Source organism: Streptomyces sp. NPDC047453, from assembly GCF_040643155.1.
GTDB lineage: Bacteria > Actinomycetota > Actinomycetes > Streptomycetales > Streptomycetaceae > Streptomyces.
This window is the reverse complement of the sequence record NZ_JBEYTS010000026.1, coordinates 56,516-109,807: the sequence shown is the minus strand read 5'-3', so window position 1 is coordinate 109,807 and position 53,292 is coordinate 56,516. Positions and strand designations below refer to the sequence as shown.

General features: G+C 71.6%; 46 protein-coding genes (1 of these 46 running past the window's edge). 24 read left to right on the top strand and 22 right to left on the bottom strand.

Annotated elements, in window-relative coordinates:
• The 3 genes from ABZ818_RS22955 to glgB form a co-directional block, all read left to right on the top strand.
• Window positions 1-296, top strand: a 296-nt coding sequence (locus tag ABZ818_RS22955) for an alpha-glucosidase C-terminal domain-containing protein (RefSeq protein WP_361417531.1), incomplete at its 5' end; no start/stop codon positions are given.
• Between the two features lie 105 nt (window positions 297-401).
• Window positions 402-1,796, top strand: a complete 1,395-nt coding sequence (locus tag ABZ818_RS22950; protein ID WP_361417528.1) for a maltokinase — start codon at window positions 402-404, stop codon at window positions 1,794-1,796.
• A gap of 66 nt (window positions 1,797-1,862) precedes the next feature.
• A complete protein-coding gene (gene glgB / locus ABZ818_RS22945; protein WP_361417525.1) occupies window positions 1,863-4,418 on the top strand; it encodes a 1,4-alpha-glucan branching enzyme in 2,556 nt (851 codons plus the stop codon).
• A gap of 91 nt (window positions 4,419-4,509) precedes the next feature.
• Here glgB and ABZ818_RS22940 read toward each other — a convergent pair whose 3' ends face one another.
• The 5 genes from ABZ818_RS22940 to ABZ818_RS22920 all read right to left on the bottom strand — a co-directional run bounded on the left by ABZ818_RS22940 (window position 4,510) and on the right by ABZ818_RS22920 (window position 10,302).
• Window positions 4,510-6,744, bottom strand: coding sequence for an ATP-dependent DNA helicase (locus ABZ818_RS22940; protein WP_361417544.1), 2,235 nt, complete (start codon window positions 6,742-6,744; stop codon window positions 4,510-4,512).
• Between the two features lie 188 nt (window positions 6,745-6,932).
• Window positions 6,933-7,265, bottom strand: a complete 333-nt coding sequence (gene trxA, locus ABZ818_RS22935; RefSeq protein ID WP_361417522.1) for a thioredoxin — start codon at window positions 7,263-7,265, stop codon at window positions 6,933-6,935.
• Window positions 7,262-7,690 (bottom strand): MerR family transcriptional regulator, encoded by a 429-nt coding sequence (locus ABZ818_RS22930; protein WP_361417519.1) that lies wholly within the window; start codon window positions 7,688-7,690, stop codon window positions 7,262-7,264. Before ABZ818_RS22930 ends, trxA begins: the two co-directional genes overlap by 4 nt.
• Before the next feature lie 29 nt (window positions 7,691-7,719).
• Window positions 7,720-8,517 carry a DUF2127 domain-containing protein gene (locus ABZ818_RS22925; protein ID WP_361417516.1) on the bottom strand — a complete coding sequence of 266 codons (798 nt, stop codon included), beginning with the start codon at window positions 8,515-8,517 and terminating at the stop codon, window positions 7,720-7,722.
• A gap of 111 nt (window positions 8,518-8,628) precedes the next feature.
• A complete protein-coding gene (locus tag ABZ818_RS22920) occupies window positions 8,629-10,302 on the bottom strand; it encodes an MFS transporter (protein ID WP_361417513.1) in 1,674 nt (557 codons plus the stop codon).
• 107 nt (window positions 10,303-10,409) lie between these two features.
• Here ABZ818_RS22920 and ABZ818_RS22915 point away from each other — a divergent pair, with 107 nt between their 5' ends.
• Window positions 10,410-11,027, top strand: a complete 618-nt coding sequence (locus ABZ818_RS22915) for a TetR/AcrR family transcriptional regulator (RefSeq protein ID WP_361417510.1) — start codon at window positions 10,410-10,412, stop codon at window positions 11,025-11,027.
• A 68-nt stretch (window positions 11,028-11,095) separates the two neighbouring features.
• On the opposite strand, the gene ABZ818_RS22910 is transcribed toward ABZ818_RS22915, so the two are convergent.
• A complete protein-coding gene (locus ABZ818_RS22910) occupies window positions 11,096-12,493 on the bottom strand; it encodes a cation:dicarboxylase symporter family transporter (RefSeq protein ID WP_361417507.1) in 1,398 nt (465 codons plus the stop codon).
• Between the two features lie 140 nt (window positions 12,494-12,633).
• On the opposite strand from ABZ818_RS22910, the gene ABZ818_RS22905 reads away from it, so the two are divergent.
• Window positions 12,634-14,304 (top strand): sensor histidine kinase, encoded by a 1,671-nt coding sequence (locus tag ABZ818_RS22905; RefSeq protein WP_361417504.1) that lies wholly within the window; start codon window positions 12,634-12,636, stop codon window positions 14,302-14,304.
• Window positions 14,301-15,032, top strand: a complete 732-nt coding sequence (locus ABZ818_RS22900) for a response regulator (protein ID WP_361417501.1) — start codon at window positions 14,301-14,303, stop codon at window positions 15,030-15,032. The genes ABZ818_RS22905 and ABZ818_RS22900 overlap by 4 nt, the downstream gene beginning before the upstream one ends.
• 122 nt (window positions 15,033-15,154) lie before the next feature.
• Here the strand turns inward: ABZ818_RS22900 and ABZ818_RS22895 are convergent, their stop codons facing one another.
• The gene (locus ABZ818_RS22895) at window positions 15,155-16,180 is read right to left on the bottom strand and encodes an ATP-dependent 6-phosphofructokinase (protein ID WP_361417498.1); all 1,026 of its coding nucleotides are present in this window, start codon (window positions 16,178-16,180) and stop codon (window positions 15,155-15,157) included.
• Between the two features lie 199 nt (window positions 16,181-16,379).
• Between ABZ818_RS22895 and pta the strand changes: the two genes are divergently transcribed.
• The 3 genes from pta to pyk all read left to right on the top strand — a co-directional run bounded on the left by pta (window position 16,380) and on the right by pyk (window position 21,293).
• Window positions 16,380-18,455, top strand: coding sequence for a phosphate acetyltransferase (gene pta / locus ABZ818_RS22890; RefSeq protein WP_361417495.1), 2,076 nt, complete (start codon window positions 16,380-16,382; stop codon window positions 18,453-18,455).
• 90 nt (window positions 18,456-18,545) lie between these two features.
• A complete protein-coding gene (locus ABZ818_RS22885; protein WP_361417492.1) occupies window positions 18,546-19,754 on the top strand; it encodes an acetate kinase in 1,209 nt (402 codons plus the stop codon).
• A 108-nt stretch (window positions 19,755-19,862) separates the two neighbouring features.
• Window positions 19,863-21,293, top strand: a complete 1,431-nt coding sequence (gene pyk, locus ABZ818_RS22880) for a pyruvate kinase (RefSeq protein ID WP_361417489.1) — start codon at window positions 19,863-19,865, stop codon at window positions 21,291-21,293.
• Between the two features lie 103 nt (window positions 21,294-21,396).
• Here the strand turns inward: pyk and ABZ818_RS22875 are convergent, their stop codons facing one another.
• From ABZ818_RS22875 to ABZ818_RS22860, 4 genes are all read right to left on the bottom strand, one after another.
• Window positions 21,397-22,803 (bottom strand): hypothetical protein, encoded by a 1,407-nt coding sequence (locus tag ABZ818_RS22875; protein ID WP_361417486.1) that lies wholly within the window; start codon window positions 22,801-22,803, stop codon window positions 21,397-21,399.
• Window positions 22,793-23,404 (bottom strand): DUF6114 domain-containing protein, encoded by a 612-nt coding sequence (locus ABZ818_RS22870; RefSeq protein ID WP_361417484.1) that lies wholly within the window; start codon window positions 23,402-23,404, stop codon window positions 22,793-22,795. Before ABZ818_RS22870 ends, ABZ818_RS22875 begins: the two co-directional genes overlap by 11 nt.
• A 131-nt stretch (window positions 23,405-23,535) precedes the next feature.
• Complete coding sequence (locus ABZ818_RS22865; RefSeq protein ID WP_361417481.1) at window positions 23,536-24,180, bottom strand: DUF6230 family protein; 645 nt, start codon at window positions 24,178-24,180, stop codon at window positions 23,536-23,538.
• 645 nt (window positions 24,181-24,825) lie between these two features.
• A complete protein-coding gene (locus ABZ818_RS22860) occupies window positions 24,826-25,797 on the bottom strand; it encodes a tetratricopeptide repeat protein (RefSeq protein ID WP_361417478.1) in 972 nt (323 codons plus the stop codon).
• Between the two features lie 238 nt (window positions 25,798-26,035).
• Here ABZ818_RS22860 and ABZ818_RS22855 point away from each other — a divergent pair, with 238 nt between their 5' ends.
• On the top strand, window positions 26,036-26,653 hold the full coding sequence (locus ABZ818_RS22855; RefSeq protein WP_361417475.1) for a TetR/AcrR family transcriptional regulator: 618 nt from the start codon (window positions 26,036-26,038) through the stop codon (window positions 26,651-26,653).
• 41 nt (window positions 26,654-26,694) lie between these two features.
• Here the strand turns inward: ABZ818_RS22855 and ABZ818_RS22850 are convergent, their stop codons facing one another.
• From ABZ818_RS22850 to ABZ818_RS22835, 4 genes are all read right to left on the bottom strand, one after another.
• On the bottom strand, window positions 26,695-28,395 hold the full coding sequence (locus ABZ818_RS22850) for a methylmalonyl-CoA mutase family protein (protein ID WP_361417472.1): 1,701 nt from the start codon (window positions 28,393-28,395) through the stop codon (window positions 26,695-26,697).
• A gap of 79 nt (window positions 28,396-28,474) precedes the next feature.
• Window positions 28,475-28,816 (bottom strand): DUF3817 domain-containing protein, encoded by a 342-nt coding sequence (locus ABZ818_RS22845; RefSeq protein ID WP_361417469.1) that lies wholly within the window; start codon window positions 28,814-28,816, stop codon window positions 28,475-28,477.
• A gap of 109 nt (window positions 28,817-28,925) precedes the next feature.
• Window positions 28,926-29,435 (bottom strand): MarR family transcriptional regulator, encoded by a 510-nt coding sequence (locus ABZ818_RS22840; protein WP_141358265.1) that lies wholly within the window; start codon window positions 29,433-29,435, stop codon window positions 28,926-28,928.
• Between the two features lie 44 nt (window positions 29,436-29,479).
• Window positions 29,480-30,748, bottom strand: a complete 1,269-nt coding sequence (locus tag ABZ818_RS22835; RefSeq protein ID WP_361417465.1) for an MFS transporter — start codon at window positions 30,746-30,748, stop codon at window positions 29,480-29,482.
• 124 nt (window positions 30,749-30,872) lie between these two features.
• Between ABZ818_RS22835 and ABZ818_RS22830 the strand changes: the two genes are divergently transcribed.
• On the top strand, window positions 30,873-31,853 hold the full coding sequence (locus ABZ818_RS22830; protein WP_361417462.1) for a DUF5937 family protein: 981 nt from the start codon (window positions 30,873-30,875) through the stop codon (window positions 31,851-31,853).
• Window positions 31,854-31,900: 47 nt separating this feature from the next.
• Here the strand turns inward: ABZ818_RS22830 and ABZ818_RS22825 are convergent, their stop codons facing one another.
• Together ABZ818_RS22825 and ABZ818_RS22820 are read right to left on the bottom strand one after the other, a co-directional pair.
• Window positions 31,901-32,212: an MTH1187 family thiamine-binding protein gene (locus ABZ818_RS22825; protein WP_361417459.1), complete on the bottom strand. Its 312-nt coding sequence runs from the start codon at window positions 32,210-32,212 to the stop codon at window positions 31,901-31,903.
• Window positions 32,209-32,553, bottom strand: a complete 345-nt coding sequence (locus ABZ818_RS22820) for a DUF3817 domain-containing protein (RefSeq protein WP_225075616.1) — start codon at window positions 32,551-32,553, stop codon at window positions 32,209-32,211. The genes ABZ818_RS22825 and ABZ818_RS22820 overlap by 4 nt, the downstream gene beginning before the upstream one ends.
• A gap of 217 nt (window positions 32,554-32,770) precedes the next feature.
• Between ABZ818_RS22820 and ABZ818_RS22815 the strand changes: the two genes are divergently transcribed.
• The 4 genes from ABZ818_RS22815 to ABZ818_RS22800 all read left to right on the top strand — a co-directional run bounded on the left by ABZ818_RS22815 (window position 32,771) and on the right by ABZ818_RS22800 (window position 35,424).
• Window positions 32,771-33,403: an AIM24 family protein gene (locus tag ABZ818_RS22815; RefSeq protein ID WP_361417456.1), complete on the top strand. Its 633-nt coding sequence runs from the start codon at window positions 32,771-32,773 to the stop codon at window positions 33,401-33,403.
• A 1-nt stretch (window position 33,404) separates the two neighbouring features.
• Complete coding sequence (locus ABZ818_RS22810) at window positions 33,405-34,055, top strand: AIM24 family protein (protein ID WP_361417453.1); 651 nt, start codon at window positions 33,405-33,407, stop codon at window positions 34,053-34,055.
• Window positions 34,052-34,855, top strand: a complete 804-nt coding sequence (locus ABZ818_RS22805) for an AIM24 family protein (RefSeq protein WP_361417450.1) — start codon at window positions 34,052-34,054, stop codon at window positions 34,853-34,855. Before ABZ818_RS22810 ends, ABZ818_RS22805 begins: the two co-directional genes overlap by 4 nt.
• A 92-nt stretch (window positions 34,856-34,947) precedes the next feature.
• Window positions 34,948-35,424 (top strand): MarR family transcriptional regulator, encoded by a 477-nt coding sequence (locus ABZ818_RS22800; protein WP_361417447.1) that lies wholly within the window; start codon window positions 34,948-34,950, stop codon window positions 35,422-35,424.
• Window positions 35,425-35,523: 99 nt separating this feature from the next.
• Here the strand turns inward: ABZ818_RS22800 and meaB are convergent, their stop codons facing one another.
• Together meaB and ABZ818_RS22790 are read right to left on the bottom strand one after the other, a co-directional pair.
• Window positions 35,524-36,480, bottom strand: coding sequence for a methylmalonyl Co-A mutase-associated GTPase MeaB (gene meaB / locus ABZ818_RS22795; protein ID WP_361417441.1), 957 nt, complete (start codon window positions 36,478-36,480; stop codon window positions 35,524-35,526).
• A gap of 81 nt (window positions 36,481-36,561) precedes the next feature.
• Complete coding sequence (locus ABZ818_RS22790; protein WP_361417438.1) at window positions 36,562-37,770, bottom strand: acetyl-CoA C-acetyltransferase; 1,209 nt, start codon at window positions 37,768-37,770, stop codon at window positions 36,562-36,564.
• Window positions 37,771-37,919: 149 nt separating this feature from the next.
• Here ABZ818_RS22790 and mce point away from each other — a divergent pair, with 149 nt between their 5' ends.
• The 7 genes from mce (at window position 37,920) to ABZ818_RS22755 (ending at window position 47,722) form a co-directional block, all read left to right on the top strand.
• On the top strand, window positions 37,920-38,360 hold the full coding sequence (gene mce / locus ABZ818_RS22785) for a methylmalonyl-CoA epimerase (protein WP_361417435.1): 441 nt from the start codon (window positions 37,920-37,922) through the stop codon (window positions 38,358-38,360).
• A 233-nt stretch (window positions 38,361-38,593) separates the two neighbouring features.
• On the top strand, window positions 38,594-42,439 hold the full coding sequence (scy, locus tag ABZ818_RS22780) for a polarized growth protein Scy (protein WP_361417432.1): 3,846 nt from the start codon (window positions 38,594-38,596) through the stop codon (window positions 42,437-42,439).
• Between the two features lie 181 nt (window positions 42,440-42,620).
• On the top strand, window positions 42,621-43,556 hold the full coding sequence (locus ABZ818_RS22775; protein WP_361417430.1) for a cellulose-binding protein: 936 nt from the start codon (window positions 42,621-42,623) through the stop codon (window positions 43,554-43,556).
• A gap of 103 nt (window positions 43,557-43,659) precedes the next feature.
• Entirely contained in the window at window positions 43,660-44,628 is a 969-nt protein-coding gene (locus ABZ818_RS22770; protein ID WP_361417427.1) for an ATP-binding cassette domain-containing protein, read from the top strand.
• A 3-nt stretch (window positions 44,629-44,631) separates the two neighbouring features.
• Window positions 44,632-45,399, top strand: a complete 768-nt coding sequence (locus ABZ818_RS22765; protein ID WP_361417424.1) for an ABC transporter permease — start codon at window positions 44,632-44,634, stop codon at window positions 45,397-45,399.
• 113 nt (window positions 45,400-45,512) lie between these two features.
• The gene (locus tag ABZ818_RS22760; RefSeq protein WP_361417421.1) at window positions 45,513-46,850 is read left to right on the top strand and encodes an ATP-binding cassette domain-containing protein; all 1,338 of its coding nucleotides are present in this window, start codon (window positions 45,513-45,515) and stop codon (window positions 46,848-46,850) included.
• Window positions 46,847-47,722, top strand: a complete 876-nt coding sequence (locus ABZ818_RS22755) for an ABC transporter permease subunit (RefSeq protein WP_361417418.1) — start codon at window positions 46,847-46,849, stop codon at window positions 47,720-47,722. The genes ABZ818_RS22760 and ABZ818_RS22755 overlap by 4 nt, the downstream gene beginning before the upstream one ends.
• Window positions 47,723-47,738: 16 nt before the next feature.
• Here ABZ818_RS22755 and ABZ818_RS22750 read toward each other — a convergent pair whose 3' ends face one another.
• Complete coding sequence (locus ABZ818_RS22750; protein WP_361417415.1) at window positions 47,739-48,080, bottom strand: ATP/GTP-binding protein; 342 nt, start codon at window positions 48,078-48,080, stop codon at window positions 47,739-47,741.
• A gap of 223 nt (window positions 48,081-48,303) precedes the next feature.
• Here ABZ818_RS22750 and ABZ818_RS22745 point away from each other — a divergent pair, with 223 nt between their 5' ends.
• Window positions 48,304-49,332 (top strand): LLM class flavin-dependent oxidoreductase, encoded by a 1,029-nt coding sequence (locus tag ABZ818_RS22745; RefSeq protein ID WP_361417411.1) that lies wholly within the window; start codon window positions 48,304-48,306, stop codon window positions 49,330-49,332.
• Between the two features lie 84 nt (window positions 49,333-49,416).
• On the opposite strand, the gene ABZ818_RS22740 is transcribed toward ABZ818_RS22745, so the two are convergent.
• Window positions 49,417-49,809 carry an SCO5389 family protein gene (locus tag ABZ818_RS22740; protein WP_225075600.1) on the bottom strand — a complete coding sequence of 131 codons (393 nt, stop codon included), beginning with the start codon at window positions 49,807-49,809 and terminating at the stop codon, window positions 49,417-49,419.
• Between the two features lie 300 nt (window positions 49,810-50,109).
• Here ABZ818_RS22740 and nucS point away from each other — a divergent pair, with 300 nt between their 5' ends.
• On the top strand, window positions 50,110-50,781 hold the full coding sequence (gene nucS, locus ABZ818_RS22735) for an endonuclease NucS (protein WP_225075599.1): 672 nt from the start codon (window positions 50,110-50,112) through the stop codon (window positions 50,779-50,781).
• A gap of 159 nt (window positions 50,782-50,940) precedes the next feature.
• Here nucS and ABZ818_RS22730 read toward each other — a convergent pair whose 3' ends face one another.
• Window positions 50,941-53,292: the 3' portion of an ATP-binding protein gene (locus ABZ818_RS22730; protein ID WP_361417406.1), read on the bottom strand. Its footprint extends 351 nt past the window's final position; the window shows 2,352 of its 2,703 coding nt (coding positions 352-2,703); its start codon lies off the right edge, out of view; its stop codon occupies window positions 50,941-50,943.

The window sequence follows — 53,292 nt, the reverse complement described above, 5'->3', positions numbered from 1 at the left end:
TCGAGATCCGCAAGCAGAACCCCGCCTTCGGGCTGGGGTCCTTCACCGAACTCCAGTCCTCCAACCCCGCGGTCATCGCCTTCCTGCGCGAGTACGAGGACGACCTGGTCCTGTGCGTCCACAACTTCTCCCGCTTCGCCCAGCCCACGGAGCTGGACCTGAGCGCGTTCCACGGACGGCATCCGGTGGAGCTGTTCGGCGGGGTGCGCTTCCCGGCCATCGGGGAGCTGCCGTACCTGCTGACCCTGGCGGGTCACGGCTTCTACTGGTTCCGGCTGCGCCGGGACGCCGCCTAGGTCTCACGGTGCCCACGGGTGGGGCGGGCGTTTCCTCCACCCCGCCCGTGGGCACGCGTCAGTCACACCCGACCAGCGATTGGACGCGACGCCATGTCGGAAGCCATGTCGCAAGCCGTCACACGCTCTGTCACCGCCGGGAGCCCCGGTCTCCTCGCGTCACTGGACCCACTGCTGCGGGAGTGGCTGCCGCGGCAGCGCTGGTTCGCGGGCAAGGGCCGTCCGGTGACGGGCTTCTCGCTGGTCGCCGCCACCGAGCTGCTGCCGGGCGACCGGAAGCTGGGCCTGTACCACCTGCTCGTCCGCGCCCACCAGCCGCTTGCGCCCGTGCACGGCGCGGTCCCGCACCCCGGTGACTGCTACCAGCTGCTCATAGGCGTGCGCGAGGCGCTGCCCCCGCGGCTGGCGCCCGCGCTGATCGGCCATGTGCACGAGGGCCCGCTCGCCGGACGCACGGTGTACGACGCCCTGTACGACCCCCGGCCCGCCGAGGTGATCCTGGAGGCTCTGCGCACCCGGGCCCGCATCGGCGGGCTGCGTTTCGAACGGCGGGACGAGATACGCCCCGACCTGGTCCCCCGCGTGGTCACCGCCGAGCAGTCCAACTCGTCGGTGGTCTACGGCGATACGTTCATCCTGAAACTGCTGCGCCGGGTGGTGCCCGGTGTCAACCCCGACCTGGAGCTGCCGCTGGCGCTGGCCGAGGAGGGCTGCTCGCGGGTGCCGCCGCCGACGGCGTGGATGACGGCGGAGCTGGACGGCGAGTCGTACGTGCTCGGAGTGCTCCAGCCCTTCGTGCAGGGCGCCTCCGACGGCTGGGAGCTGGCACTGCGCGAGCTGGCCAAGGGCGAGGACTTCAGCGCCGAGGCGCGGGCGCTGGGCCGCGCCACCGCCGAGGTGCACACCGCGCTGGCCCGCGCTCTGCCCACGGTCACGCTCGGTCACATGCAGCTCGAAATCCTGATGAACGGCATGACCGAGCGCCTGGAGTCGGCCGCGCAGGCGGTGCCCGCGCTCGGGCCGTACGTCTCCGGTCTGCGCTCCGCGTTCGAGGCGCTGGCCGATCTGGCGGCCGAGGGCCACACCTGGACCGCCCAGCGCATCCACGGCGACCTCCACCTCGGGCAGTGCCTGCGCTCCCCCTCCGGACAGTGGTGGCTGATCGACTTCGAGGGCGAGCCGGCGAAGCCGCTGGCCGAGCGGCGGATGGCCCAGCCCGTGGTGCGGGACGTGGCCGGGATGCTGCGTTCCTTCGACTACGCGGCGCACTCGTCCGGCGGCCCGCCGGCACCGGAGTGGGCCGAAGCCTGCCGCGCCGCGTACTGCACCGGATACGCCGAGGTCAGCGGCAGCGACCCGCGCACCGACCCCGTCCTGCTGCGCGCCTACGAGACGGACAAGGCCATCTACGAGGTGCTCTACGAGGCCCGGCACCGCCCCGACTGGCTCCCGGTACCGATGTCCGCGGTACACCGGCTGGCCGCTCCGGACACGACCTGACCGCCCTCCCCTGTCCCCCGTCTCCCCCATCCACCGCACCCGACCTGCGCCGAGGAGGCACCACCCGTGACCCCCCGCACCCCGTCCAGCGGTTCTGATCCGAAGAACACGGCCGAGGCCGCGGGCCACGACCGGCCGGCACCGGCGAAGAAGGCAGCCGCGAAGAAGGCAGCCGCGAAGAAGGCAGCCGCGAAGAAGGCCACGGCCAAGAAGGCGGTGGCGAAGAAGACGACAGCCAAGAAGGCAGTGGCGAAGAAGACCGCCGCGAAGGCGACCGCCGCGAAGGCCGCGACCACCGGGGCCGCCGCCAGGAAGACCGCCAAGAAGGCGGCAACGGCGGCGAAAAAGGCACCGGCCACGAAGGCAGCCCCCCGACCCGCGACGCCGGAGCCCATGACACCGGCACCCGCGGCCGCCTGGCGCCCGGAGGACCCCGCTCTGGTCGCCGTCGGGGCCGGCGACCGGGAGCGGTTGCTCGCGGGGACGCATCACGATCCGCATTCCGTGCTCGGTGCGCACCCGGTACCCGGTGGCGTCGCCTTCCGGGTGTTCCGGCCGTACGCGCTGGGCGTGACCGTGGTCGCCGGGGAGCAGCGGGCCGGGCTGCGCGACGACGGGGAGGGGTTCTTCTCGGGGCTGCTGCCGCTGCCGGAGGTGCCCGCGTACCGGCTGGAGGTGGAGTACGCGGGGACGGTGCAGCACACCGAGGACGCCTACGGCTTCCTGCCCACGCTGGGCGAGTTCGATCTGCACCTGATCGGCGAGGGCCGGCACGAGCAGCTGTGGCAGGCGCTCGGGGCGCATCCGATGACCCACGAGGGCGTGACCGGTACCCGGTTCGCGGTGTGGGCGCCCAATGCCCGAGGAGTGCGCGTCGCCGGTGGCTTCAACTTCTGGGACGGCACCGGTTATCCGATGCGCTCGCTCGGCGCCACGGGCGTGTGGGAGCTGTTCGTGCCCGGGATCGGCGAGGGCGAGCTGTACAAGTTCGAGATCACCCGGCCTGACGGCTCCAGGACACTGCGCGCCGACCCGCTGGCCCGCCGTACCGAGGTGCCGCCGGCCACGTCGTCCATCATCCACGTCTCGCACCACGAGTGGGGCGACGCGGAGTGGATGGCGCACCGCGCGGACACCCCGGCGCACGAGGCCCCGTTCTCGGCGTACGAGCTCCACCTGCCGTCCTGGCGACCAGGGCTGACCTATCGTCAGCTGGCCGAGCAGCTCCCGGCGTACGTCAAGGAACTCGGCTTCACCCACGTGGAGCTGATGCCGGTCGCCGAGCATCCCTTCGGCGGCTCCTGGGGCTACCAGGTCACCGGCTTCTACGCGCCCACCGCGCGCCTGGGCACCCCGGACGACTTCAAGTTCCTGGTCGACGCCCTGCACCAGGCGGGCATCGGCGTCCTGATGGACTGGGTGCCGGCGCACTTCCCGCGCGACGAGTGGGCCCTGGCCGAGTTCGACGGCCGGCCCCTGTACGAGCACGCGGACCCGCTGCGAGCCGCGCATCCGGACTGGGGCACCCTGGAGTTCGACTTCGGCCGCCGCGAGGTGCGCAACTTCCTCGTCGCCAACGCCCTTTACTGGTGCGAGGAGTTCCACATCGACGGCCTGCGCGTGGACGCGGTCGCCTCCATGCTGTACCTCGACTACTCGCGCGAGCCGGGCCAGTGGACGCCGAACGAGCACGGCGGCCGGGAGAACCTGGACGCCGTGGCGTTCCTCCAGGAGATGAACGCGACCGTGTACCGCAGGGTGCCGGGCGTGGTCACCGTCGCCGAGGAGTCCACGGCCTGGGACGGCGTGACCCGCGCGACCCACCACCGGGGCCCGAGCGGCTTCGGCGGCCTCGGTTTCGGGCTGAAGTGGAACATGGGCTGGATGCACGACTCGCTCCAGTACATGAGCCACGACCCCGTCCACCGCAGGTTCCACCACGGCGAGATGACGTTCTCGATGGTGTACGCCTACAGCGAGAACTACGTGCTGCCGATCTCGCACGACGAGGTGGTGCACGGCAAGCGTTCGCTGGTGTCGAAGATGCCCGGCGACTGGTGGCAGCAGCGGGCGGACCTGCGCGCCTACCTGGGCTTCATGTGGTCCCACCCGGGCAAGCAACTCCTGTTCATGGGCCAGGAGTTCGCGCAGGGCGCCGAGTGGTCGGAGACCCGCGGCCCGGACTGGTGGCTGCTCGACCCGAACTACGGTGCCGCGGCCGACCACCGGGGGGTGCTGGACCTGGTCCGCGACCTCAACACCGTCTACCGGGCCACGCCCGCCCTGTGGGCGCGCGACGTCCACCCCGACGGCTTCCAGTGGATCACCGGGGACGCCGCGGACGACAACGTCTTCGCCTTCCTGCGCTACGACACCGACGGCACCCCGCTGCTCGCGGTGTCCCACTTCGCCCCGGTCGTCCGCCCCGACTACCGCCTCGGCGTCCCCGACGACGTGCCCGCCTGGCTGGAGGTCCTCAACACCGACGCGGCCCGCTACGGCGGCAGCGGCGTCGTCCACCCGCACCCGGTCAAGCCGGAGCCGCAGGGGCGGCACGGCCGCCCGGCGAGCATCCGCCTGACCCTGCCGCCCCTGGCGACGGTGTGGCTGCGCCCGGCGTGAGGATTTCCTGCCGGCCCGTCCGGCGCTCGAGGACGAGGCCGTTCAGGCCGCAGCGGGGGCCTGGGGGTGGCAGCCCCCGGACCGGCCACCGCTACTCCGTGAACGCCTCCACCAGAGCCGGAGGCAACACCTCCGTGTACAGCACGCCCAGCCGCTGTGTGGCGCGGGTCAGCGCCACGTACAGGTCACTCGTGCCATAGCGGGCGGGTTCGACCACCAGGACGGAGTCGAACTCCAGGCCCTTGGCCTGGCGCGGGTCCAGAAGGACGACCGTCCGGGTCAGGTCGGGCTCGGCACCGGCCTCGACCCCCTCGAGGCGGGCGGCCAGCCGCCGGTGCAGGTCGCGCGGGGCGATCACGGCGAGCCGGCCCTCCTCCGGGGTGAGTTCCGCGACGGCCTTCTCCACCGCGCCGGGCAGGTCGTCGGTGGCGCGGGCCCAGGGCCGTACGCCCGTGGAGCGGACCGAGCTCGGAGGCTCGAAGCCGGGGTGCTCGGCGCGGACCACGGCCGCCGCCACGTCCATGATCTCGGCCGGGGTGCGGTAGTTGACGCCGAGGCGGGTGTGCTCCCAGCGGTCCTCGACGTACGGCCGGAGGATGTCCGCCCAGGAGCCGACGCCGGCCGCCTCCGCCGTCTGCGCGGGGTCGCCGACCAGGGTCATGGAGCGGGTCGGGCTGCGCCGCATCAGCAGCCGCCACGCCATCGGCGACAGCTCCTGCGCCTCGTCGACGATGATGTGCCCGAACGCCCAGGTGCGGTCCGCAGCCGCACGCTCGGCGGCGCTGCGGTGGTCCTCCTCCTCCTGGCGTTCGGCGAACCGCTCGGCGTCGATGATGTCGTGCGCGGACAGCACCTCCGAAGCGTCCGGGTCACCGTCCTCCTTGTCCTCGAACTCGTACGTCCGGGACGCGTACGACACGTCCAGCACGCCCTGGGCATACGCGATCTGGGTCTCGCGCTCGTGCTCGGCCAGGGCGCGGGCCAGACGGTCGTCCTCGCCGAGCAGTTCGGCGGCCTCGTCGAGAAGGGGAACGTCCGCGACGGTCCACGCCCCGGTCACCGGGCGGCGGATCGCGGCCGCGTCCTCGTCGCCGACGTACCCCTCCGGGTCCGCCAGGAAGTCCGCCACCAGCCGCTGCGGGGTGAGCCGCGGCCACAGCTGCTCGATGGCCGACCAGACCTCGGGGTTCTCGGCGAGTTCGTCGCGGATCTGGCTGATGTCGCTGGGGTCGAGGAGGTTGGAGCCGTCGTAGGGGTCGGTGCCGATGCGCTCGGCGACCAGGTCGGTGAGCGTGTTGAGGATGTGGCCCTCGAAGTGCTCGCGGGCCGCGTTGTGCGGCAGCTTCGCGGCGCGGGTGCGCTCACGGGCGACGCCCACCAGGCCGTCGTCGAGCATCAGGATCTCGCGGTCGTGCTCGATGGCGATCACTGGATCAGGCAGCGCCTGACGGTCCCGTACGACGGCGGCGAGCACGTCGGCCATGCCGGCGCGGCCCTTCACCGAGGCGGCCTCGGGAGTGTCCGCCGCGGTGGCCTTCACTCCGGGGAACAGCTCGCCGACGGTCGCCAGGAGCACCCCGGTCTCGCCGAGCGAGGGCAGCACCTCGCCGATGTAGCCGAGGAACGCGGGGTTCGGGCCGACGATCAGCACAGCCCGCCGGGCGAGCAGTTCCCGGTGCTCGTACAGCAGGTAGGCGGCCCGGTGCAGGGCGACGGCGGTCTTGCCGGTGCCCGGGCCGCCCTCGACCACGAGCACTCCGCGGTGCGGGGCGCGGATGATGCGGTCCTGGTCGGCCTGGATGGTCCGCACGATGTCGCCCATCCGGCCGGTGCGCGCGGAGTCGAGCGCCGCGAGCAGCACCGCGTCGCCGGTCGGGTCCTCGTGGCCGGTCCGGGTGGTGTCGCCGAGGTCGAGGATCTCGTCGTGCAGCGCGGAGACCCGGCGGCCCTCGGTGGAGATGTGCCGGCGGCGGCGCAGGCCCATCGGGGTGTGGCCGGTGGCCAGGTAGAAGGGGCGGGCGACGTCGGCCCGCCAGTCGATCAGGATCGGCGTGCGCTCGGTGTCGTCGGCGCGCAGGCCGATGCGGCCGATGTGGTGGCTGTCTCCGTCGGTGAGGTCGATCCGGCCGAAGCAGAGCGAGCCGTCCACGGCGTTCAGCGCGGCCAGCAGCCCGGACCGCTCGGCGACGAGGATGTCCCGCTCCAGCCGGGCCTGCATGGGCGTGTCGCCCTGCGCGAGCGCGTCCGCGACGGAGGTCTCGGTGTCACCGCGCAGCGCGTCCACGCGCACGTACAGTCCGTCGATGAATTCCTGCTCCTGCCGCAATTCACCGTCTGGAAATTCGGTGTTTGACAATTCGGCTCCCGCCCGGATATACTGTGCCAGTGAACTTCTTCGTGACCTGACGAATACCAAGTCACGAATCACCGAATATACGCAAAGAAATCCCCCGGGCGCAATTACCCCGGGGGATTTCTCATTCTCCGGCTCGCGTCACAGCAGGTCCGGGCAGGTCACAGGACGTCCGACAGCTCCTCAAGCAGCCGCCGCTTGGGCCGTGCGCCCACCATGGACTTCACGGGCTCACCAGCGCGGAAGACCATGAAGGTCGGCATCGACAGCACCTTGTACGCGTTCGTGGTGTCCGGGTTGGTGTCCACGTCGAGCTGCACCACCTTCAGCCGCTCGCCCTGCTCGGCCGCCAGTGCGCTGAGCACGGGCCCCATCTGCCGGCACGGCGGACACCAGTCGGCGGTGAACTCCACCAGCACCGGCCGGTCCGCGCCGAGCACCTCCGCCGCGAAGTCCGCGTCCGTCACCTCCGCCACTCCCGCTGCCCTGATCACCGCTGCTGCCCTCCCAGTTCGCACCTGGGCTCCGGACCGCCCGGAACCCCTGCGTCGGCGGCCAGCGCCTCCCGCGCCTGCTCGGCCCTCACGAGCTGGGCGCCGACCTGCTCCCGCACGGCCCGCAACTCGCCGATCAGCGCGTCGAGCTGGTCCAGCTTGCGCCGGTAGACCGCGAGGGACGCCGGGCACGAGTCGCCCTCCGGGTGCCCCGCCCGCAGACACTCGACGAAAGGCCGGGTCTCCTCCAGCTCGAACCCGAAGTCCCGCAGCGTCCTGATCTGCCGGAGCAGCCGCAGGTCGCGCTCGTCGTAGGAGCGGTGACCCTGCGCGTCCCGCCGCGCGGGCAGCAGCCCCCGCGACTCGTAGTACCGCAGCGCCCGCGTCGTGGTCCCGGCCCGCTCGGCCAGCTCGCCGATTCGCATGCGTACGAACGTAAGCCCTGACGCCGACGTCAAGGCAACGCCGGCGGAGTGCGGGCCGCCGCTGGGGCCATCACGCCGGCCGACTCCTCCACCTCCAGCAGGGAGGCGCTGCGGCGCTCCTCGTCGAAGGCCCTGCGCCCGCCGCGCAGGCCGAACAGGCGCTTGGCGAGGGCGATGTAGAGGACGGCGACGATGTTGAGGACCAGCGTGGTGATCTTGACCGCGCTGACGTGCTCGGTGAGCTCGTAGATCTCCAGCGGCAGGAAGGCGGCGGTGGCGACCACCGTCAGGTACTCCGCCCACCGCTTGGCGTACCACAGGCCGACGGCCTCGATCAGTTCCACCAGCGCGTAGGCCACCAGCACGGAGGCCACGACGAGCAGTGTGGAGTGCCGGTAGCCGAAGGTCCTCTGGATGGTGCCGATCACGGGCGAGTGGTCGAGGTCGTAGTGGAAGTGCCGGAAGACGGGGCGGAAGACGTCCAGGTACTCGTTGAACAGGCGGCGCACCGCGTCCTGGCTGTTGCTGAACTTCCACACCGCCACCGCGACCAGCACGATGAACACCCCGCGCAGTGCCCGTTCGAAGGCGAGGAACCGCAGGATGAACAGGTCCCGCAGCACCTTGCCGCGCGGCACCAGCGGGGCGTCGCCGGCCGGTCCCGAGCCGTGCGGCTCGCCGAGCGCGAAGTCGCCGCAGCGCAGGCAGCGCCACACGTCGCCCAGCGCGGTCCGCGCGTGCAGCCGGATCCGCAGCCTCGGGTCGTCCGGTGCGTAGGTCACATGCCCCTTGCGCGCGCACGTGCGCCGGTCCCAGTCGATCGCCATCCCGTGGTTGCCTCCATGCCTGCCGATGTGCCTGCGGCCGTGCCGTGCCGGTCGGTCCGGCACGGCACGGCACGGTAGTACATCGCAGTAGGAGACGACCGCCGGGAGCTTTCAGCTCACACCGCTGCCCACCAGCTCCCTCGCCTCCTCGGCCGGCTGCTCGTCACGGGCGGTGCCGCGCGGCAGCAGCAGGGCGACGGCGAGGGTGCCCGCGCCCAGGATCACCGCGCCGACCAGGCTGGTGTGGGCCACCGCGTCGGAGAAGGACGAGCCGACCGCGTCCTTCATCCGCTGGGCGCCCTGGGCGAGTTGGCCGGCCTGCGCCTTGAGCTGCGCGGCCTGCTGCGGGTCGGTCGCGTGGGCGGCCTGCGCCGCGAGCTGCCGGGCCTTCTCCCCGATGCCCTGGGCGACCGCGTATCCGGCGCCGACCGAGTCCTGGGCGGTGGACAGGGCGCCGGCCGGGAGCCCGCCGCCGGCGGTGGCGTCGGAGAGGTGCCGGGCGTACGAGGTGGACAGCAGGGAGCCGAGGATCGCGATGCCGAGCGAGCCGCCCAGCTCCAGGGAGGTGTCGTTCACGGCACCGCCGACACCCAGCTCGGACTCCGGGAAGGCGCCCATGATGGCGTCGGTGCAGGGTGACAGGGCGAGTCCGATCGCCAGCCCCAGGATCACCAGGGGTGCCACGAAGTCGCCGTAGCCGGACGAGCCGTCCACCCGGGTCAGCAGCGCCAGGGCCGCGGTGCCGCCGACCATGCCCGCGGTCACCGTCCACTTCATGCCGACCCGCGGGGTGAGGTAGCCGGTCAGCGCCGAGCCGGCGAAGACGGCGCCGGCCAGCGGCAGCATGCGCAGGCCGGTGGCCAGGGCGTCGTAGCCGAGGACGAACTGGAGATGCTGGGTGAGGTAGTAGAAGGCGCCGAAGACGGCCAGGAAGAACAGGGCGACGGCCAGGTTGGAACCGGCGAAGCGGCGCCGCCCGAAGCGCCGCACGTCGAGGACCGGACGCGGGTGGCGCAGCTCCCACAGGACGAAGGCCACCAGGCCCACACCCGCGACGGCGGCCGCGGTGACCGCCTTGGCGTCCCAGCCGAAGTGCGGACCTTCGATGATCATGTAGACCAGCGAGCCGATCCACACCACCGACAGCAGTCCGCCGACGTAGTCGATCCGGCCGTGGTGCGCCGCCCTGGAGGGCGGTACGAGGACGAAGGCGCCGACCAGGGCGACGGCGGCGACCGGCACGTTGATCAGGAAGGTCGAGGACCAGCCGTGGTCCTGGAGCAGCGCGCCGGCGACGAGGGGACCGGCGGCGATGGCGAGGCCGGCGGTGGCGGTCCACAGGGTGATCGCCTTGGCGCGCTCGGCGCGCGGGAACGTCGCGGCCAGCAGGGAGAGGGTGGCCGGCATGATCAGCGCGGCGCCCACACCCATCACGGCGCGCGCCGCGATGACGGTGGCCGCGCTGTCGGCGAGGTAGCCGAAGACGGCCCCGCCGCCGAACACGACGAGCCCGAGGACGAGCGCGCCGCGCCGGCTGTACTTGTCGCCGATCGCGCCGAGCAGCAGCATCAGCGCCGCGTACGGGACGGTGTAGCCGTCGATGACCCACTGGAGGTCGGCGCTGGACAGGCCGAGGACCTGGGTCATGTCGGGCGCGGCGACCGTGAGCGCGGTGTTCGCCATCACGATGATCAGCAGGCTCAGGCAGAGCACGAGGAGCGCCCACCAGCGCCGGGCGTAGGGCCGATCCATCCTTTCGGCCGGTTCGTTCATGACGAGTCGCATGGGCAGGGGGGCCTTCCTCGGTCTACTTGCACAGCGGAGTGCAATTGCACAACGATGTGCAATGTACGACCATTGCACAGCACTGTGCAAGTCGAGGAGAGGGCAGAATGTCAGCCATGACCACGGGTAGCACCAGTCGCGCCGACGTGAACCGGCGCCGGATCCTCGACGTCGCCCTCGCGGAGCTGCTGCGCGACCCCGACGCGTCCATGGACCAGATCGCGCGCGCGGCCGGTGTCGTACGGCGCACGGTGTACGGCCACTTCCCCAGCCGGGAGGCGCTGATCAGTACGCTCGTCGACGAGGCGGTGCTCGCGCTCGCCACCGCGCACGCGACGGGCCGGGAGGGCGTCGAGGACCCGGCGGAGGCGGTGGCGCGGTCGGTGCTGGCGGTCTGGGAGATCGCCGACCGCTACCGGCTGCTGGTCGCGCTCGCCCAGCGCACGGTGACCACGGAGGGCATCCGCGGCCGCCTCGCCCCCGTCCGGGAGAGCGCCGCGGGACTCCTCCAGCGCGGCCTGGACGAGGGCGTCTTCGTCTCTCCCCTGCCCGCGCCGGCCCTGGCGTACGTGAAGGAGCAGATCCTGTTCGCCGTGATGGAGGCGGTGAACGACGGACTGCTGGACCCCCGGGAGGCGGGCCGCACGGCCGCGGTGACGGTTCTGACCGCGGCCGGGGTACCCGCCTCCCTCGCCGCCGCCCTGGTGGCCAGGCTCAGCGGCTGACCGTCCCGGAACGCGAAGAGACCCCGCGCCCCTTGAAGGGGCGCGGGGTCTCGGTGTCCCGTGGAGCGCTACGCCTTGGCCAGCTCGCGCTGCTCGGGGACCCCGGCGGAATCGTCGGCGTCGTCCAGCAGCGTCTTCTCGTCGAAGGGCAGCTCGCCGGCGAGGACGCGCCGGACGCGGTCCTTGTCGACCTCGCCGGTCCAGGTGCCGATCAGCAGGGTGGCGACCGCGTTGCCCGCGAAGTTGGTCAGGGCGCGGGCCTCGCTCATGAAGCGGTCGATGCCGACGATCAGGCCGACGCCGTCGACCAGGGCGGGCTTGTGGGACTGAAGGGCACCGGCGAGGGTGGCCAGTCCGGCGCCGGTGACACCGGCGGCGCCCTTGGAGGCGATCATCATGAACAGCAGCAGCGTGATCTGCTGGCCGATGGACAGCGGCTGGTCCATCGCGTCGGCGATGAACAGCGAGGCCATGGTCAGGTAGATCATCGTGCCGTCGAGGTTGAAGGAGTAGCCGGTCGGCACGGTGATGCCGACGACCGGACGGCTCACGCCCAGGTGCTCCATCTTGGCGATGAGCCGGGGCAGCGCGGACTCCGACGACGACGTCGACAGGATCAGCAGGAACTCACGGCCCAGGTACTTCAGCAGCTGGAAGATGTTGACGCCGGCCACCAGCCGGGTCAGCGCGCCCAGCACCACGAGCACGAACAGCAGACAGGTGACGTAGAAGCCGAGCATGATCGCGGCGAGTGCCTTCAGGGCGTCGATGCCCGTCTCGCCGACGACGGCGGCCATGGCGCCGAAGGCACCGATCGGGGCGGCCCACATGATCATGGCGAGCACGCGGAAGACCAGCCGCTGGATGTGCTCCACCCCGCGCAGGACCGGCTCCCCCTTGCGGCCCATGGCCTGGAGCGCGAACCCGACGAGCAGGGCGACCAGCAGGGTCTGCAGCACCTGGCCCTCGGTGAACGCCGACACGAGCGTGGTCGGGATGATGCCGAGCACGAAGTCGACCGGGCCCTCGCTCGCGGCCTGCGCCTGCGCCTGGCCGGCGCCCTTCACGGCTTCCGTCAGGTGCATCCCGCTGCCGGGGTGGACGATGTTGCCGATCACGAGTCCGATGCCCAGGGCGACGAACGACATGGCGAGGAAGTAGCCGAGCGCGAGCCCGCCGACCTTGCCGACCTTCGCGGCCTTGCGCACCGAACCGACGCCGAGCACGATCGTGCAGAAGATGATCGGCGAGATCATCATCTTGATCAGGCTCACGAAGCCGGTGCCGAGCGGCTTGAGCTCCTTGGCGAAGTCGGGCGCGGCGAACCCGACGGCGACGCCGAGGACCACCGCGGCGATCACCGCTATGTACAGATAGTGGGTACGGTCCCGCTTGGCTGCGGGTGCGGGTGCGGCAGGTGCCGTATCGGCTGCGCTGCTCAAGGCGGCCCTCCTTGACGACGTCATCGGCATCACCGGCGTGCGGCTCACGTCCGGGTGTGGGGGAATGCCGCGACTATCTCCCGTCCTGTGAGGGGGGTCACGCTTCCGTTCATTAAGTTCACGCCACATAGTTCACGCCAGAACGAAAGAGGCAGACTGGCGGCATGCGCATACCCGTCCTCCCCAGACCCCGCAGCCTGGCGGGCCAGCTGTTCGCCATGCAGGCCGTGCTGCTGGCGCTCGTCGTGGCCGGGTACGCGCTCTTCAGCTACGTCAGGGACCAGGGCCAGGCCGAGGAGGCCGCCCGCCGCCAGACCACGGCGGTGGCCCGCTCCATCGCCGACGCACCCTCGGTCCTCACGGCCATCCACACCTCCGACCCTTCGGCGGAGCTCCAGCCGTACGCGCTGAGGGTCCAGCAGGACACCGGCGTCGACTTCGTCACGATCATGACTCCGGGCGGCATCCGCTGGACGCACCCGGATCCGGACCAGATCGGGCGGTCCTTCCTCGGCAACATCTCCCGCGCCCAGCGCGGCGAGTCCTTCACCGAGACCTACACCGGCACCCTCGGCCCGTCCGTCCGCGCGGTGACGCCCGTCGAGGAGCACGGCCGCGTGGTCGGCCTCGTCAGCGCCGGCATCAAGGTGGAGGCGATCAGCGAGCGGGTCCGGGAACAGGTCATCGCCCTGTTCTCGGTCGCGGCCGGGATCCTCGCGCTCGGCGCGATCGCCACGTACGTCATCAACGCGCGTCTGCGCCGCCACACCCACGGCATGAACGCGGCCGAGCTCAGCCGTATGCACGACTACCACCAGGCCGCCCTGCACGCGGTGCGCGAGGGTCTGCTGATGCTGGACGCGCAGCACCGGGTGGCGCTCATCAACGACGGCGGGCGGGAACTGCTGGGCGTGGGACGCCAGGAGGACGTGATGGGCCGGTCGGTGGCGGACCTCGGCCTGCCGGCCCCGCTGACGGGCGCGCTGCTGGCGTCCGAACCGCGGGTGGACGAGGTGCACCTGACCGAATCGCGCGTGCTGGTGGTCAACACCTCACCGGTGTCGGGCGGGCAGCGCCGGGGCACGGTGGTGACCCTGCGGGACGTCACCGAACTCCAGTCGCTGATGGGGGAACTGGACTCGGAGCGCGGCTTCAGCCAGGCTCTGCGCTCCCAGGCGCACGAGGCGGCCAACCGGCTGCACACCGTGGTGTCGCTGATCGAACTGGGGCGGGCGGAGGAGGCCGTGGAGTTCGCGACGGCGGAGCTGGAGCTGGCCCAGGCGCTGACCGACCAGGTGGTCAGCGCGGTGAGCGAGCCGGTGCTGGCCGCGCTGCTGCTCGGCAAGGCGGCCCAGGCCAACGAGCGCGGCGTGGAGCTGGTGGTGTCCTCGGACAGCGGCCTGGACGACGGTCTGCTGCCGCGGAGCCTGCCGCCCCGGGACCTGGTGACAATCCTCGGGAACCTCGTCGACAACGCGGTGGACGCGGCGCGCGGCGGCATGCCGGCGCGGGTGACGGTCATGGCGTGCGCGGAGGACGGCGAGCTGGTGCTGCGGGTCGCGGACACCGGGCCGGGCGTGCACCCGGCGCACGCGGACCGGGTGTTCCAGCACGGCTTCTCCACCAAGCCGACGGGTCCCGGCGGACGGGGACTGGGTCTGGCGCTGGTACGGCAGGCGGTACGGCGGCACGAGGGGACGCTGACGGTGGCGGACGCCGAAGGGGGCGGTGCGGTGTTCGAGGCGCGGCTGCCCTTGACGCACGGGACGGAGAACCACATGACCCGCAAGGCCGTGTCCGGGGCCGAGAGCGGCCTGCCCGGAGGCGTGGCATGACGGACGGCGGGAGCGGGGCGCAGCCCATCCGGGTCCTGGTGGTGGAGGACGACCCGGTCGCGGCGGACGCGCACGTGATGTACGTGGGCCGGGTGCCGGGATTCGTCGCGGTCGGCAAGGCGCACACCGGCGCCGAGGCCCGGCGGGCACTGGAGCGCACCCCGGTGGACCTGCTTCTGCTGGATCTCCACCTGCCGGACGTGCACGGACTGAAGCTGGCCCGGTCCCTGCGGGCGGGCGGCCATCACGCGGACGTGATCGCGGTGACCTCGGCACGGGACCTGGCGGTGGTGCGCGAAGGGGTCTCGCTGGGGGTGGTCCAGTACGTCCTGAAACCGTTCACCTTCGCCACGCTCCGGGACCGGCTCGTGCGGTACGCCGAGTTCCGCGCGGCGGTCGGGGAGGTGGGCGGCCAGGACGAGGTGGACCGGGCGATAGCGACCCTGCGCGCCCCGAGCCCGGCCGCCCTCCCCAAGGGCCTGAGCGCGCCGACGCTCCAGCGGGTGACGGACGCGCTGCGCGAGTCGGAGGAAGGACTCACGGCGGCGGGGGTCGCCGGGGCGGTCGGCATCTCCCGGATCACCGCCCGGCGCTACCTGGAGCACCTGGTGGACGCGGGCCGGGCCGTACGCAGCCCGCTGTACGGGCAGGTGGGCCGGCCGGAACTGGTGTACCGGTGGGTGCGGGAGAGCGGCGGGGACCGGTGGGGGGTGACCGCACCCCCGTAGAGAGGTTCTGCAGCCCCCGTAGAGGCGTTCTGTGGAGAGCTTCGCGTCCGCGCGGGCCCCTTCGGGAGACCGGCCCCGCGCGGGCCTCTTCAGAGAACTGCGCCGCCCGGACCACCGGCTCCTTAGAACACCGACTCCGTCTCGTCCATGCGGTCCTTGGGGACGGTCTTCAGCTCGGTCACCGCCTGGGCCAGCGGGACCATCACGACGTCGGTGCCGCGCAGCGCGGTCATGTGGCCGAACTCCCCGCGGTGGGCGGCCTCCACCGCGTGCCAGCCGAAGCGGGTGGCGAGGACGCGGTCGTACGCGGTCGGGACGCCGCCGCGCTGGACGTGGCCGAGGATGACCGGCTTGGCCTCCTTGCCGAGCCGGCTCTCCAGCTCGTACGCCAGGGCCGTGCCGATGCCCTGGAAGCGCTCGTGGCCGAACTTGTCGATCTCGCCCTTGCCGTAGTCCATGCTGCCCTCGGCCGGGTGGGCACCCTCGGCGACGCAGATCACCGCGAACTTCTTGCCGCGGGCGAAACGCTCCTCGACCATCTTCACCAGGTCGGCCGGATCGAAGGGGCGCTCGGGCAGGCAGATGCCGTGGGCGCCGGCCGCCATCCCGGACTCCAGCGCGATCCAGCCCGCGTGCCGGCCCATGACCTCGACGACCATCACGCGCTGGTGCGACTCGGCCGTGGTCTTCAGCCGGTCCATGGCCTCGGTGGCCACGCCGACGGCCGTGTCGAAGCCGAAGGTGCGGTCGGTGGAGGAGATGTCGTTGTCGATCGTCTTCGGCACGCCCACCACCGGCAGCCCGGCGTCCGACAGCATGCGCGCCGCGGTCAGCGTGCCCTCGCCGCCGATCGGGATCAGCGCGTCGATGCCGAACCGGTGGATCATGTCCGAGGCGTTCTCACAGGCCTCGCGGAGCCGGTCGCGCTCCAGTCGGGAGGAGCCGAGGATCGTGCCGCCGAGGGCGAGGATGCCGCCCACCGCGTTGAGGTCCAGAGCGCGGTAACGACCGTCGAGCAGGCCCGCGTAGCCGTCCTCGAAGCCGATGACCTCGTCGCCGTACGTGGTGACCGCCCGGTGTACGACCGACCGGATCACCGCGTTCAGTCCCGGGCAGTCGCCGCCCGCCGTGAGAACTCCGATACGCATCCTGCTGTGTCTCCTGCTCGCTGTTGACACCGGTGATCCCATCCGATTGTTTCATGTCCGGGAGGCGTCCACGGCCTGACGGGCGCCATATCTACCGGCGGGGGTATTGTCAAGAGGATTCCGCTCACCCCGGTGGGCGTTTTTTGCAGGACGCCATCCCCGGCCGACGAGTGATCCCCCGAGGAAACGGAGAGCCCGCGTGACCCGCAGCGTGTACGTGACCGGCATCGACCGCGGTGACGGCCGACAGGTCGTCGAGCTGGGAGTCATGGAACTGCTGACCCGGCAGGTGGACCGGGTGGGCGTCTTCCGCCCCCTCGTCCACGACGGCCCCGACCGCCTCTTCGAGCTGCTGCGCGCCCGCTACCGGCTCTCTCAGGACCCGGCGACCGTCTACGGCATGGACTACCACGAGGCGTCCGCCCTCCAGGCCGAGCAGGGCACGGACGAACTGGTGTCGGCCCTCGTCGACCGCTTCCACCTGGTCACCCGCGACTACGACGTGGTCCTCGTCCTCGGCACCGACTACGCCGACACCCAGCTCCCGGACGAGCTGTCCCTCAACGCCCGGCTCGCCAACGAGTTCGGGGCCTCCGTCCTGCCGGTCGTGGGCGGCCGCAGGCAGAGCGCCGAGTCGGTGCTCGCCGAGACCCGCAACGCCTACCGCGCCTACGACGGCCTGGGCTGCGACGTGCTGGCCATGGTCACCAACCGGGTGGCCCGCGAGGACCGCGACGAGATCGCCGAGCGACTGGCCGGCCGGCTGCCGGTGCCCTGCTGGGTGGTGCCCGACGAACCGGCCCTGTCCGCGCCGACGGTCGCGCAGATCACCCAGGCCCTGGACGGCCGGGTCCTGCTCGGCGACGACTCCGGCCTGGCCCGCGACGCCCTCGACTTCGTGTTCGGCGGCGCCATGCTGCCCAACCTCCTCAAGGCGCTGACCCCCGGCTGCCTGGTGGTCACCCCCGGCGACCGCGCCGACCTGGTCATCGGCTCGCTCGCCGCGCACAGCGCCGGCACCCCGCCGATAGCCGGCGTGCTGCTCACCCTGAACGAGGCGCCGCGGCAGGAGATCCTCACCCTGGCCGGCCGGCTCGCCCCGGGCACCCCGGTCGTCTCGGTGTCCGGCAACAGCTTCCCCACCGCCGAGCGGCTGTTCTCCCTGGAGGGCAAGCTGAACGCGGCCACCCCGCGCAAGGCGGAGACCGCGCTCGGCCTGTTCGAGCGGTACGTCGACACCGCCGACCTCAGCAAGCGCGTCTCCGCGCCCAGCAGCGACCGGGTCACCCCGATGATGTTCGAGCACCAGCTGCTCGAACAGGCCCGCAGCGACAGGCGCCGGGTCGTGCTGCCGGAGGGCACCGAGGAGCGCGTGCTGCACGCGGCGGAGGTGCTGCTGCGCCGGGGCGTGTGCGACCTGACGCTGCTCGGCCCGGTGGAGGGGATCCGCAAGAAGGCCGCCGACCTCGGCATCGACCTCGGGGACGCGCAGCTGATCGACCCGGCCACCTCCGAACTGCGGGACGCCTTCGCCGAGCAGTACGCGCTGCTGCGCGCCCACAAGGGCGTCACCGTCGAGCTGGCGTACGACGTCGTCTCGGACGTGAACTACTTCGGCACGCTCATGGTGCAGGAGGGTCTGGCCGACGGCATGGTGTCGGGCTCGGTGCACTCCACGGCCGCGACCATCCGGCCCGCGTTCGAGATCATCAAGACCCGCCGGGACGCCTCGATCGTCTCGTCGGTGTTCTTCATGTGCCTGGCCGACAAGGTCCTCGTCTACGGCGACTGCGCGGTCAACCCCGTCCCGGACGCCGAGCAACTCGCCGACATCGCCATCCAGTCGGCGGCCACCGCCGCCCGGTTCGGCGTGGAGCCGCGGATCGCCATGCTGTCGTACTCCACCGGCGACTCCGGCTCGGGCGCCGACGTGGACAAGGTGCGCGAGGCGACCGAGCTGGTGCGGCTGCGCCGCCCGGACCTGATGATCGAGGGACCGATCCAGTACGACGCGGCCGTGGAACCGTCGGTGGCCGCCACCAAGCTGCCCGGTTCGGAGGTGGCGGGGCAGGCCACCGTGCTGATCTTCCCGGACCTGAACACGGGCAACAACACGTACAAGGCCGTGCAGCGTTCGGCCGGCGCGATCGCGGTCGGACCGGTCCTCCAGGGCCTGCGCAAGCCGATCAACGACCTGTCCCGCGGCGCCCTGGTGCAGGACATCGTCACCACCGTGGCGATCACGGCGATCCAGGCCCGGTCGTCCGGCAACTGACCTCCCGTCGGCCGTGTGCGCCGGGGCCGCCGCCCCCGGCGCACACGGCCGCAGACCTCCACAGCTCCCGACCAGAAAGCGCCAGCGCTCGTGACCGCGACCCGCGTCCTAGTCCTCAACTCCGGCTCCTCGTCGGTGAAGTACCAGCTGCTCGACATGCGCGACGCGACCCGGCTCGCCGTCGGCCTGGTGGAGCGCATCGGCGAGCAGACCTCCCGGCTCAAGCACACCTGCCTGACCACGGGGGCCACCCGCGAGGAGAACGGCCCGATCGCCGACCACGACGCCGCGCTGAAGTCGGTCGCGGAGGAACTGGCCCGGGACGGGCTCGGCCTGGACTCCCCCGAACTGGCCGCGATCGGGCACCGGGTGGTGCACGGCGGCATGTTCTTCACCGAGCCCACCGTCATCGACGACGCCGTGCTCACCGAGATCGAGCGGCTGATCCCGGTGGCACCGCTGCACAACCCGGCCAACCTCACCGGCATCCGCACGGCCATGGCGCTGCGTCCCGACCTGCCGCAGGTCGCCGTCTTCGACACCGCGTTCCACACGACCATGCCGGAGTGCGCGGCGCGCTACGCGATCGACACGAAGATCGCCGACCGGTACCGGGTGCGGCGCTACGGCTTCCACGGCACCTCGCACGCCTACGTCTCCCGGGCGACGGCGGAGCTGCTGGGCAAGGCGCCCGAGGACGTCAACGTCATCGTGCTGCACCTGGGCAACGGCGCGTCGGCCTCGGCGGTCCGGGGCGGCCGGTGCGTGGACACCTCCATGGGGCTCACACCGCTGGAGGGACTGGTGATGGGAACGCGTTCCGGTGACCTCGACCCGGCCGTCATCTTCCATTTGCAGCGTGTCGGCGGAATGTCCATGGACGAGGTCGACACTCTCCTCAACAAGAGGAGCGGTTTGTTCGGCCTGTGCGGCGACAACGACATGCGGGAGATTCGGCGCCGGATGGAGGAGGGCGACGATGAGGCACGGCTCGCGTTCGAGATCTACACCCATCGGCTGAAGAAGTACGTGGGTGCCTATTACGCGGTACTCGGCACGGTGGACGCGGTCACCTTCACGGCCGGGGTCGGCGAAAACGCGGCCTTTGTCCGCGAGGCCGCCCTCGACGGCCTGGAGGGGCTGGGCCTGGCGGTGGACCGGGGGCGGAACGCCGTACGCGGCGACGCTGCGCGGCTGATCTCGCCCGAGGGCGCGCGGACCGCCGTGGCCGTGGTTCCCACGGACGAGGAAATGGAGATCGCCACCCAGACTTACGCACTGGTCGGAAAGGACGGCTGAGCACGTCCACGGAATTCCGGCCGGCACTCGACTGAGCGCGAAGGCGCCCATTTGCTGCTTCCACCAGACGGAATATTCCGGAGCGAAACAAACCGATAGGATCGCCCCATGCGCCGTTCGAAAATCGTCTGTACTCTCGGCCCAGCGGTCGACTCCCACGAGATGCTCGTCGCCATGATCGAGGCGGGCATGAATGTGGCCCGTTTCAACTTCAGCCACGGAACGCACGCCGAGCACCAGGCACGGTACGACCGTGTCCGCGCCGCGGCCAAGGAGACCGGCCGGGCCATCGCCGTCCTTGCCGACCTCCAGGGCCCGAAGATCCGGCTGGAGACCTTCGCCGAGGGGCCGGTGGAGCTCGAGCGGGGTGACGAGTTCACCATCACCACCGAGGACGTCCCGGGCGACAAGCACATCTGCGGTACGACGTACAAGGGGCTGCCGGCCGACGTTTCGCGCGGCGACCAGGTCCTCATCAACGACGGCAACGTCGAGCTGAAGGTCCTGGACGTCGAAGGCCCGCGGGTGAAGACGATCGTCATCGAGGGCGGCGTCATCTCCGACCACAAGGGCATCAACCTGCCCGGCGCCGCGGTGAACGTGCCCGCGCTGTCCGAGAAGGACGTGGAGGACCTGCGGTTCGCGCTGCGCATGGGCTGCGACATGGTCGCCCTGTCCTTCGTCCGCGACGCCAAGGACATCTCCGACGTCCACCGGGTCATGGACGAGGAGGGCCGCCGCGTCCCCGTCATCGCCAAGGTGGAGAAGCCGCAGGCGGTGGAGAACATGCAGGACGTCGTGATGGCGTTCGACGGCGTGATGGTGGCCCGCGGCGACCTGGCCGTCGAGTACCCGCTCGAGAAGGTCCCCATGGTGCAGAAGCGCCTGATCGAGCTGTGCCGGCGCAACGCCAAGCCGGTGATCGTGGCGACCCAGATGATGGAGTCGATGATCACCAACTCCCGTCCGACCCGCGCCGAGGCCTCCGACGTGGCCAACGCGATCCTGGACGGGGCCGACGCGGTCATGCTGTCGGCCGAGTCGAGTGTGGGCGCCTACCCGGTCGAGACCGTCAAGACGATGTCGAAGATCGTCAAGGCGGCGGAGGAGGAGCTGCTCGCGAAGGGCCTGCAGCCGCTGGTGCCGGGCAAGAAGCCGCGCACACAGGGCGGTTCGGTGGCCCGCGCCGCCTGCGAGATCGCCGACTTCCTGGGCGCCAAGGGCCTGGTGGGCTTCACCCAGTCCGGCGACACCGCGCGCCGGCTGTCCCGCTACCGCGCCTGCCAGCCGATCCTGGCGTTCACCACCGACGAGTCCACCCGCAACCAGCTGGCGCTCAGCTGGGGAGTGGAGCCGCACGTCGTGCCGTTCGTCAACAGCACCGACGAGATGGTCGACCTGGTCGACCAGGAGCTGGTCAAGCTCAACCGCTTCGCCCCCGGCGACACGGTCATCATCACCGCCGGCTCGCCCCCCGGCGTCCCCGGCACCACCAACATGGTCCGCGTCCACCACCTGGGCGGCGGCTCGCGCGACTGAGACTGACCAACCGCACGGTCGATCGGCACACCACTGAGGGCGCCTCCTGCGAACAGGGGGCGCCCTCAGTGGTGTCGCGGCTCCCGGACGGGTCTTTGGCCGGTCAGTCGGTGTTGTACACGTGCATTCCGGGGATGTGCAGGTTGCCACCGAACTGGGCCGCCTGGACCACTTTGACCTTGGTGAAGTAGATCAGCGGGAGGTTCAGCGGCGGAGGGCTGTCCGGGCTGAAGGTGACGGGGATCAGACCGAGCAGGTTGCCGGAGATGCTCTCGGTGTACATCACCGTGTCGCCGCCGCGGATCGTGGACGTCGAACCCTTGGCGGCCTGCACGTGGTACGTCTTGCCGGCCTGCTTGTCCTTCACCGTCTGGTGCAGGTCGCCGATGTCGGTGCCATCCGAAATGACGTACTTCAGCACCTTCTTGACTTTTCCGCCGGCCGTGCGCACCTCCACGATGCCCTGGTAGTCGGCACCCTTCAGCAGCAGCGAACTCGCGTCCAGGTACCAGGGATCGTCGGCCAGGAGCACCTTGTTGTCCACGCCGCCCACGGCGTCGGTGGCGGCCGGGCAGTGCTCCGGGTCCGTCGTGGAACTCGCCGACGGGCTCGGCGAGGCCGTCGCCGCGTCGGCCGCCCCACCGGCCGCCTTGCCGGCCGTGTCCTTGACGCCCTCGACGGCCTTCCCGGCCCCCTCGACCGTCTTGGACACCGTGCCGGTCGCGTCCTTCACGGTGCCCTCGACCGTGTCGGTGACCTTCTCGGCGGTGTCCTTGACCGTGCCGGCAGCGTCGTCGCCGGCGTCCCCGGCCCCGCCCGCCGAAGGCGTGGCGGAGGCGGACGGCGCGGCCGCGGAGTCGGCGGAGGCCCCGGACCCGGTGCTCTGCTTGCCGCCGGCGAGGACGCCGCCGAGCGCGTCGCCGATGGTCCCCAGCAGACCGCCGCCGCCCGCGGGCGCCGACGGGTCCGCCGTGGCGGCGCCTCCCGTGCCCGAACCGCCGGGCTTGCTCTGCGATGCGGTGGCGTCGGGCTTGGGCGCGGCCTTGTCACCGGAAGCCGGATCAGGCGAGGGGGACGTGTGCGAGGAGCCCTCGTCTCCCTTGCCGTCCTGGTCCGCGGGGCCCGTGGAGGACGTGGCCGAGGGGTCCGGCTGCGCGGTGGCGTCCTCGCCGTCCTCGGCGGGGTCTTCGGCGCCCGCGGAGGCGGACGGCGCCGGCGAGGCCGGGGCCTTGTCCTGGGAGCCGTCCAGCGCCTCGACACAGTCCTTGTACTCGTCGGCCGTCAGGCTCTTGGCGGACGGCGTCGTCGCGTTGTTGTCGGCGACGGCGTGGGTCGATGTGAAGCCCATCCCCATGAGGACCGCCGTCGGCATCGCCGCCATGGCTATCGCCTTGCCGGCCGGCATGTGGAACCTGGTGAACAGCGGCTTCTTGGGTGCCGCGTGACGCGGCCCGGTTCTCACGCGGGACACCTCCACTCCCGTCCCGTGAGTCACCTCGTCAGCCGGCACTTTGCCTCCCGTTCGCCCCGTTGGCCGGGCTCGTTCCTGACAGGTCGTTCTCCCCCAGTGCCTTGAAAGCCTGGGAGGGGCCCTCATCGCTCATCGGGTCCACCGCAGGGCCGGACGGCACCGGGCCGTCCACCACCGGGCCTGGCGCGGCCTCCGGGGCACCGCCCCGCACCGGGCCGGCCCGCTCGGCGTCCTCCCGCGTGGGCGGTGCGCCCTCCGCCCACGCCACGGCCATCGCGCCGCCGATGAGCGAGAGCAGGAAGCCCATGATGAAGCCGCCGAAGTTGGACACAGGGATGGACACCAGCGCCAGCAGGATCGCCGCGACACCCGCGAACACCCGGATGTGCTTCTGGAACCAGAGGCTGATGCCGAGGACGACGAGCAGCACGCCGATGATCAGGGACCCGGCTCCCGCGGTCGTCGCCATCGCCAGCGTCAGATGACCGAGCTGGAGGTGGGCGTACGGGAAGTACATGATCGGAAAGCCGCCGAGCAGGACGAACAGCCCGGCCCAGAACGGACGTGTGCCCCGCCAGGCGCGGAACTGCAGCCTCCGGCGGGTGAACTGGCCGGCTTCGGCAGGAGTCTCGGCGCTCATGGAAAACAGCTCCCTGGTGCGGCGTTGCTGTGATGAGGGTGGTGCTTGGTCGGTGTGGGGGGTGTGTGAAGAGCGGGTGGAAGGTGGAACGGGCGGGGGCGCCGTCGGCTCCCCCGCCCGTCACCGAGCGCCTAGTAGCACTCCTGCTTACCCGTCACCAGCGACATCTTCAGACCGCTGAGCCTGAAGGTTCCGGCAGTGGTCGCCCACGCCGTCTGCTTCACGTCGGTCAGGATGGCCGTGTCGGCCTGCTGGGCGAACCCGAAGGGGCTGGCCTGCTCCTTGCCGCCCTTCATGCCCGGACCCTTGCCGTTGCCCGGGCCTGTGTCCTTCGCCGCAACACCGATGTCGATGTTGTTGAATGTGGCGTTGGCCTGCAGGTCGGCGACGTCGATGTAGAGGTTGTCAGCCGTGACCGGCGTCTTCCCACCGCCCGCCTTCAGGACCAGGCTCACGTTGCCGAAGGGCGTAGGGGTGACAACCGACTGGCACATGTTGTTGATCGTGGCCGTCTTGAACGCCGAGACCGCGACCGGGTGGTGCTCGTCCTTGCTGCCGTCGAGGCTCTTCCCCGAGTCGATCGCGCCGTACTGCGCGAACCCCTCGCCTTCCAGCCGGTCGGCCGTCACCTTGAACGACTGACCCGACACACTGAACGACGCGGCGAGGGCACCCTGAGCCAGGGCCACGCCTATCGCCGCCGTCGCGGCAACGCTGGGCACCATGACCACAGCGAACCGCTTCCATCTAGTCCCGCCACGCACTTGGGACTCCATATTTCCTCCTTCTCGGACGTACATCTCCTGGCCCGGCTCACCACCGGCCGGCGGTTCGGCCGGGCAGGGATGGGAGAAGTGCTACGTCCTCGGGAAGGAGAGCGCCCGCGCTCGGTGGCGCCAACCGCGCCCGAATCACCGGCGATCACCCCCGAGCGACAACCACTGGTCGCGCCTGACACGCATCACGCACAACCTTGCTGGACAGGCTTCGCCAGCCGGCGAAGACCCCCCTGCCCCAAGGGACGGCGCCACTGCCGCCGACCCTGCTCGGTGGGGACCCAGACACCCCATGACCCGACCGGCTGCCGGGGTACGGGGATGGACCGAGCGTCGCCGATCGTGGTGCATTCTCGCCGCCCGCACAAGGGGGTTCGTTACTCGCTAGTAACGGCTGGATAACCGGGACACGACTCACCGGTTCCGAACGGCGACACTCGGTGGTAACAAAGGGCAGAACAAAACGGTTCACCCCCGGACGTAACCGGGCGGAACCACACCCTCGATTTACTGCCAGTAACAGCGGCCGCGATTACCAAGTTTTGGTAAAGCGCGGCCGCCCTGACGGCTCCCCGCCAATCTTTCACTCGGGCATCACATGCCGTGGTGTTTAACGACTGGTCAGAACAAGAGGGTTGGCCCGGATCAGAACAGCGCCCGCGCCAACGCCCGGCGCGCCCCCGCCACTCGCGGGTCCTCGGCGCCGACGACCTCGAAGAGCTCCAGCAGCCTCAGGCGCACCGCGTCCCGGTCCTCGCCCGCGGTGCGCCGCACGGTGTCGATGAGCCGGCTGAACGCGTCCTCCACGTGACCGCCCACCAGATCCAGGTCGGCGGCGGCGATCTGCGCCTGTACGTCGGCAGGCTTCCCGGCCGCCTCCTCGCGCACCCGCTGCGGGTCGAGGTCCTGCACCCGCTGGAGCAACTCGGCCTGCGCCAGGCCGAGTTTGGCCTCCGGGTTGCCCGGGTCGTCGGCCAGCACGTTCTTGTACGCCTGGACCGCGCCGCCCAGGTCGCCGGCGTCCAGGGCCTGCGAGGCCGCGTTCAGCAGCGCTTCGTACGGGCCGACCGGGGCCTGCTGAACCGTCTGTGCGCCCGCCTCGGCGTCCGGGTCGACGGTCAGGCCGGTCAGTCCGAACCGCTGCTCGGCGACCTGCACCAACTGGTCCAGCGTCTCCCGGATCTGCGCCTCGCCCGCCGCCCCCTGGAACAGGGGCAGGGCCTGGCCCGCGACCACCGCGAAGACCGCGGGGATCCCCTGGACGCCGAACTGCTGCATCAGCAACTGGTTGGCGTCGACGTCGATCTTGGCGAGGAGGAAGCGACCGTTGTACTCGACGGCCAGTCGCTCCAGGACCGGGCTCAGCTGCTTGCAGGGCTGACACCACTCGGCCCAGAAGTCGATGACGACGGGCACCTCGGCCGACCGTTGGAGGACATCGCGCTCGAAAGTGGCCTCGTCGACGTCGATGACGAGATCGGCCGGGGAGACCGCCCCCGCGCCGCCCTCCCTGGCCGCTTGGGCGCGCGCCTGCTCCGCCTTCGCCTTGGCCTCCTGGGCCGCCTTCACCGCGGCGAGGTCGACGACTCCGCTCATGGACATGTTCCGTGGCTGCATGCGTCTATCCTCCCCCGTTCTGCCCGCCTGAGTGAAAACCGCCGGGAAAGCCGTACTGCGCCGGGCGCCCGGTCCCCACCTGGCACCCTGTGGTCATCGCTCGGACACCGGCTCGCACCCGTGTTTCGCTACGACCCGTAGCGTAATGGCAGCGGATGCCCGCGCGGAAGCACACCGTGGTGATCTCTCTCACGACCGGACAGGAACCACTCGTTTTCGGTCCGGTTATGGTCAGGGGATGCAGAGCCGCACCCCCGCCGCCCGTGCCGGCCGGCCGCGCAGCGCCGCCGCGGACGCGGCGATCCTCGCCGCCACCCGGGCGGCGCTGGTGGACCTGGGCTGGTCCAGGCTCACCCTGGGGGACGTGGCCACCCGGGCCGGGGTCGCGAAGACGACCCTGTACCGCCGCTGGGCGGGCAAGAACGAACTCGTCGTCGACGCCGTCGCCGAACTCTTCGACGAACTCCGTCTCCCCGACCGCGGCAGCCTCGCCGCCGACATCGAGGGCGTGGTCCTCCAGTTCGCGGCGATCCTGGCCCGGCCCGAGGCCAAGAGCGGCCTGATGGCCGTGGTCGCCGAGTCGACGCGCGACGAGGCCCTGCGCGAACGCATCCGCACCTCGATCGTGGACCGCCAGAAGCGTCTGGTCCTGGAGGGCCGCGCCCGCGCCCAGACCCGGGGCGAACTCCCCCCGGAACCGGACCCGGAGGAAGCGGCCCGCACGGTCGGCCTGATCTTCGACATCGTCGCCGGCGCGGTGGTGCACCGCACCCTGGTCAGCGCCGAACCGGCGGACGAGGAATGGGTGCGCGGCTTCACCCGGGTCCTTCTGACCGGGCTCGCGGCGGACGGCTGACAGGGGCGCCGGGGCGGACGGGCCCGCCCGGCGCCGGTCCCTCAGAACCCCGCGGGCTCCGTGTACACCCCCCACTCGTCCCGCAGGACCCCGCAGATCTCACCCAGCGTCGCCTCGGCGCGCACGGCGTCGAGCATCGGCTCGATCATGTTGGCGCCGGACCGCGCGGCCGCCAGCATCGCGTCCAGCGCGGAGCGCACGGCACTCTTGTCCCGCCCGGTCTTCCGCTCCCCGAGCACCCGCACCTGCTCCCGTTCCACCTCGTGGCTGACCCGCAGGATCTCCAGGTCGCCGGTGACCGAGCCGGTGTGGACGTTGACGCCGACGACCCTCTTGTCGCCCTTCTCCAGCGCCCGCTGGTACCGGAAGGCCGACTCCGCGATCTCGCCGGTGAACCACCCGTCCTCGATACCCCGCAGGATCCCGGACGTGATCGGCCCGATCGGGTGCTGCCCGTCGGGGTGCGCCCGCAGCCCCCGCTCCTTGATCTGCTCGAAGATCTTCTCGGCGTCCGCCTCGATCCGGTCCGTCAGCTGCTCGATGTACCACGAACCGCCCAGCGGATCGGCCACGTTGGCGACGCCGGTCTCCTCCATGAGCACCTGCTGCGTGCGCAGCGCGATCTCCGCGGCCTGCTCGCTCGGCAGCGCCAGCGTCTCGTCGAGCGCGTTGGTGTGCAGCGAGTTGGTGCCGCCGAGCACCGCCGCGAGCGCCTCCACGGCCGTGCGCACGACGTTGTTGTACGGCTGCTGGGCGGTCAGCGAGACCCCGGCGGTCTGCGTGTGGAAGCGCAGCCACTGCGCCTTGTCGGTCTTCGCGCCGTAGACGTCCCGCATCCACCGGGCCCAGATGCGGCGCGCCGCGCGGAACTTGGCGATCTCCTCGAAGAAGTCGACATGCGCGTCGAAGAAGAAGGACAGGCCTGGCGCGAAGACGTCGACGTCGAGACCGCGGCTGAGCCCGAGTTCGACGTACCCGAAGCCGTCCGCCAGCGTGTACGCCAGTTCCTGCGCGGCCGTCGCCCCCGCCTCGCGGATGTGGTAGCCGGAGACGGACAGCGGCTTGTACGCGGGGATCTTGGTGGCGCAGTGCTCCATCAGGTCGCCGATGAGGCGCAGATGGGGCTCGGGCTGGAAGAGCCACTCCTTCTGGGCGATGTACTCCTTGAAGATGTCGGTCTGGAGCGTGCCGTTGAGGACGGAGGCGTCCACGCCCTGCCGCTCCGCGGCGACCAGGTACATGCAGAAGACAGGGACGGCCGGCCCGCTGATCGTCATCGACGTGGTGACGTCACCGAGCGGGATGTCCTTGAACAGCACCTCCATGTCGGCCGCCGAGTCGATGGCCACGCCGCAGTGGCCGACCTCGCCCAGCGAACGCGGGTCGTCGGAGTCGCGGCCCATGAGCGTCGGCATGTCGAAGGCGACCGAGAGCCCGCCTCCGCCGTTGCCGAGGATCATCTTGTAGCGCTCGTTGGTCTGCTCGGCGTTGCCGAACCCGGCGAACTGCCGGATCGTCCACGTACGCCCCCGGTAGCCGGTCGGATACAGGCCTCGGGTGAAGGGGTACTCCCCCGGCCAGCCGATCCGCTCGAATCCCTCGTACGTGTCTCCCGGCCGGGGACCGTACACCGGCTCCACGGGGTCGCCGGAGAGCGTGGTGAAGTCCGCCTCGCGCTTGCGTGCGGTGTCGTACCGGGCCTGCCAGCGGCGGCGGCCCTCCTCGATGGCGTCAGCGTCCATACCCTCGAATTTACTAGGACGTCCAAGTAAATGTCGACGGCTGACCGCCGTACGGGTTCCGTACGGCGGTGACGCGTGCTTACGCCTCGGCGACCGCAGGGGCCTCGTCTTGCGCGAGCTTGGACTCCAGCTCCTGGCTGACCTTGCGCTCCACGAAGAACGCGGCGGTCGGGATGGTCCCCGCGAGGAGCACCCACAGCTGCTTGGCGACCGGCCACTTGGCCTTGGAGCCCAGGTCGAAGGCGAACACCAGGTACACGACGTACAGCCAGCCGTGCGCGATGCCGACGACGCTCGTGAAGCCCGCCGCGCCGTTCATGTCGAGCAGGTGCTTGGCGATCACGCCGAGAGTCAGCAGGACCAGCAGCACACCGGTGACGTAGGCCATGACGCGGTAGCGGGTCAGCACGCTTCGTTTCATGAGGACGAGCGTAACCACCCGTTCCGGGAGATCTTGCCCCGGGTGGCCCCTGCCGCGGCGGGCCGTGCCCCGGCCCCTCGGCCCTCGGCCCTCGGGGAACCCGTGCGCGTCAGTCCTCGTGGAAGTCGTGCGCGGCGATCCGCAGCGGCCGCAGCATCGCGAAGATCTCGCCGCACTCCTCGGCGTCGTAGGCCCCGAGGCCGAACTCCATCGCCATCAGGTCGCGGGTGGCGGCGTCGACCGCCTCGCGGCCCTTGTCGGTGATGACCGCGAGCGTGCCGCGCCCGTCGTTGGGGTTGGGGCGCCTGGCGACGAGGCCGGATCTGACCAGCCGGTCCACGGTGTTCGTCACGGACGTGGGGTGCACCATCAGACGCTCGCCGATCTTGGACATCGGCAGTTCGCCGGCCTTCGAGAAGGTGAGCAGCACCAGGGCCTCGTAGCGCGCGAAGGTCAGCCCGTACGGCTTGACCACCGCGTCGACCTCGGCCAGCAGGATCTGGTGGGCGCGCATGATCGAGGTGATCGCGGCCATGGACGGCACGCTTCCCCAGCGCTGCTTCCAGAGCTCGTCGGCACGGGCGATGGGGTCGAAAGGGAGACTGAGGGGCTTCGGCACGTCACCAGACCCTACCGGTCGGTCATATCCGGCTCAGCCCCGTCTCAGCTTTCGGTCCGGCGGGCGGCCACCGCCAGCCCCACGCAGCACACCGTCCCCAGCACTCCGGCCCCCGCGACCGTCGCCGCCACCCCGGCGAACTCCGCCGCGACGCCGGCCAGCGCCATGCCCAGGCCCTGGATCGTCATGAGTCCGGCGGTCATCAGGGTCATCGCCCGGCCGCGCAGTTCCTCGGGCACCGCCCGCACGAACCACTGATCCAGGCCCAGCGTGTACGCCGCCCCGGCGCCCGAGAGCACGAGCAGGAGAAGGGAGACGGCGAGACCGGGGTGCAGGGCGTAGCCGACGTAGGGCAGCAGGGTCAGGCAGACCAGTGGCAGGGCGATCCGCTCGCGGAGGGCGGGCCCCAGCCGGGAGCCGGCGTACACCTCACTCGCGATCGTGCCGACGGGCAGCCCGCACATCAGCAGACCCAGACCGATGGAACCCGCGCCGAGCGCGTCGGCGTACGGGGCCGTCAGGGCCTCCGGCACGACCGCGAACATCGGCGGCACCCAGAACAGCAGGAGCAGTACGCGGACCCGGCGGTCGGCGAGCAACTGCCGGGCACCACGCAGCGAGTCGCCCACCAGGGCGCCGGACTGCCCGGTCCGGGCGGGACGGCGCCGGGTGCCGAGGCGGAGCAGGACGGCGGAGGCGAGGAAAGTACCGACGGTGATCAGCAGAGCGTGCCGGGGGCTGACCACCGTGAGCAGCAGGCCGCCAAGGCCGAAGCCGACGAGCAGCGCGCTCTGCGAGACGATCCGCAGCAGGGAACGGCCGAGGACGAACAGCTCGCCGTCACCGAGGATGTCGGTGAGGCTCGCCATCCGCGTCCCCTGGAACACCGGCGACACGACGGCGACGGCGCAGCGCAGCGCGAGCAGGACGCCGATGTGGGCCCCCGGCACCACCATCGGCGCCACGCAGGCCGCGCACACCAGGTCGCAGGTGACGAGCACCCGGCGGGCCGGGAAGCGGTCGGCGATCCCGCTGAGGAAGGTGCCGCCGACGACGTAGGGCAGCATGCCGAGCGCGAAGGTGAGGGCGCTCATCAGGGGCGAGCCGGTGAGGTCGTAGACGAGGACCGACAGGGCGATCTCGCTGACCATCACGCCGAGCAGGGAGAGGGCGTGGGCGGCGAAGACCGCCCGGAACTCGGGTACGGCGAAGACCCGGGCGTAGCCGGCCGCCGGTTCGGGGGCGGGCGCGGGCGGGGGTTCCGGCCGGTCCGGGGCCTGCGGGGTCGGGGTGGGCTCGGGGGCTTGCTGCATGGGCCGCAGCGTGCCGGTGGGAGGGGCGAGCGGCGTAGAGTTTCGGCCACTGCCGAATCTTCGCCCTCTCTCTGTCTTTCCTGACCTGTCTTTCCTGACTTCACCTGTCTTTTCTGGGGGTGCCGTGCCGTTCCGTCTGCACTTCGGGGACGACGACCTCATGCGGTGCCGGTTCGCGGTGTCGCCGCTGTGGGAGACGCAGGAGGCGGTGCGGACGCTGCGGCGGCCGGACCGGCACGGGTACCACCCGCACTGGCTGCGCCGCATCCGGGAGGCCGCACGGGGGCCGGACCTCGCCCCGCTGTGGCTGCTCATGCCCCGGCGCGGGCACAGCCCCGACTTCCTCGGGCCGCCGCCGATCGGGCCGGCGGCCGTGTTCGAGGACGAGATCGCGCAGGTGCGGGCGGCGGATCCCGGGGCGGCGCGGGAGGACTTGGCGCGGGCGCTGGCCGATACGCCGGGTGCGCTGGAGTCGTCGCGGGGGCGGGCGATGCTCGCCGATCCGGGGCGTGCGGTGCGGGAACTGGCCGATCTGCTGGAGGCCGCGTGGCACGCGCTGGTCGAGCCGGAGTGGCCGCGGCTGCGGGCGCTGCTCGAGGCCGATGTGGCCTTCCACTCGCGGCGGCTGGCCGAGGTGGGGCTGGGGGCGCTGTTGCCGGAGCTGGACCGGCGGCTGTCCTGGGACGCGCGGACGCTGACGGTCGACTGGCCGGGCGAGCACGGGCGCGACCTCGACGGGCGGGGGCTGGTGCTGATGCCGAGCGTGTTCTCCTGGCCGGACGTGATCAGCGGCTTCGATCCGCCCTGGCAGCCCACGCTGGTGTACCCGGCGCGCGGGCTGGGCGGTCTGTGGGCGCGGCGGGGCGCGGAGGCCGGTGAGGCCCTGGTGCGGCTCCTTGGGCGCGGACGGGCCGCGGTACTGGCCGCGCTGACCGATCCGGCGTCGACGACGGCGCTGGCCCACCGTCTGGACCTGGCCCCGTCGTCGGTGTCGGCGCATCTGACGGTGCTGCGGGACGCGGGTCTGCTCACGTCCCGCAGGTACGGGCACCAGGTGCTCTACGAACGCACTCCGCTGGGGATGGCACTGGTCTCGGGCGGGTGAGGCCCGCGCAGCGCGGGACGGGTGTCCCGAAACGCGCCGCCGGGTGCCTACTCCGCTTTCCGGGCCTCCTGGGCGAGGTGCCTCTCGACCCGCTCCACCTTGGCGGTGAGGCCGTCCGTGACACCGGGACGGATGTCCGCCTTGAGGACCAGGGACACACGCGGAGCGCGTGCCTCCACCGCGGCGACGGCTCGCTTGACGACGTCCATGACCTCGTCCCACTCGCCCTCGACGGAGGTGAACATCGCGTCGGTGCGGTTGGGCAGGCCGGACTCGCGGACGACCCGGACGGCGTCGGCGACGTACTCCCCCACGTCCTCGCCGACGCCCAGCGGGGTCACGGAAAAGGCGACGATCATGCGTTCACGACCCCTTCGCGGCGGGCGCGGGAGGCGATCACCGCGTCCTCGGCCTCGCGCTTGAGCCTGCGCTCGGCGAAGAAGCCGCCGGTGGGCAGGACCGAGAGGACGAAGTAGAGGGCGGCGGTCCCCACCGACCACTTGGCGCGGTTCCAGGCGTCGGCCCAGAAGATCACGTACAGGATGAACAGGACGCCGTGGATCGCGCCCATCACGGGCACCGCGTTGAAGTCCGTGGTCCGCTTCAGGACCGAGCAGACCAGCAGCAGGAGGAAGGAGACCGCCTCGGGGGCGGAGACCAGGCGGAGGCGGCGGAGGGCGGTGGCGGTCTTGATGTCCACGGGTCACCTTCGGTGGGAGACGGACCGGCGGGCCGCTGAGGTGGCGCCGGCCGGCTTGTGAATGCGAGCACAAACGTTCGTCCATTGTGGCAAACCCACGGGGCGGGTCCGGTCAGGGGGTGGGCGCGGCCATCCCGTAAGGGTGTGAATCAGGGTCGTTGTCCCCCCGTGGGCCCTGTCGGCCTCCCCCGTCCGCCGCTACCTTCACTCCGTGGCGATGTTCCGACTTCAAGACAGCAGGGTGCTCGCCGTCGACATGACCGGGGACGCCGTGAAGGCGAAGAACGGCTCGATGGTCGCGTACGACGGACAGATGGCCTTCAAGAGGCTGACCGGTGGCGGCGAGGGACTGCGCGGCATGGTGACCCGGCGGCTCACCGGCGAGCAGATGACCGTGATGGAGGTGCGGGGGCAGGGAACGTGCTGGTTCGCCGATCGGGCGGCCGAGATCAATCTGGTGCAGCTCCAAGGGGACAAGTTGTACGTCGAGTCGAGCAACCTGCTCGCGACGGACGCCGGGCTGCGCACGGGGACGACGTTCACCGGGCTGCGCGGCGCCTCCCAGGGCAACGGGCTGTTCACGACCACGGTCGAGGGGCACGGGCAGGCGGCGATCATGTCGGACGGGCCGGCGGTGGTGCTCAGGGTCGGCCCGCAGTACCCGCTGATCGTCGACCCCGGCGCCTACATCGCGCACCAGGGGAACGTCCGGCAGTCCTTCCAGTCCGGGGTGACCTTCCGCACGTTCCTCGGGGAGGGCGGCGGGGAGGCCTTCCAGATCCGGTTCGAGGGGGACGGGCTGGTGTATGTCCAGCCGAGCGAGCGGAACACGATCGCGGGGGACCTGTGAGATGACCTTCCGGGAGATCAACTCGAAAATGGTCGAGGCGACGGTCGTCCCCGGCCGGCGCCTGTTCAGTCAGCGCGGCGCGATGCTCGCCTACCAGGGCGACGTGGCGTTCACGCCCAACATCCAGGGCGGCCAGGGCGGTCTGATGTCGATGATCGGGCGCCGGGTGGCGGGTGAGGCGACGCCGCTGATGACCGTGGAGGGCAGCGGCACGGTCTTCTTCGGGCACGGCGGCCACCATGTGCACGTGATCGAGATGACGGGCGACACGCTGTACGTGGAGGCGGACCGCCTGCTCGCCTTCGAGGGCACGCTCCAGCAGGGCACGATGTTCATGGGCTCGCAGGGCGGGGTCATGGGCATGGTGCGGGGTCAGGTGACGGGCCAGGGACTGTTCACGACGACCCTCCAGGGACACGGCTCGGTGGCGGTCATGGCGCACGGCGGCGTCTTCGAGGTGCCGATCACCCCGCAGCGCCCCGTCCACGTCGACCCGCAGGCCTACGTCGCCCACCACGGCGACGTCCGCAACAAGCTGTCCACCGCGCTGGGCTGGCGCGAGATGGTGGGACGCGGCTCCGGGGAGGGCTTCCAGCTGGAGCTGAGCGGCAACGGCACGGTGTACGTCCAGGCGTCGGAGGAGAAGCTGTGAGCGCGTACGGAACGCCCGGCTCCGGGCCGGTGGTCCACGACCCGACGACCCTGCCGGCCGACGACAACGTGAACCCGTACACCTTCTGCGTGGAGCTCAAGGGGAGCCAGTGGTTCCTCCAGAAGGGGAAGATGATCGCCTACTACGGGACGATCGAGTTCAACGGCATCGGGCACGGCCGGCTGGACCATCTGGTCCGTACGGCCTTTCATTCGCCTCTGCACGCGAGCGACTGGGTGGTGGCCGAGGGTTCGGGCCGGATGCTGCTCGCCGACCGGGCCTTCGATGTCAACTCCTTCGACCTGGACGACGGCAATCTGACCATTCGCTCCGGCAATCTGCTCGCTTTTCAGCCAAGTCTGTCGCTCAAGCAGTCGATCGTGCCCGGCTTCCTCACTCTCATCGGAACCGGAAAGTTCGTGGCCGCGTCCAACGGGCCGGTGGTGTTCATGGAGCCCCCGATCCGGGTGGACCCGCAGGCGCTGGTCGGCTGGGCCGACTGCCCGTCCCCGTGCCATCACTACGACCACGGATACCTGACCGGCGTACTGGGCGGGCTGCGTTCGATGACGGGCCTCGGGCCGGTCTCCGGGGAGGAGCACCAGTTCGAGTTCGTGGGGGCCGGGACGGTCCTGCTGCAGTCCAGCGAGAGCCTCATGGCCGAACTGGCGGCGGGGGTGCTTCCGGACGAGCCCGGGGTACCCGGAGGGGGAAGGGTGTCCGGAACTCGCGGACAGCAGGGTGGGCAACCGCGCCTTCCCGGACAGCTGGGAGATCTCCAGCGTCGCTTCGGGGTGTGAGCGGTAGTCTGCGGAGTGTGACATCGAACGCGTGCGCGCCGTCACACCACCCTCACTAGTTCGCCTTTCAACTTCTTAGGTAGACTTCATTCATGGAGACCGAGACGGCCACGCGCTGGCTGACCGATGCGGAGCAGTGCGCCTGGCGCACCCACCTGGAGGTCAACAGGCTGTTGACGTACCAACTCGAGAAGGACCTGCAGCCGTTCGGCCTGACGATGAACGACTACGAGATCCTGGTGAATCTCTCCGAGTCGGAGGACGTACGGATGCGCATGAGCGACCTCGCGTCCGCCACCCTCCAGTCCAAGAGCCGCCTCTCGCACCAGATCACCCGCATGGAGAACGCGGACCTGGTGCGCCGTGAGAACTGCGAGTCCGACCGCCGGGGCCTGTACGCGGTCCTCACCGAGCACGGCATGGAGACCATGCAGAAGGTCGCGCCGCACCATGTGGCGTCCGTGCGGAGGCACTTCGTCGATCTGGTCGACCACGAGACGCTGATGGAGCTGGACAAGGCCCTGAAGCCGATCGCCCAGCATCTGCGGGGGCAGCGGGGCGGGGCGTAACCACCCCGCGCGGCACCCCCGCGCGGAGAGAAGACGGAGAGAAGGCGGAGCCCTCAGGGCTCCGCCTTCCGTGTCACAACGGGTGTCACCAGGGGCGGGTCAGGCCTCGGTCAGACCCGCCACCAGCTCGTCCGCCGCCTGGTAGGGGTCCAGCTCACCGGCGGTGATCCGCTCCGCGAGGGCGCTCAGACGGCGGTCGCCGTGCAGGTCGCCGATGCGCTCGCGCAGGGCCGTGACCGCGATGGTCTCCACCTCGTGGGCGGCGCGGGCGCGGCGGCGCTCCGCGAGGACGCCCCGCTCCTCCATCCAGGCCCGGTGCTTCTCCAGCGCCTCGACCACCTCGTCGACGCCCTCGGAGCGCGCGGCTACCGTCTTGACGATGGGCGGGCGCCAGTCGCCGGGGCCGCGGGACTCGCCGAGGCCCAGCATGTGGTTCAGCTCGCGGGCGGTGGCGTCCGCGCCGTCCCGGTCGGCCTTGTTGACGACGTAGACGTCGCCGATCTCCAGGATGCCGGCCTTGGCCGCCTGGATGCCGTCGCCCATCCCCGGGGCCAGCAGGACGACGGAGGTGTCGGCCTGGGAGGCGATCTCCACCTCCGACTGGCCCACACCGACCGTCTCGACCAGGATCACGTCGCAACCCGCCGCGTCCAGTACGCGGATCGCCTGCGGGGCGGCCCAGGCGAGCCCGCCCAGGTGGCCGCGGGTGGCCATGGAGCGGATGTAGACGCCCGGGTCGGAGGCGTGCTCCGACATCCGCACCCGGTCGCCGAGCAGCGCGCCGCCGGAGAAGGGCGAGGACGGGTCGACGGCCAGGACGCCGACCCGCTTGCCCTGCTTGCGGTACGCCGTCACCAGCGCGGACGTGGACGTCGACTTGCCCACGCCCGGGGAGCCGGTCAGACCGACGACATACGCGTTGCCGGTCAACGGCGCGAGCGTCCGCATGACCTCCCGCAACTGCGGGGACGCCCCCTCCACCAAGGAGATCAGCCGGGCCACGGCCCTCGGCCGGCCTTCCCTGGCCTGGGCCACCAGAGAGGAGACGTCCTGCATCACAGCTCCGTTCACGTGATCCACGTACGCGGTCCGCGTACGAGAGGTCCTACGAATGAGATCGGTCGGGTGTTACCCGGCTCAGGCCTTCGGCACCCGGACGATCAGCGCGTCGCCCTGACCGCCGCCGCCGCACAGCGCGGCCGCGCCGACGCCGCCGCCGCGCCGCTTCAGCTCCAGCGCCAGGTGCAGCACGAGACGGGCGCCGGACATCCCGATCGGGTGACCCAGGGCGATGGCGCCGCCGTTCACGTTCACCTTTTCCGTGGACACGCCGAGGTCCTTCATTGACTGCACGGCCACGGCGGCGAACGCCTCGTTGATCTCGACGAGGTCCAGGTCGGAGACCTCGAGCCCCTCCTTCTTCAGGGCGTGCCGGATGGCGTTGGAGGGCTGGGACTGCAGGGAGTTGTCCGGGCCTGCGACGTTGCCGTGGGCGCCGATCTCGGCGATCCACTCCAGGCCCAGCTCCTCGGCCTTGGCCTTGCTCATCACGACCACGGCCGCGGCGCCGTCGGAGATCTGCGAGGAGGAGCCGGCGGTGATCGTGCCGTCCTTGGCGAAGGCCGGGCGCAGCTTGGCCAGGCCTTCGGCCGTGGTGTCGCCGCGGATGCCCTCGTCCTTGCTGAACAGGACCGGGTCGCCCTTGCGCTGCGGGATCTCCACCGGGGTGATCTCGGCCTCGAAGACGCCGTTCTTCTGCGCGGCGGCGGCCCGCTGGTGGGACAGGGCGGCGATCTCGTCCTGCTCGGCGCGCCCGAGGCCCAGGCGGGTGTTGTGCTTCTCCGTCGACGCGCCCATGGCGATGCCCTCGAAGGAGTCGGTCAGGCCGTCGTGGGCCATCGCGTCCAGCATCTCCACCGCGCCGTACTTGTAGCCCTCGCGGGACTTCGGCAGGAGGTGGGGGGCGTTGGTCATGGACTCCTGGCCGCCGGCCACGACCACGTCGAACTCACCCGCCCGGATCAACTGGTCGGCGAGCGCGATGGCGTCCAGACCGGACAGGCACACCTTGTTGATGGTGAGCGCCGGGACGCTCATCGGGATACCGGCCTTGACCGCGGCCTGGCGGGCCGGGATCTGCCCCGCCCCGGCCTGCAGCACCTGGCCCATGATCACGTACTGCACCTGGTCGCCCCCGATCCCCGCGCGGTCGAGGGCGGCCTTGATCGCGAAGCCGCCGAGGTCGGCTCCGGAGAAGGACTTCAGCGAGCCCAGCAGTCGTCCCATGGGCGTCCGCGCGCCCGCGACGATCACCGAGCCGGTCGTACCGGAAGTTCCAGAAGACATGAGCTGCGATCCCCTTACCGGCCTGCACAGCCGAGGAGTGAACGAGGGTTTACTTCGAATGTACTGAGGCCTGCTCCGCCCCGTCATCGGGCCGTCGGTGTGATCGCGCGCACGTTGCGTAACCACCCCGGTGGCGATGCACTGATTCCATGCTGACGCGAATCGACCACATCGGGATCGCCTGCCACGACCTCGTCGCCACCGTCGAGTTCTACCGGACCACGTACGGCTTCGAGGTGTTCCACACCGAGGTCAACGAGGAGCAGGGCGTGCGCGAGGCCATGCTCAAGATCAACGACACCTCCGACGGAGGGGCTTCCTACCTGCAGCTTCTCGAACCGACCCGCGAGGACTCCACCGTCGCGAAGTGGCTCGCGAAGAACGGCGAGGGCGTGCACCACATCGCCTTCGGCACGGCGGACGTCGACGCGGACGCGGCCGCCGTCCGCGACAAGGGCGTACGCGTTCTGTACGACGAGCCGCGACGCGGCTCGATGGGGTCCCGGATCACCTTCCTGCACCCCAAGGATTGCCACGGCGTCCTGACAGAACTGGTCACTTCGGCGCCTGTTGAGTCGGTTGAGCACTGACTCCCGTACATAAGGGCCGGTAGGGTTGGGGGCGGTCGTCCCCCGAGCGGGGACGACCCGGTCCTGCCGTCGAGAGCGACAGGACCGCCGGGGTCCGTGTTTCGGGGGACGAGCGGCGGGGCAGCAGCCCGTGCTCCGCTGTTGATCTGACACCATTCCCGGGGGCCCCGTTCGGCGGATGGACGGAGCTCGTTTGGACAGGCTTGCAACCAGGGGACGGATGGGACCGCGCAGTGCGGGGCTACGAACGCCAGGAGCGAGAGCCGGCGGCTGACGTCGACCACCTCTCTCGGTTCGAGGCCGAGATGGATCGGCTGAGGACCGAGCGGGAGAAGGCGATCCAGCACGCCGAGGACCTCGGCTACCAGGTAGAGGTGCTGCGCGCCAAGCTGCACGAGGCGCGCCGCACCATCATGTCCCGGCCCGCCTACGACGGCGCCGACCTCGGCTACCAGGCCGAGCAGTTGCTGCGCAACGCGCAGGTGCAGGCCGATCAGATCCGCGCCGACGCCGAGCGCGAGTTGAGCCAGGCCAGGGCACAGACCCAGCGCATCCTCCAGGAGCACGCGGAGCAGGCCGCTCGCCTTCAGGCCGAGCTGCACGCCGAGGCGGTCAACCGGCGCCAGCAGCTCGACCAGGAGCTCGCCGAGCGCCGGCAGACCGTCGAGTCGCACGTCAACGAGAACGTGGCGTGGGCGGAGCAGCTGCGCGCCCGCACCGAGCAGCAGGCCCGGCGCCTGCTGGACGAGTCCCGCGCCGAGGCCGAGCAGGCCATGTCGGCCGCCCGCGCGGAGGCCGAGCGGCTGGCCGCCGAGGCCCGGCAGCGGTTGCAGAGCGACGCCGAGGCGGCCCGCGCGGAGGCCGAGCAGACCCTGCGCCGCGCCCGCGCCGACGCCGAGCGGCTGCTGAACGCCGCCTCCGACCAGGCCCAGGAGGCCACCGACCACGCCGAGCAGCTGCGCTCCGCCACCGCCAGCGAGTCGGACGCCGCCCGCCGCCAGGCCGCCGAGCTGAGCCGGTCCGCCGAGCAGCGGATGGCCGAGGCCGAGGACGCGCTGCGCAAGGCGCAGACCGAGGCCGAGAAGCTGGTCACCGAGGCCAAGGATTCCGCGTCCAAGACGCTCGCCGGCGCCGAGTCGGCCAACGAGCTGCGCACGCGCACCGCCAAGGAGCAGGTCGCCCGGCTGGTCCAGGAGGCCACCAAGGAGGCCGAGGCCACCAAGTCCGAGGCCGAGCAACTGGTCGCGGACGCCCGCGCCGAGGCGGAGAGGATCGTCGCGGAGGCCTCCGAGAAGGCCCGTACGATCACCGCCGAGGAGAGCGCGACCCAGCTGTCCAAGGCGGCGAAGACCGCCGAGGACGTGCTGAACAAGGCGTCGGCGGACGCCAAGGGGACCACGAAGGCCGCGGCCGAGGAGGCCGAGCGGATCCGCAGGGAGGCCGAGGCCGAGGCGGACCGGCTGCGCGCCGAGGCGCACGACCTGGCCGAGCAGCTCAAGGGCGCCGCCAAGGACGACACCAAGGAGTACCGCGCCAAGACGGTCGAGCTCCAGGAGGAGGCCCGCCGGCTGCGCGGCGAGGCCGAGCAGCTCCGGGCCGACGCGGTCGCCGAGGGCGAGAAGATCCGCTCCGAGGCCCGGCGCGAGGCCGTGGTGCAGATCGAGGAGGGGGCCAAGTCCGCCGAGGAGCTGTTGGCCAAGGCGAAGGCCGACGCCGACGAGCTGCGCGGCACCGCGCAGAGCGACAGCGAGAAGGTCCGCACCGAGGCCATCGAGCGGGCCACCACGCTGCGCCGGCAGGCCGAGGAGACCCTGGAGCGCACCCGCCAGGAGGCCGAGCGGCAGCGTGCCGAGGCCACCGAGCAGGCCGAGTCCGTCCAGGCGGACGCCGAGCGGGCCGCGCGCGAGCTGCGTGAGGAGACCGAGCAGGCGGTCGCCGCCCGGAAGGCGGAGGCCACCGAGGAGCTCACCCGGCTGCACACCGAGGCCGAGGAGCGGCTGGCAAACGCCGAGAAGGCGCTGGGCGACGCCCGCGAGGAGGCCACCCGCATCCGCCGTGAGGCGGCGGAGGAGGCCGAGCGGCTGCGCTCCGAGGCCGCCGAGCGCATCCGGACGCTGCAGCAGCAGGCGGAGACAGAGGCCGAGCGGCTGCGGACCGAGGCCGCCGCCGACGCGGCCGCCTCCCGCGCCGAGGGCGAGGCCGTCGCCGTACGGCTGCGGTCGGAGGCCGCGGCGGAGGCCGAGCGGCTCAAGACGGAGGCGCAGGACACCGCGGACCGCGTGCGCGCGGAAGCGCAGGCCGCCGCGGAGCGGCTGGGCGCGGAGGCCTCGGAGACGCTGGCCGCCGCCCAGGAGGAGGCCGCCCGGCGCCGCCGCGAGGCCGAGGAACTGCTCGGCGCCGCGCGCGCCGAGGCCGACCAGGAGCGCGAGCGGGCCCGCGAGCAGAGCGAGGAGCTGCTGGCCTCGGCCCGCAAGCGGGTGGACGAGGCGCAGGCCGAGGCCACCCGTCTGGTGGAGGAGGCCGACCGGCGCGCCACCGAGATGGTGTCGGCCGCCGAGCAGCACGCGCAGCAGGTGCGGGACTCCGTCGCCGGGCTGCACGAGCAGGCGCAGGAGGAGATCGCCGGGCTGCGTTCGGCCGCCGATCACGCGGCGGAGCGGACCCGCCGGGAGGCCGAGGAGGAGGCGGACCGGGTCCGCACCGACGCCTACGCCGAGCGGGAGCGGGCGAGCGAGGACGCGAGCCGGCTGCGCGGCGAGGCCCGGGAGGAGACCGAGGCCGCCAAGGTGCTCGCCGAGCGGACCATGTCCGAGGCGATCGCGGAGGCGAAGCGGATCCGCGCGGACGTCTCCGAGCACGCCCAGCGGGTGCGCACCGAGGCCTCCGACACCATCGCGCAGGCCGAGCAGGACGCCTCCCGCACCCGCGCGGAGGCCCGCGAGGACGCCAACCGCATCCGGTCGGAGGCGGCCACCCAGGCGGACACGCTCATCTCCGAGGCGCGCTCGGAGGCGGAGCGGCTCCAGACGGAGACGGTCGCGGAGGCCGACCGGGTCCGCGCCGAGTCCGTCGCCAAGGCGGAGAAGCTGATCTCGGACGCCACCGGGGACGCGGAGCGGCTGCGCGCCGGCGCCGCCGAGACGGTCGGCTCCGCGCAGGCGCACGCCGAGCGGGTCCGCGCCGAGTCCGAGCGGGTCGGGTCCGAGGCACGCGCGGAGGCCGAGCGGCTGGTGGGCTCGGCCCGCGAGGAGGCCGACCGGACCCTGGACGAGGCCCGACGGGACGCCAACAAGCGGCGCTCGGAGGCGGCCGAGCAGGTCGACACGCTCATCACCGAGACAACCGCCGAGGCCGACAAGCTGCTCACCGAGGCGCAGGCGAGCGCGGTCAAGACGAAGGCGGACGCCGAGTCCCAGGCCGACACGATGGTGGGCGCGGCCCGCAAGGAGGCCGACCGGATCCTGTCCGAGGCGAGGGTCGAGGGCAACACCACGGTGGAGAAGGCCCGTACGGACGCGGACGAGCTGCTCGTCGGCGCCCGCCGGGACGCCACCCAGATCCGGGAGCGCGCGGAGGAGCTGCGCGAGCGCCTGACGACCGAGATCGAGGAACTGCACGAGCGGGCCCGCCGCGAGTCGGCCGAGACGATGAAGTCGGCCGGCGACCGCTGCGACGCGCTCATCAAGGCGGCCGAGGAGCAGCTGGCCAAGGCGCAGACCAAGGCGAAGGAAATCGTTTCGGAGGCCAACTCCGAGGCGGGCAAGGTGCGGATCGCCGCGGTGAAGAAGGCCGAGGGGCTGCTGAAGGAGGCCGAGCAGAAGAAGGCCACCCTCGTGAGGGAGGCCGAGGAGCTCAAGGCCGAGGCGGTCCGCGAGGCCCGGCGCACGGTCGACGAGGGCAAGCGCGAGCTGGAGATCCTGGTGCGCCGGCGCGAGGACATCAACGCCGAGATCTCCCGGGTCCAGGACGTGCTGGAGGCGCTGGAGTCGTTCGAGGCGCCGTCAGGGAAGGACGGCGCGGTGAAGGCCGGCGCGACGGTGGGGGCACCCCGGTCGGGTGGCAAGACGTCAGACGGCTAGCCTGTAGGCGGATTCCGGCCTTCTGGGTGCTTTGACCGGTTCTTTGGCAAGCCCTGGAACGGTCAGCCACTCAAAAGAGGTGTCATTCTCCAGATCAAACACGTATCCGCTCGATGACACACCGCTTCGGCCCCTAGGATTCCACCTATCACCTCACCGGTCTCATTCGGACAGGAACCCCATGAGCGACACTTCCCCCTACGGCTTCGAGCTTGTGCGGCGTGGGTACGACCGCGCTCAGGTGGACGAACGTATCTCCAAGCTCGTCTCCGATCGTGACAGTGCTCTCGCCCGCATCACCGCCCTGGAGAAGCGCATCGAGGAGCTCCACCTCGAGACGCAGAACGCCCAGGCCCAGGTCGGCGACGCCGAGCCGTCGTACGCGGGTCTCGGCGCGCGGGTCGAGAAGATCCTCCGCCTCGCCGAGGAGGAGGCCAAGGACCTGCGTGAGGAGGCCCGGCGCGCGGCCGAACAGCACCGCGAACTCGCCGAGTCGGCGGCCCAGCAGGTTCGCAACGACGCCGAGTCCTTCGCCGCGGACCGCAAGGCCAAGGCCGAGGACGAGGGCGTCCGGATCGTCGAGAAGGCCAAGGGCGAGGCCTCCCAGTTGCGCGCCGACGCGCAGAGGGACGCGCAGTCCAAGCGGGAGGAGGCGGACGCCCTCTTCGAGGAGACCCGCGCCAAGGCCGCGCAGGCCGCCGCCGACTTCGAGACGAACCTCGCCAAGCGGCGCGAGCAGTCCGAGCGCGACCTGGCCTCCCGTCAGGCCAAGGCCGAGAAGCGGCTGGCGGAGATCGAGCACCGGGCCGAGCAGCTGCGTCTGGAGGCGGAGAAGCTGCGCACCGACGCCGAGCGCCGCGCCCGCCAGACGGTGGAGACGGCCCAGCGCCAGGCCGAGGACATCGTGGCCGACGCCAACGCCAAGGCGGACCGCATCCGTTCGGAATCCGAGCGCGAGCTCGCGGCGCTCACCAACCGCCGCGACTCCATCAACGCTCAGCTGACGAACGTGCGCGAGATGCTGGCGACCCTCACCGGTGCCGCGGTGGCCGCCGCGGGCGCGCCGACCGAGGACGAGCCGATCTCCCGTGGCGTTCCGGCCCAGCAGTCCCGCTGACCCGCGTTCACCGGGCCTGACCGCGGCTGACATCCGCCGCTGACCGCGAAGCTCTCCGCCCCAGGGGTGGCGGAGAGCTTCGCGGCGTTCTAGCGTGTCTGGCATGATCGAACTGGAGGGGTTGACCAAGCGGTACGGAGGGAAGCCGGCGGTCGACGGCCTCACCTTCACCGTCCGGCCGGGCATCGTCACCGGGTTCCTCGGGCCCAACGGCGCCGGGAAGTCCACGACGATGCGGATGGTCCTGGGCCTCGACCGTCCCACCTCCGGGTACGTCCGCATCGACGGCCGGCCCTACCACGAACTCAAGGACCCGCTGACGTACATCGGCGCGCTGCTGGACGCCAAGGCCATGCACGGCGGGCGCAGCGCCTACAACCACCTGCTGTGCCTCGCCCAGAGCAACGGCATCCCCACCCGCCGGGTGAACGAGGTCCTGGACACCGTCGGCCTGACCCCGGTGGCGCGGAAGAAGGCGAAGGGCTTCTCGCTCGGCATGAGCCAGCGGCTCGGCATCGCCGGCGCGTTGCTCGGCGACCCGCGGATCCTGATGTTCGACGAGCCGGTCAACGGCCTCGACCCCGAGGGCATCCACTGGATCCGCGGTCTGATGAAGTCCCTCGCCGCCCAGGGCCGTACGGTGTTCGTCTCCTCGCATCTGATGAGCGAGATGGCGCTGACCGCCGACCACCTCGTCGTCATCGGCCAGGGCCGGCTGCTCGCCGACACCTCCATGGCCGACTTCATCGAGCGGAACTCCCGTTCCCACGTCCGGGTCCGCACTCCGCAGCGCGAACGCCTGCTCGACGTGCTGCACGAGGCCGGGATCACGGCCGTGCCGGGCGAGGGCGGGCTGCTTCAGGTCGAGGACGGCAAGGCCGAGCGCATCGGCGAGCTGGCCGCACAGCACCACGTCGTGCTGCACGAGCTGAGCAGTCAGCAGTCGTCGCTGGAGGAGGCGTTCATGCGGCTGACGGCCGGGTCGGTGGAGTACCACGCGCACACCGGCCAGGTCGTGCCGGAAGGGGCGCCCGCGCAGCCGTGGGGCGCCGACAGCAAGAAGGAGGGCTGAGCGATGGCGGCGACTCAGGTCATCAGGTCCGAGTGGACCAAAATCCGGTCGGTGGCGTCCACGGTGTGGACGCTGTCCCTGACGGCGGTCGTCACGATCGCCCTCGGCATGCTGATCTCGGCCCTGTCGAAGCACGCGTTCGACAGCATGGACGAACGGGACCGGTTCACCTTCGACCCGACCTACATCAGCTTCGCCGGCATGGGGCTCGGACAGCTCGCGATGATCGTGTTCGCGGTGCTGGTGGTGTCCAACGAGTACAGCACCGGCATGATCCGCACCTCGCTGGCCGCCGTCCCCCAGCGCGGCGCCTTCCTGGCGAGCAAGGTCGCGGTGGCGACCGGGCTGGCCCTCGTGGTCGGCATGGTCACCAGCTTCGCCTCGTTCTTCCTCGGGCAGGCGATGCTCGGATCGCTCGGCACCTCCCTCGGCGAGCCGGGCGTGCTGCGCGCGGTCGTCGGCGGCGGCCTCTACATGGCCCTCATCGCGATGTTCTCGATGGGCGTCACGGTGATGCTGCGCTCGCCGATGCTGTCGCTGGGCATCCTGATGCCGTTCTTCTTCCTGATCTCCAACATCCTCGCCAACGTATCGGCGACGAAGAAGGTCGGCCGCTTCCTGCCCGACCAGGCCGGCGGCCGCATCATGCAGGTGGTTCCGCAAGCCGACGACACCCCCTACGGCCCCTGGGGCGGCCTCGGGATCATGCTGCTGTGGGTGATCGCGGCGCTCGCCGGAGGGTACGTACTGCTACGGAAGCGGGACGCCTGAGCACGGCACGCTTTTACTTTCTCTTGGGCGGAACCGTCAGCGCCCGGATATCCTCCTAACCCTTACGGGGGGCGTGCGCCCCGCTTACCTGAACCGTTCGATGGGTGCGGAGCATGATCGAGGCAGTCGGCCTGACCAAGCGCTATGGCGACAAGACCGCCGTGCACAACCTCTCCTTCCAGGTACGGCCGGGTGCCGTCACCGGCTTCCTCGGTCCGAACGGCTCGGGCAAGTCGACGACGATGCGGATGATCCTGGGGCTGGACAACCCCACCTCGGGGTCGGTGACGATCGGCGGCTATCCGTACCGCACGCTGCCGAACGCGCCTCGCCAGGTCGGCGCCCTGCTGGACGCGAAGGCGGTGCACGGCGGCCGGTCCGCGCGCAACCACCTGCTGTCCCTGGCGCAGCTGTCCGGCATCCCGGCCCGCCGCGTCGACGAAGTGCTCGGGGTCGTGGGTCTCCAGGACGTGGCGAGGAAGCGCTCCAAGGGCTTCTCCCTCGGCATGGGCCAGCGGCTGGGCATCGCCGCCGCGCTGCTGGGCGACCCGCAGGTGCTGCTGTTCGACGAGCCGGTGAACGGTCTCGACCCCGAGGGCATCCTCTGGGTGCGCAATCTGATGAAGTCGCTCGCGGCGGAGGGACGGACCGTGTTCGTCTCCAGCCATCTGATGAGCGAGATGGCGCTGACCGCCGACCATCTGATCGTCATCGGGCGCGGGCAGTTGCTCGCCGACATGAGTGTGACGGACTTCATCTCCGCGAACTCCGCGGACTTCGCGCGGGTCCGCACGCCCGACACCGAGCCGCAGCAGCGGGAGAAGCTGACGTCCGCGCTGACCGAGGCGGGCGGGCACGTGCTGCGCGAGCAGGACGGCGCGCTGCGCGTGACCGGGCTGCCGCTGCCGCGCATCAGCGACCTCGCGCACGAGGCGGTCGTACGCCTGTGGGAGCTGTCGCCGCACCAGGCCTCGCTGGAGGAGGCGTACATGCGGATGACCCAGGGAGTCGTCGACTACCGCTCCACCATCGACCAGAAGACCGGGCTGATGCAGCCCCTGCCGCCCGGCGCCGAGCCGCCCGTGCCGGTTCCCGGTCAGGGCCAGCCCGGCTGGTACGCGCCGCCACCGCCCCAGCCGGGCGGACAGCCGTTCGCGGGCCCGCAGGGCGCCCCCGGCGCGCAGCCGAACCCGTACGCCGCTCCGGGCGCGGGCCATCCCGGCCCCTACGGCGCCCCGAACGCGGGTTTCCCGAACCCGTACGCGCAGAGCGCGCCGCAGGCCCCCCAGGTGCCCGCCCAGCCCGCCGGCACGCCGCATGCAGGGGCCGCACCGGCCGCCGCGCCCGCCTCCCCCGCGCCGCAGGCCGCCGCCGCGCCCGCGCAGCCGTCCGCACCGGCCGCCGCGCCCGCCCCCGCCGCCGACTCCACCAAGCCCGAGGACGCCCGATGAGCACGCCGCAGACTCCTGTGCCGCAGGCCGCGCCGCCCGCCTGGGAGGCGGCGACCGGTTCCCCCCACCCCGGCTACACCTCGCCGATCCCCGTCGTCCGTACACACCTCGGACACGCCATCGCCTCGGAGTGGACGAAGATCAAGTCGGTGCGCTCCACGATGTGGACGCTCGGGGTGTTCATCCTGCTCGTGGTCGGGATCGGGCTGCTGGCCGGCCTGCTCGTCACCAAGACCTCCGGGGAGGTGCAGGGCGACGAGAACATGCTGGCGCTCGGGTTCTTCGGCCTGCTGCTCGGCAGCATCTGCATCATCACGCTCGGCGTCCTGACCACGGCCTCGGAGTACGGCACCGGCATGATCCGGACCACGATGACGGCGTGCCCGAGCCGTGGGCGGGTGCTCACGGCCAAGGCGGTGGTGTTCTTCCTGGTCGCGTTCACGGTGACCCTGGTCTCCAGCGGCCTGGTCGGCCTCGCGCAGACGGCCATGCTCGACAGCACCGGCGCCCGGCAGCCCACCGGCGCCGAGTGGTTCAAGGCCACGGTGGGCGTCAGCCTCTACATGGCCCTGCTCGGGCTGTTCTCGCTCGTCGTCGGCTCGATGCTGCGGCACTCGGCGGGCGCCATCACGATCATGATCGGTGTCGTGCTCGCCCCACTGGTGATCGCGCTGTTCATGTTCACGCGTTCGCTGGAGAAGGTGCGCCAGTTCCTTTTCGAGTACTCGATCCCGAACCAGCTGAGCGTCTTCTACTCCAACTCCCTCACCAATTCCGGCCCGACCGGCTGGGACCCGCTGTGGATCCTCCTGGCCGCGACGGCCGCCGCCTTCGCCGGCGCCTGGGCCCTGCTGCGGAGCCGGGACGTCTGAGCGACCGGAACAGCGGCTAGAACCGCGGTGCGTTACGGGACCGCTGCGCCCGCGTGGTGCGGCGGTCCTTGGCGTTCCAGCAGGCCTTGTGCCAGTGCCGGCGGTCGTCCACGCCCGCGTGCTGGGGCCAGGCCACCACGTGCGGGACGCCGGAGGGGATCAGCTGGTCGCAGCCGGGGCAGCGGTACGTCTTGCCGTCGGCGCTGGAGCCCGCGACATGGCGCACGCTGAAGTCCTCGCCCTGCCAGCTCTCGGTGGACTGCCAGCCGCCGTAGCGGCCCGCGGTGTCGTCCTCGGCGCTCCGGCCGGACGAGGCGGCGCCTCTCCCATCCTTGGGTCGGTTGCGGCGGGGGGACACGGGACACCTCACGAAGCTGTATGGGAGACAGGGACCTTCTCCAGCCTACGCGGCGCCATCACGGCCGGGTGGGGAGAACCAACCATCACAAGTTCCCTTCCCGGACGACCCATTCCGCAGACAATCCGCAAATCTCTTCGCCAGGCCGTGTCCTCGGCACGTGTCGCCCGGTTATGCCGGGTGGGGGAGCTCCGTGTCGGAGCCGAGGAAGCAGGAAAGAGCAATGCGCGTAGGAAGTTTCGTGCTGGCGGCCCAGTTCCCCGGGCAGGGCCAAGGCGAGGCGCTGCACCGGGCGGTCCGCTCCGCCGAGGTCGCCGAGGAGGCCGGGCTGGACGGGGTCTGGCTGGGCGAGCACCACTTCGTCCCGTACGGGACGTGCCCGTCGGCGATCACCCTGGCCGCGCTGCTGCTCGGCCGCACCCGCCGTCTGCGGGTGGGTACGGCGGTCAGCGTGCTGCCCACGGTCCACCCGGTCGCGCTCGGCGAGCAGGCGGCACTGCTGCACGTGACGAGCGGCGGACGGTTCTCGCTCGGCGTCGGGCGCGGCGGCCCGTGGGTGGACCTGGAAGTGTTCGGCATGGGACTGGAGGCGTACGAGAAGGGGTTCCCGGAGTCGCTGGATCTGCTGGTGCGCTGGCTGCGTGAGCCGTCGGTGTCGGCCTCGGGAGAACGGTTCGCCTTCCGCGAGGTCCCCGTCGTACCGCGCCCGTCGGAGGCGCTGACCCAGGTCCCGGGTCCCGAGGTCGTCGTCGCCTGCACCTCCCCGGCGAGTGTGCGGCTGGCCGCCGAGCGCGGGCTGCCGATGCTGCTGGGGATGCACATCGGCGACGAGGAGAAGGCCGAGATGGTCGCCCTGTGGCAGCGGTGCGCGCGGGCGGCGGGCCGGCCGGGCGAGGAGATCCGGGGCGCCGCCCATGTCTCGGCGGGCGTCTGCCAGATCGCCGACCGGCGCACGGACGCGGTGGAGACCCTGCTGAAGGCGATGCCGGGCTGGCTGAAACAGGGGCTGGACGCCCATGTCACCGTGGACGGCCGGATCCGTGGGATGCGCGATCCGCTGGAGTACACCGAACTGCTCTGCGGGCTGCACCCGGTGGGCACTCCGCGGCTGTGCGCCGACCGGCTCGCGGCGACCTCCGAGCGGACCGGTATCGCCCGCTTCGCCCTGTTCACGGAGGGCTCGGGCGATCTGGCGGCGACGGAGGAGAACCTGCGACGGCTCGGCGCCGAGGTACTGCCCCACCTCCGCTGACCGGGAGCGCGTCGTGGGAAGCTTGCCGCCCCTGTACTCCAAGCACCTCCCGCGCACGGAGCGGCAAGCAGGTGACTCACGGCGTCAGCAGTCCCGCAGTTCCGGAGACTGGTTGAGGAGCTGGTTGCGCACCGAGGTGAAACGGGCCAGCGTCTCGTCGACCGAGGCGTCCAGCGGGAACACCGCCACCCGGTGGCAGTTCTGGAAGGCGAGCCGCACACCGAAGTGCCGCTGAAGCGCGCCGCGTATGGCGTCGCTCGCCAGCGCACGCAGCAGCTGACCGCGTGCCTGCTCGTCCGGCGGGGGCGTCTGGTTGTCGGCGAACTGGCCGCCGTCCACCTTCAGCTGGGCCACCAGGGAGCTGATCATCTCCCACGCGTAGGGCAGGGAGGTCCGGACGCAGTCGACGAAGTCAGCTTCGTCGACCTCGCCTCGCTCGGCCGCTTCGAGTAGGGCCGGTGAGACGTCGAGCGACATGGGTTCTCCTCTCGCACCCCCGAACGACAGGGGTTGCCGGACAGATAAGGGGGCACGCGACTCCCAACACGGTGAGTACACGGGTCGCGACCTCCCGTTCACTACGGTAGGCACAAGAACGGACGCCCACCAGGCGAATGCATATACAGACCGGGCTAGTTGGGCACACAATCGGCCACAAGTGAACACGGGTGATCCAGGGAAAAAAGGGGCGACCCACGGGGAGTCCCGGCGGACGCCCGACGGAAGGCCCCCGGGCGAATCGCGCGCACCGCCGTCCGTCCAGTAGCGTTGCCGACCATGCGTCTCGTCATTGCCCGGTGCGCCGTCGACTACGCCGGCCGGCTCACCGCCCATCTGCCGTCAGCGCCCCGTCTGATCCTGGTCAAGGCGGACGGCAGCGTCTCGATCCACGCGGACGACCGCGCCTACAAGCCGCTGAACTGGATGTCCCCGCCGTGCACGCTGAAGGAGGGGACCGGTGACGAGGAGGGCGTCTGGACCGTCGTCAACAAGGCGGGCGAGAAGCTCATCATCACGATGGAGGAGGTCCTCCACGACTCCTCGCACGAACTCGGCGTGGATCCGGGGCTGATCAAGGACGGCGTGGAAGCGCACCTCCAGGAACTGCTCGCCGACCGCATCGAGACGCTCGGCGAGGGCTACACGCTGATCCGCCGCGAGTACATGACGGCCATCGGCCCGGTCGACATCCTGTGCCGGGACGCCGAGGGCCGGACGGTCGCGGTCGAGATCAAGCGGCGCGGCGAGATCGACGGCGTGGAACAGCTCACCCGCTATCTCGAACTGCTGAACCGCGACCCCCACCTCGCCCCGGTCCGCGGCGTCTTCGCGGCCCAGGAGATCAAGCCGCAGGCCCGCGTCCTCGCCACCGACCGCGGCATCGGCTGCCAGGTCCTGGACTACGACGCGCTGCGCGGCATCGAGGACGACAAGCTGCGCCTGTTCTGAGGACGGCCGCAGCCCGCGGAGCCGGGGATGCCGGACAGGCACTCGACGCCTCCGGCGGCCAGTTCCAGCGTCGTACCGCTGAGTTCGAAGCCGTGGCACTCGTACGACGCCGGGGGCCGGGTCCGTGTCATACGGACCCGGCCCCCGGTTCTTCGTGGGTCAGGCAAGCGTCGCCGTGCCGGACGACTCCGGAGCCGCGCCGCTCTCGGAGACGTCGGCCGGCGGGCCGGCCGAGAGGCCGGACGTCGGCGCCGAGGTGCCGCCGGACGGCTCCCCGGACGAGCCGGCGTCGGTGCCGCCGGTGGGCCCCGTGGTGCTCCCGCCCGAGGGGTCGCCGCTGGGATCTCCCGAGCTCCCACCCGTGGGATCGCCGGTGCCGCCGCCGGAGGAGCCGCCGCCGCTCGTGGGGCCTCCGGTGCCGCCGCCGGAGGAGCCGCCGCCGCTCGTGGGGCCTCCGGTGCCGCCGCCGGAGGAGCCTCCGCCGCTTCCGCCCGGCGTGCCGCCGCCCGTGGAGCCTCCGGAGTTCCCGCCGGTCGACCCACCGGTCTTCCCGCCGGTGCCGCCGCCCGACGAGTCGGTGGGCCCCGACGGCTTCGGCGGCTTGGACCAGGAGCCCGAGGACGTGCCGTCGCCGGACGGCTCGCGGCTCTCCGACGGCTCGGCGCCGCCCGGCGCCGGATCCTCGGACGTGCCGGAGGCGGACTCGTGGCCCGGGTCCGTCGGACGGCTGGTCGCCGTGCCGGTGTCGCCTCCCCCGCTGCGGTCCTGCTTCGGTGTGTCGGCGCCCAGGCTGCCGTCGTCCGCGTCCTGGCCGGCGGACGGATTGACGTTGTCGGAGGGGGTGTCAGGGGTGCTCTGGGAAGTGGCGCCGAGCGTCACCACCGTGCCGAGGACGGCCGCGAGCAGCGCGCCCGCGCCGGCCGCCACGAGGTTGCGCCGGGCCAGGCCCTTGATGCCGACGCGGTGCTTGGCCGGGGCGTGCGGCGAACCCGGGACCGGCGCCTGGTGGGTGACCAGTGTGGAGGCGTCCTCGCCGGACTGCTGGAGCGCCGGGAAGGGCGCGGGCACCCCGCCGGGCGGGGACGCCGACTCCTCGGTGCGGGCGTCCGGCACCTCCTCGCCCGCCGTCGCGCCGAGGCCCACTGCCGTACCGGAGCGGTCGGTGACCAGGGCGAGGGCGCGGCGCCCGGCGACCGTGCCGCGCTTGTCGGCGAGCGCGCCGCGCAGCCCGATGGAGGCCTCCAGCTCGGCGCGGGCCCGGTCCAACTGGCCGCCGCAGAGCGCGATGATGCCCAGCTCGTGGTGGAAGTAGGCCTGTTCGGCGACCTCTCCGGCCAGCCGGGAGGCCTCGGTGCCGTAACGCAGCGCCCGTTCCCAGGCGTTCCAGTCGAGGCCGGCGGCGAACGCGGGGGCGGCGGTGCGGGCGAGCCGTACGGCCGTGCTCTCCTCGCTCCCGGCGGACGGCGTGGTGACCGGCACCAGCACGGCCAGCGCGGCGAGCACGGCGTCCGCCTCGGCACACACCCGCTCCGGGGTGACCGAGGGGTGGCCGGCCCACCAGGTGTAGTGGCGGGCCGCGGTGAGGGCCTGCTCCTCGGCGTCGTCGGCGTATCCGGCGGCCTCCAGCTGGGTCAGCACACCGGCGGCGAGCCGGTGGCGGGAGCCGGCCGGGGAGACCAGGCCGCAGCTCGCCAGCTCGCCGAGCGCGGCATCGGCGTGGGTGTCGCCGACCAGCGCGGGCAGGTGCGACTGGTGGGGCACCTCGCCGCCGAGCGCGACGGCGAACCGCAGCGTGGCGCGCGCGGAGGCGCTCAGCCGGGAGGCGAGCAGCGGCGCGGGCGCGGCGGCCTCGCCGAGCGAGGGCAGGGGTACGGCGTCGCCGTCGCCCCCGTCCAGGACGGCGTCCGCGGGCGGCGCGTCCTCGAAGACGCCGAACTCCTCGACGGCGCCGGCGCCGGCCCGCAGGTGGTCGTGCTGGCTCAGCAGGGCACCGGTCTGCACGAAGCGCAGCGGCAGGCCCTCGGACTCGAACCAGAGGTCCCCGGCCCAGTTGGCCTCCTCCTCGGTGAGCACACGGGCGACGGCGCGCTCGATGAGTTCGACTCCGCCGGCCCGGTCCAGGCCGCTGAGGGAGACCTCCTCGATCTCCGACTCGGCGGACGGCGCGGGCACGTCCGGGGTCGCGCCGATCAGGAAGGCGCATTCGGGGGTGGCGTCGATCAGCTCGTCGAGCGCGCCGCCGCCGACCTCGATGTCGTCCACCACGACGACCGCGCCGATCTCCCGGACGTACGCGAGCAGTTCGTCCCGGTCGGGCCGGCACCGCGGCGCGCTGTACACCGTGTGGAAGAGGTCGTACAGCAGGTCGCTCGCGGTGCGGCGGTGGCCGCTGAGGCGGACGACGCCGTCGGGGGCGAGGTCCGAGCAGTCGTCGGCGACGAGGTCGAGCAGGCTGGTGCGGCCGGAGCCGCCCGGCCCGGTCAGGCGTACGGAGCGGCCGCGGGCGAGCAG

Bases quoted from the DNA above. Each gene is read 5' to 3' on its own strand.
- ABZ818_RS22950 (WP_361417528.1), top strand. From the start codon at position 402: ATGTCGCAAGCCGTCACACGCTCTGTCACCGCCGGGAGCCCCGGTCTC.
- ABZ818_RS22930 (WP_361417519.1), bottom strand. From the start codon at position 7,690: ATGCGAATCGGCGAGCTGGCCGAGCGGGCCGGGACCACGACGCGGGCG.
- ABZ818_RS22925 (WP_361417516.1), bottom strand. From the start codon at position 8,517: ATGGCGATCGACTGGGACCGGCGCACGTGCGCGCGCAAGGGGCATGTG.
- ABZ818_RS22920 (WP_361417513.1), bottom strand. From the start codon at position 10,302: ATGCGACTCGTCATGAACGAACCGGCCGAAAGGATGGATCGGCCCTAC.
- ABZ818_RS22915 (WP_361417510.1), top strand. From the start codon at position 10,410: ATGTCAGCCATGACCACGGGTAGCACCAGTCGCGCCGACGTGAACCGG.
- ABZ818_RS22910 (WP_361417507.1), bottom strand. From the start codon at position 12,493: ATGACGTCGTCAAGGAGGGCCGCCTTGAGCAGCGCAGCCGATACGGCA.
- ABZ818_RS22905 (WP_361417504.1), top strand. From the start codon at position 12,634: ATGCGCATACCCGTCCTCCCCAGACCCCGCAGCCTGGCGGGCCAGCTG.
- ABZ818_RS22900 (WP_361417501.1), top strand. From the start codon at position 14,301: ATGACGGACGGCGGGAGCGGGGCGCAGCCCATCCGGGTCCTGGTGGTG.
- ABZ818_RS22895 (WP_361417498.1), bottom strand. From the start codon at position 16,180: ATGCGTATCGGAGTTCTCACGGCGGGCGGCGACTGCCCGGGACTGAAC.
- pyk (WP_361417489.1), top strand. From the start codon at position 19,863: ATGCGCCGTTCGAAAATCGTCTGTACTCTCGGCCCAGCGGTCGACTCC.
- ABZ818_RS22870 (WP_361417484.1), bottom strand. From the start codon at position 23,404: ATGAGCGCCGAGACTCCTGCCGAAGCCGGCCAGTTCACCCGCCGGAGG.
- ABZ818_RS22865 (WP_361417481.1), bottom strand. From the start codon at position 24,180: ATGGAGTCCCAAGTGCGTGGCGGGACTAGATGGAAGCGGTTCGCTGTG.
- ABZ818_RS22860 (WP_361417478.1), bottom strand. From the start codon at position 25,797: ATGCAGCCACGGAACATGTCCATGAGCGGAGTCGTCGACCTCGCCGCG.
- ABZ818_RS22855 (WP_361417475.1), top strand. From the start codon at position 26,036: ATGCAGAGCCGCACCCCCGCCGCCCGTGCCGGCCGGCCGCGCAGCGCC.
- ABZ818_RS22850 (WP_361417472.1), bottom strand. From the start codon at position 28,395: ATGGACGCTGACGCCATCGAGGAGGGCCGCCGCCGCTGGCAGGCCCGG.
- ABZ818_RS22845 (WP_361417469.1), bottom strand. From the start codon at position 28,816: ATGAAACGAAGCGTGCTGACCCGCTACCGCGTCATGGCCTACGTCACC.
- ABZ818_RS22835 (WP_361417465.1), bottom strand. From the start codon at position 30,748: ATGCAGCAAGCCCCCGAGCCCACCCCGACCCCGCAGGCCCCGGACCGG.
- ABZ818_RS22825 (WP_361417459.1), bottom strand. From the start codon at position 32,212: ATGATCGTCGCCTTTTCCGTGACCCCGCTGGGCGTCGGCGAGGACGTG.
- ABZ818_RS22815 (WP_361417456.1), top strand. From the start codon at position 32,771: ATGTTCCGACTTCAAGACAGCAGGGTGCTCGCCGTCGACATGACCGGG.
- ABZ818_RS22810 (WP_361417453.1), top strand. From the start codon at position 33,405: ATGACCTTCCGGGAGATCAACTCGAAAATGGTCGAGGCGACGGTCGTC.
- ABZ818_RS22800 (WP_361417447.1), top strand. From the start codon at position 34,948: ATGGAGACCGAGACGGCCACGCGCTGGCTGACCGATGCGGAGCAGTGC.
- meaB (WP_361417441.1), bottom strand. From the start codon at position 36,480: ATGCAGGACGTCTCCTCTCTGGTGGCCCAGGCCAGGGAAGGCCGGCCG.
- ABZ818_RS22790 (WP_361417438.1), bottom strand. From the start codon at position 37,770: ATGTCTTCTGGAACTTCCGGTACGACCGGCTCGGTGATCGTCGCGGGC.
- mce (WP_361417435.1), top strand. From the start codon at position 37,920: ATGCTGACGCGAATCGACCACATCGGGATCGCCTGCCACGACCTCGTC.
- ABZ818_RS22775 (WP_361417430.1), top strand. From the start codon at position 42,621: ATGAGCGACACTTCCCCCTACGGCTTCGAGCTTGTGCGGCGTGGGTAC.
- ABZ818_RS22770 (WP_361417427.1), top strand. From the start codon at position 43,660: ATGATCGAACTGGAGGGGTTGACCAAGCGGTACGGAGGGAAGCCGGCG.
- ABZ818_RS22765 (WP_361417424.1), top strand. From the start codon at position 44,632: ATGGCGGCGACTCAGGTCATCAGGTCCGAGTGGACCAAAATCCGGTCG.
- ABZ818_RS22760 (WP_361417421.1), top strand. From the start codon at position 45,513: ATGATCGAGGCAGTCGGCCTGACCAAGCGCTATGGCGACAAGACCGCC.
- ABZ818_RS22755 (WP_361417418.1), top strand. From the start codon at position 46,847: ATGAGCACGCCGCAGACTCCTGTGCCGCAGGCCGCGCCGCCCGCCTGG.
- ABZ818_RS22745 (WP_361417411.1), top strand. From the start codon at position 48,304: ATGCGCGTAGGAAGTTTCGTGCTGGCGGCCCAGTTCCCCGGGCAGGGC.
- ABZ818_RS22740 (WP_225075600.1), bottom strand. From the start codon at position 49,809: ATGTCGCTCGACGTCTCACCGGCCCTACTCGAAGCGGCCGAGCGAGGC.
- nucS (WP_225075599.1), top strand. From the start codon at position 50,110: ATGCGTCTCGTCATTGCCCGGTGCGCCGTCGACTACGCCGGCCGGCTC.